The organism is Amedibacillus sp. YH-ame6 (assembly GCF_053848845.1).
Genome location: NZ_JBSPEZ010000010.1, coordinates 1 through 57,671, shown reverse-complemented (window position 1 = coordinate 57,671; position 57,671 = coordinate 1). Strand labels below are relative to the sequence as shown.

At 35.1% G+C, this 57,671-nt stretch carries 59 protein-coding genes and 1 other annotated feature (1 of these 60 running past the window's edge); of the genes, 12 read left to right on the top strand and 47 right to left on the bottom strand.

The features are described 5' to 3' along the window. From ACWG0P_RS08350 to ACWG0P_RS08305, 10 genes are all read right to left on the bottom strand, one after another. Positions 1 to 97 carry the 5' end (the start) of a spore maturation protein gene (locus tag ACWG0P_RS08350; protein ID WP_455801333.1) on the bottom strand. The gene continues 482 nt to the left of window position 1, outside the view, so only the first 97 of its 579 coding nucleotides appear in the window; its start codon is at positions 95 to 97; the stop codon falls past the left edge of the window. Next, positions 24 to 596, bottom strand: coding sequence for a nucleoside recognition domain-containing protein (locus ACWG0P_RS08345; protein WP_455791298.1), 573 nt, complete (start codon positions 594 to 596; stop codon positions 24 to 26). The genes ACWG0P_RS08350 and ACWG0P_RS08345 overlap by 74 nt, the downstream gene beginning before the upstream one ends. Further along, positions 593 to 1,594, bottom strand: coding sequence for a D-alanyl-D-alanine carboxypeptidase family protein (locus tag ACWG0P_RS08340; RefSeq protein WP_455801332.1), 1,002 nt, complete (start codon positions 1,592 to 1,594; stop codon positions 593 to 595). Before ACWG0P_RS08340 ends, ACWG0P_RS08345 begins: the two co-directional genes overlap by 4 nt. A 516-nt stretch (positions 1,595 to 2,110) precedes the next feature. Beyond that, complete coding sequence (gene scpB / locus ACWG0P_RS08335) at positions 2,111 to 2,659, bottom strand: SMC-Scp complex subunit ScpB (RefSeq protein ID WP_455801331.1); 549 nt, start codon at positions 2,657 to 2,659, stop codon at positions 2,111 to 2,113. After that, positions 2,652 to 3,389 carry a segregation and condensation protein A gene (locus tag ACWG0P_RS08330; protein ID WP_455801330.1) on the bottom strand — a complete coding sequence of 246 codons (738 nt, stop codon included), beginning with the start codon at positions 3,387 to 3,389 and terminating at the stop codon, positions 2,652 to 2,654. The genes scpB and ACWG0P_RS08330 overlap by 8 nt, the downstream gene beginning before the upstream one ends. 56 nt (positions 3,390 to 3,445) lie before the next feature. Next, positions 3,446 to 3,874, bottom strand: coding sequence for a GNAT family N-acetyltransferase (locus ACWG0P_RS08325; protein WP_455801329.1), 429 nt, complete (start codon positions 3,872 to 3,874; stop codon positions 3,446 to 3,448). 38 nt (positions 3,875 to 3,912) lie between these two features. Further along, entirely contained in the window at positions 3,913 to 5,274 is a 1,362-nt protein-coding gene (locus tag ACWG0P_RS08320; RefSeq protein ID WP_455801328.1) for a spore germination protein, read from the bottom strand. After that, positions 5,271 to 5,621, bottom strand: a complete 351-nt coding sequence (spoVAE, locus tag ACWG0P_RS08315; protein WP_455791305.1) for a stage V sporulation protein AE — start codon at positions 5,619 to 5,621, stop codon at positions 5,271 to 5,273. Before spoVAE ends, ACWG0P_RS08320 begins: the two co-directional genes overlap by 4 nt. After that, the gene (spoVAD, locus tag ACWG0P_RS08310; protein WP_455801327.1) at positions 5,618 to 6,616 is read right to left on the bottom strand and encodes a stage V sporulation protein AD; all 999 of its coding nucleotides are present in this window, start codon (positions 6,614 to 6,616) and stop codon (positions 5,618 to 5,620) included. Before spoVAD ends, spoVAE begins: the two co-directional genes overlap by 4 nt. A 2-nt stretch (positions 6,617 to 6,618) precedes the next feature. After that, a complete protein-coding gene (locus tag ACWG0P_RS08305) occupies positions 6,619 to 7,059 on the bottom strand; it encodes a SpoVA/SpoVAEb family sporulation membrane protein (protein ID WP_455801326.1) in 441 nt (146 codons plus the stop codon). A gap of 143 nt (positions 7,060 to 7,202) precedes the next feature. On the opposite strand from ACWG0P_RS08305, the gene ACWG0P_RS08300 reads away from it, so the two are divergent. Beyond that, positions 7,203 to 7,925, top strand: a complete 723-nt coding sequence (locus tag ACWG0P_RS08300; protein WP_455801325.1) for an N-acetylmuramoyl-L-alanine amidase family protein — start codon at positions 7,203 to 7,205, stop codon at positions 7,923 to 7,925. Between the two features lie 46 nt (positions 7,926 to 7,971). After that, positions 7,972 to 8,499, top strand: a complete 528-nt coding sequence (locus ACWG0P_RS08295; protein ID WP_455801324.1) for an NUDIX hydrolase — start codon at positions 7,972 to 7,974, stop codon at positions 8,497 to 8,499. A gap of 41 nt (positions 8,500 to 8,540) precedes the next feature. Here ACWG0P_RS08295 and ACWG0P_RS08290 read toward each other — a convergent pair whose 3' ends face one another. Further along, the gene (locus ACWG0P_RS08290) at positions 8,541 to 10,334 is read right to left on the bottom strand and encodes a MutS-related protein (protein ID WP_455801323.1); all 1,794 of its coding nucleotides are present in this window, start codon (positions 10,332 to 10,334) and stop codon (positions 8,541 to 8,543) included. Between the two features lie 1,000 nt (positions 10,335 to 11,334). Between ACWG0P_RS08290 and ACWG0P_RS08285 the strand changes: the two genes are divergently transcribed. Continuing rightward, positions 11,335 to 11,499, top strand: coding sequence for a hypothetical protein (locus ACWG0P_RS08285; RefSeq protein ID WP_455801322.1), 165 nt, complete (start codon positions 11,335 to 11,337; stop codon positions 11,497 to 11,499). A 452-nt stretch (positions 11,500 to 11,951) separates the two neighbouring features. Here the strand turns inward: ACWG0P_RS08285 and parC are convergent, their stop codons facing one another. Then, entirely contained in the window at positions 11,952 to 14,462 is a 2,511-nt protein-coding gene (parC, locus tag ACWG0P_RS08280) for a DNA topoisomerase IV subunit A (RefSeq protein ID WP_455801321.1), read from the bottom strand. Next, complete coding sequence (parE, locus tag ACWG0P_RS08275) at positions 14,462 to 16,390, bottom strand: DNA topoisomerase IV subunit B (protein ID WP_455801320.1); 1,929 nt, start codon at positions 16,388 to 16,390, stop codon at positions 14,462 to 14,464. Before parE ends, parC begins: the two co-directional genes overlap by 1 nt. Positions 16,391 to 16,599: 209 nt before the next feature. Between parE and plsY the strand changes: the two genes are divergently transcribed. After that, positions 16,600 to 17,211, top strand: a complete 612-nt coding sequence (gene plsY, locus ACWG0P_RS08270) for a glycerol-3-phosphate 1-O-acyltransferase PlsY (protein WP_455801319.1) — start codon at positions 16,600 to 16,602, stop codon at positions 17,209 to 17,211. Between the two features lie 44 nt (positions 17,212 to 17,255). Here the strand turns inward: plsY and ACWG0P_RS08265 are convergent, their stop codons facing one another. Both ACWG0P_RS08265 and ACWG0P_RS08260 read right to left on the bottom strand, forming a co-directional pair. Next, positions 17,256 to 17,414, bottom strand: coding sequence for a hypothetical protein (locus tag ACWG0P_RS08265; protein ID WP_455791680.1), 159 nt, complete (start codon positions 17,412 to 17,414; stop codon positions 17,256 to 17,258). Positions 17,415 to 17,466: 52 nt separating this feature from the next. Continuing rightward, positions 17,467 to 19,020 carry an ABC-F family ATP-binding cassette domain-containing protein gene (locus tag ACWG0P_RS08260; RefSeq protein WP_455801318.1) on the bottom strand — a complete coding sequence of 518 codons (1,554 nt, stop codon included), beginning with the start codon at positions 19,018 to 19,020 and terminating at the stop codon, positions 17,467 to 17,469. 155 nt (positions 19,021 to 19,175) lie between these two features. Between ACWG0P_RS08260 and ACWG0P_RS08255 the strand changes: the two genes are divergently transcribed. Then, positions 19,176 to 21,536, top strand: a complete 2,361-nt coding sequence (locus tag ACWG0P_RS08255) for an HAD-IC family P-type ATPase (RefSeq protein ID WP_455801317.1) — start codon at positions 19,176 to 19,178, stop codon at positions 21,534 to 21,536. Between the two features lie 191 nt (positions 21,537 to 21,727). Further along, positions 21,728 to 22,333: a stage II sporulation protein M gene (locus ACWG0P_RS08250; protein WP_455801316.1), complete on the top strand. Its 606-nt coding sequence runs from the start codon at positions 21,728 to 21,730 to the stop codon at positions 22,331 to 22,333. A 92-nt stretch (positions 22,334 to 22,425) separates the two neighbouring features. Here the strand turns inward: ACWG0P_RS08250 and rbfA are convergent, their stop codons facing one another. The 9 genes from rbfA to ACWG0P_RS08205 all read right to left on the bottom strand — a co-directional run bounded on the left by rbfA (position 22,426) and on the right by ACWG0P_RS08205 (position 29,381). Further along, a complete protein-coding gene (gene rbfA, locus ACWG0P_RS08245; protein ID WP_455791673.1) occupies positions 22,426 to 22,770 on the bottom strand; it encodes a 30S ribosome-binding factor RbfA in 345 nt (114 codons plus the stop codon). Positions 22,771 to 22,784: 14 nt separating this feature from the next. Next, positions 22,785 to 24,635, bottom strand: coding sequence for a translation initiation factor IF-2 (gene infB, locus ACWG0P_RS08240; protein ID WP_455801315.1), 1,851 nt, complete (start codon positions 24,633 to 24,635; stop codon positions 22,785 to 22,787). A gap of 8 nt (positions 24,636 to 24,643) precedes the next feature. Then, a complete protein-coding gene (locus ACWG0P_RS08235; RefSeq protein WP_455791670.1) occupies positions 24,644 to 24,940 on the bottom strand; it encodes a L7Ae/L30e/S12e/Gadd45 family ribosomal protein in 297 nt (98 codons plus the stop codon). Next, positions 24,933 to 25,193 (bottom strand): RNase P modulator RnpM, encoded by a 261-nt coding sequence (gene rnpM / locus ACWG0P_RS08230; protein WP_455801314.1) that lies wholly within the window; start codon positions 25,191 to 25,193, stop codon positions 24,933 to 24,935. Before rnpM ends, ACWG0P_RS08235 begins: the two co-directional genes overlap by 8 nt. Before the next feature lie 18 nt (positions 25,194 to 25,211). Beyond that, entirely contained in the window at positions 25,212 to 26,864 is a 1,653-nt protein-coding gene (nusA, locus tag ACWG0P_RS08225) for a transcription termination factor NusA (protein WP_455801313.1), read from the bottom strand. A gap of 16 nt (positions 26,865 to 26,880) precedes the next feature. Next, positions 26,881 to 27,345 (bottom strand): ribosome maturation factor RimP, encoded by a 465-nt coding sequence (locus tag ACWG0P_RS08220; protein WP_455801312.1) that lies wholly within the window; start codon positions 27,343 to 27,345, stop codon positions 26,881 to 26,883. Between the two features lie 165 nt (positions 27,346 to 27,510). Then, complete coding sequence (gene rpmF, locus ACWG0P_RS08215; RefSeq protein ID WP_455791664.1) at positions 27,511 to 27,681, bottom strand: 50S ribosomal protein L32; 171 nt, start codon at positions 27,679 to 27,681, stop codon at positions 27,511 to 27,513. 15 nt (positions 27,682 to 27,696) lie between these two features. Then, entirely contained in the window at positions 27,697 to 28,215 is a 519-nt protein-coding gene (locus ACWG0P_RS08210) for a YceD family protein (protein ID WP_455791662.1), read from the bottom strand. A gap of 242 nt (positions 28,216 to 28,457) precedes the next feature. After that, positions 28,458 to 29,381 carry an alpha/beta hydrolase gene (locus tag ACWG0P_RS08205; RefSeq protein WP_455801311.1) on the bottom strand — a complete coding sequence of 308 codons (924 nt, stop codon included), beginning with the start codon at positions 29,379 to 29,381 and terminating at the stop codon, positions 28,458 to 28,460. 108 nt (positions 29,382 to 29,489) lie between these two features. Between ACWG0P_RS08205 and ACWG0P_RS08200 the strand changes: the two genes are divergently transcribed. The 3 genes from ACWG0P_RS08200 to ACWG0P_RS08190 all read left to right on the top strand — a co-directional run bounded on the left by ACWG0P_RS08200 (position 29,490) and on the right by ACWG0P_RS08190 (position 31,879). Beyond that, positions 29,490 to 30,593, top strand: coding sequence for a tRNA(Met) cytidine acetate ligase (locus ACWG0P_RS08200; protein WP_455801310.1), 1,104 nt, complete (start codon positions 29,490 to 29,492; stop codon positions 30,591 to 30,593). After that, on the top strand, positions 30,590 to 31,162 hold the full coding sequence (locus ACWG0P_RS08195) for a YdcF family protein (RefSeq protein WP_455801309.1): 573 nt from the start codon (positions 30,590 to 30,592) through the stop codon (positions 31,160 to 31,162). Before ACWG0P_RS08200 ends, ACWG0P_RS08195 begins: the two co-directional genes overlap by 4 nt. Before the next feature lie 93 nt (positions 31,163 to 31,255). Continuing rightward, positions 31,256 to 31,879, top strand: coding sequence for a type IV pilin protein (locus ACWG0P_RS08190; RefSeq protein WP_455801308.1), 624 nt, complete (start codon positions 31,256 to 31,258; stop codon positions 31,877 to 31,879). On the opposite strand, the gene ACWG0P_RS08185 is transcribed toward ACWG0P_RS08190, so the two are convergent. The 5 genes from ACWG0P_RS08185 to ACWG0P_RS08165 all read right to left on the bottom strand — a co-directional run bounded on the left by ACWG0P_RS08185 (position 31,880) and on the right by ACWG0P_RS08165 (position 37,230). Further along, complete coding sequence (locus ACWG0P_RS08185; protein ID WP_455801307.1) at positions 31,880 to 32,389, bottom strand: GNAT family N-acetyltransferase; 510 nt, start codon at positions 32,387 to 32,389, stop codon at positions 31,880 to 31,882. It lies immediately after the preceding gene. Positions 32,390 to 32,436: 47 nt separating this feature from the next. Beyond that, positions 32,437 to 34,635 carry a RelA/SpoT family protein gene (locus ACWG0P_RS08180; RefSeq protein WP_455801306.1) on the bottom strand — a complete coding sequence of 733 codons (2,199 nt, stop codon included), beginning with the start codon at positions 34,633 to 34,635 and terminating at the stop codon, positions 32,437 to 32,439. 46 nt (positions 34,636 to 34,681) lie between these two features. Beyond that, positions 34,682 to 35,194, bottom strand: coding sequence for an adenine phosphoribosyltransferase (locus ACWG0P_RS08175; protein ID WP_455801305.1), 513 nt, complete (start codon positions 35,192 to 35,194; stop codon positions 34,682 to 34,684). Between the two features lie 60 nt (positions 35,195 to 35,254). Continuing rightward, positions 35,255 to 36,862: a single-stranded-DNA-specific exonuclease RecJ gene (locus tag ACWG0P_RS08170; RefSeq protein ID WP_455801304.1), complete on the bottom strand. Its 1,608-nt coding sequence runs from the start codon at positions 36,860 to 36,862 to the stop codon at positions 35,255 to 35,257. A gap of 83 nt (positions 36,863 to 36,945) precedes the next feature. Then, positions 36,946 to 37,230: a post-transcriptional regulator gene (locus tag ACWG0P_RS08165; protein WP_455791646.1), complete on the bottom strand. Its 285-nt coding sequence runs from the start codon at positions 37,228 to 37,230 to the stop codon at positions 36,946 to 36,948. A 115-nt stretch (positions 37,231 to 37,345) separates the two neighbouring features. On the opposite strand from ACWG0P_RS08165, the gene ACWG0P_RS08160 reads away from it, so the two are divergent. Beyond that, positions 37,346 to 38,674, top strand: coding sequence for an oligosaccharide flippase family protein (locus ACWG0P_RS08160; RefSeq protein ID WP_455801303.1), 1,329 nt, complete (start codon positions 37,346 to 37,348; stop codon positions 38,672 to 38,674). On the opposite strand, the gene ACWG0P_RS08155 is transcribed toward ACWG0P_RS08160, so the two are convergent. After that, complete coding sequence (locus ACWG0P_RS08155) at positions 38,640 to 39,299, bottom strand: DUF421 domain-containing protein (protein WP_455801302.1); 660 nt, start codon at positions 39,297 to 39,299, stop codon at positions 38,640 to 38,642. The two genes, ACWG0P_RS08160 and ACWG0P_RS08155, sit on opposite strands and share 35 nt — an antisense overlap. 62 nt (positions 39,300 to 39,361) lie before the next feature. Between ACWG0P_RS08155 and ACWG0P_RS08150 the strand changes: the two genes are divergently transcribed. Continuing rightward, positions 39,362 to 39,715 (top strand): YrzE family protein, encoded by a 354-nt coding sequence (locus tag ACWG0P_RS08150; RefSeq protein WP_455801301.1) that lies wholly within the window; start codon positions 39,362 to 39,364, stop codon positions 39,713 to 39,715. Here the strand turns inward: ACWG0P_RS08150 and ruvB are convergent, their stop codons facing one another. The 14 genes from ruvB to ACWG0P_RS08080 all read right to left on the bottom strand — a co-directional run bounded on the left by ruvB (position 39,716) and on the right by ACWG0P_RS08080 (position 55,021). After that, positions 39,716 to 40,723, bottom strand: coding sequence for a Holliday junction branch migration DNA helicase RuvB (gene ruvB / locus ACWG0P_RS08145; RefSeq protein ID WP_455801300.1), 1,008 nt, complete (start codon positions 40,721 to 40,723; stop codon positions 39,716 to 39,718). It lies immediately after the preceding gene. 3 nt (positions 40,724 to 40,726) lie between these two features. Beyond that, positions 40,727 to 41,308 carry a Holliday junction branch migration protein RuvA gene (ruvA, locus tag ACWG0P_RS08140; RefSeq protein WP_455801299.1) on the bottom strand — a complete coding sequence of 194 codons (582 nt, stop codon included), beginning with the start codon at positions 41,306 to 41,308 and terminating at the stop codon, positions 40,727 to 40,729. Positions 41,309 to 41,377: 69 nt separating this feature from the next. After that, a complete protein-coding gene (locus tag ACWG0P_RS08135; protein WP_455801298.1) occupies positions 41,378 to 41,968 on the bottom strand; it encodes a hypothetical protein in 591 nt (196 codons plus the stop codon). An 87-nt stretch (positions 41,969 to 42,055) separates the two neighbouring features. Further along, a complete protein-coding gene (locus ACWG0P_RS08130) occupies positions 42,056 to 42,814 on the bottom strand; it encodes an exodeoxyribonuclease III (RefSeq protein WP_455801297.1) in 759 nt (252 codons plus the stop codon). Between the two features lie 149 nt (positions 42,815 to 42,963). After that, positions 42,964 to 44,253 (bottom strand): GTPase ObgE, encoded by a 1,290-nt coding sequence (obgE, locus tag ACWG0P_RS08125; RefSeq protein WP_455801296.1) that lies wholly within the window; start codon positions 44,251 to 44,253, stop codon positions 42,964 to 42,966. Between the two features lie 62 nt (positions 44,254 to 44,315). Then, positions 44,316 to 44,600, bottom strand: coding sequence for a 50S ribosomal protein L27 (gene rpmA, locus ACWG0P_RS08120; protein ID WP_455791633.1), 285 nt, complete (start codon positions 44,598 to 44,600; stop codon positions 44,316 to 44,318). 2 nt (positions 44,601 to 44,602) lie between these two features. Then, positions 44,603 to 44,917: a ribosomal-processing cysteine protease Prp gene (locus tag ACWG0P_RS08115; RefSeq protein WP_455801295.1), complete on the bottom strand. Its 315-nt coding sequence runs from the start codon at positions 44,915 to 44,917 to the stop codon at positions 44,603 to 44,605. A gap of 1 nt (position 44,918) precedes the next feature. Next, on the bottom strand, positions 44,919 to 45,230 hold the full coding sequence (rplU, locus tag ACWG0P_RS08110; protein WP_455791630.1) for a 50S ribosomal protein L21: 312 nt from the start codon (positions 45,228 to 45,230) through the stop codon (positions 44,919 to 44,921). Between the two features lie 17 nt (positions 45,231 to 45,247). Beyond that, positions 45,248 to 45,321 (bottom strand) — a sequence feature (ribosomal protein L21 leader region). 111 nt (positions 45,322 to 45,432) lie between these two features. After that, positions 45,433 to 48,522, bottom strand: coding sequence for a DNA polymerase III subunit alpha (dnaE, locus tag ACWG0P_RS08105; RefSeq protein WP_455801294.1), 3,090 nt, complete (start codon positions 48,520 to 48,522; stop codon positions 45,433 to 45,435). Positions 48,523 to 48,641: 119 nt separating this feature from the next. After that, a complete protein-coding gene (locus ACWG0P_RS08100; protein ID WP_455801293.1) occupies positions 48,642 to 49,595 on the bottom strand; it encodes a DHH family phosphoesterase in 954 nt (317 codons plus the stop codon). A gap of 4 nt (positions 49,596 to 49,599) precedes the next feature. Then, complete coding sequence (locus tag ACWG0P_RS08095; RefSeq protein ID WP_455801292.1) at positions 49,600 to 50,790, bottom strand: acetate/propionate family kinase; 1,191 nt, start codon at positions 50,788 to 50,790, stop codon at positions 49,600 to 49,602. Between the two features lie 13 nt (positions 50,791 to 50,803). Further along, positions 50,804 to 51,118, bottom strand: coding sequence for a YlxM family DNA-binding protein (gene ylxM, locus ACWG0P_RS08090; RefSeq protein WP_455791622.1), 315 nt, complete (start codon positions 51,116 to 51,118; stop codon positions 50,804 to 50,806). Next, positions 51,111 to 52,082 (bottom strand): signal recognition particle-docking protein FtsY, encoded by a 972-nt coding sequence (ftsY, locus tag ACWG0P_RS08085; RefSeq protein ID WP_455801291.1) that lies wholly within the window; start codon positions 52,080 to 52,082, stop codon positions 51,111 to 51,113. Before ftsY ends, ylxM begins: the two co-directional genes overlap by 8 nt. Beyond that, positions 52,082 to 55,021, bottom strand: coding sequence for a chromosome segregation protein SMC (locus ACWG0P_RS08080; protein ID WP_455801290.1), 2,940 nt, complete (start codon positions 55,019 to 55,021; stop codon positions 52,082 to 52,084). The genes ftsY and ACWG0P_RS08080 overlap by 1 nt, the downstream gene beginning before the upstream one ends. A gap of 145 nt (positions 55,022 to 55,166) precedes the next feature. On the opposite strand from ACWG0P_RS08080, the gene trhA reads away from it, so the two are divergent. Then, the gene (trhA, locus tag ACWG0P_RS08075) at positions 55,167 to 55,820 is read left to right on the top strand and encodes a PAQR family membrane homeostasis protein TrhA (protein ID WP_455791617.1); all 654 of its coding nucleotides are present in this window, start codon (positions 55,167 to 55,169) and stop codon (positions 55,818 to 55,820) included. A 144-nt stretch (positions 55,821 to 55,964) separates the two neighbouring features. Here the strand turns inward: trhA and ACWG0P_RS08070 are convergent, their stop codons facing one another. From ACWG0P_RS08070 to ACWG0P_RS08060, 3 genes are all read right to left on the bottom strand, one after another. Further along, positions 55,965 to 56,519, bottom strand: coding sequence for a GNAT family N-acetyltransferase (locus ACWG0P_RS08070; protein WP_455801289.1), 555 nt, complete (start codon positions 56,517 to 56,519; stop codon positions 55,965 to 55,967). Positions 56,520 to 56,793: 274 nt separating this feature from the next. Continuing rightward, positions 56,794 to 57,429: a dihydroxyacetone kinase subunit DhaL gene (gene dhaL, locus ACWG0P_RS08065; RefSeq protein WP_455801288.1), complete on the bottom strand. Its 636-nt coding sequence runs from the start codon at positions 57,427 to 57,429 to the stop codon at positions 56,794 to 56,796. A gap of 1 nt (position 57,430) precedes the next feature. After that, on the bottom strand, positions 57,431 to 57,671 hold a 241-nt coding region (locus ACWG0P_RS08060), incomplete at its 5' end, for a dihydroxyacetone kinase subunit DhaK (protein ID WP_455801287.1).

Below are 57,671 nucleotides of genomic sequence, written 5' to 3'. Positions count from 1 at the left end.
CGATGGGAAGAATATAAACGCTTTTACTCACGATAATTCCACCACCTATCCACCACCAATCCAACAACACTAGCAAACATTGTAGATATAATTGCATATGGCATAAATCCAGTCACATCCAAGGAATGAAAAGAGGCACGTAATGCAATAAGTGTAGTAGACAATAAGGTAACACCTGCCGTATTTAGTACTAAAAAGGTAATCATAGATCTAGTCGCTGTATCTTTTGTTTGATTGTGTCGTTGCATTCCATCCATTGCCTTTAAACCAGCAGGAGTTGCTGCAGAACCAAGACCAACCATGTTCACAACAATATTGGTCGCAACATACCCAAGTGTTTCTTCATCATGTGCAATATCTGGAAACAATTTCTTCAACAATGGATGAAACACTTTTTCAATCATACGTATAATTCCAGCTTCTCTAGCAATATATAAGATTCCATTCCAAAAGACCATCACGCACAATAAAGGGATAATAAAATCAAATGTTTCTTTACCAACATTTAGAAATACATCATTTACAATACTCACATTCCCGGTGAACAAGCAATACAATATCGTGACAAATAATAAAATTAACCAAATTAGATTCATAAATGTACACTCCCAAACAAGGAAGATTTTTTATCTTTATTCTCTTTGTATGTGTATACATCTACATGACCCTTCTTTTGTACCTCAACGATTAATTGTCCCTTTTCTACATGGATCACTGTTTCAATTTTGGTAGTTCCATCTTTTTTAACTGTTACACATACATCTTGATCTATTTTAAACTTCCTTCCATCACAATGATAGGTTCCCTTTTTTAGCAATACAATCGTATCATATTGAGAAAATGTTTCTTGGTGCTTTTCCTTATGAAATTCAAAATCATTAGCCGTCTTTAAAGTTACTACAATACTTTCAGTATCCTGATATGCAGCACTTGTTACAAGTGTTCTTCCAGCTTTCTTTGTATACCCTGTTTTCCCACCATTTGTAAATGGATACTCAAACAATAAACGATTTTTATTCTTCCAACGCAAATCAGATTCATTAGTATAATAGGTCGTACTCGTAATGGTACGAAATGTATCATTCTTCATCGCATACGACATTAATAAAGCCATATCATAAGCAGTAGATATGTTCCCACCATCTTGTTCATCCAATCCACTTGCATTGTGAAACACTGTGTTTAACATCCCAATTTTTTGTGCCTTCTCATTCATCAACTTTACAAATGCCGCTTCACTCTTTGCGATATGTACAGCAATTTCTAAAGCAGCATCATTTCCACTTCGCAACATCAAGCCGTATAACATACTCTGTAACGAGACTTTATCTCCTTCTTTTAGATACAATAATGAACCATACGCCTGCTTTAGTTCTTCTCCACACACCCAAGTATCTTTTAGATTTCCTTGTTCAATCGCAATGATTGCAGTCATGATTTTAGAAATACTCGCAACACTTTGTGGTTCATTCATATTTTTCTCATCAATGACGGTGTTATCTTTACCAGAAATAACACAATAAGAATCTGCATAGACAGTGCTCATCTGCAACATAAACAGCAACAACACACATATTATTTTTTTCAATTGCATCACCTACAGGAGTATATGATTTATTTTAATAGAACATGCAAAAAAAGGAGCATCTATTATGTGCTCCTCATCTATTTGTCGATTTATCATTAGTTTCTTTCACAACTTTCCTTTCTTGATACGTTCTTCGCATCTTCCAGTCTCGTTGTTTTCCTGATAAACCGACTACAAAAGGTACTAACCACATCTTTGAACTTATCCATTTTCCTTATGTCCTGTATGATCTTCGTACGCATAAGTCTCAATGTTTGTTCCTAACTACATGTTCCCTTTTGTCTTTTCACAGGTGCCATTACGTTCTTGACCTTGTATATGTACGTTTTTTATGATCACGTCATATCTCTCATCAATTTCATGGACATTCCCTGTTACAAGCTACTTATTACCTTTGTTACACCCTTACTATATAAGAAAATAATACTTGTGTAAATTCTTTTGGAATAAATAGAAGAAATATGGAATGTTTTGTATATTTTTCTTCCTTCACACCCTTTTTTTTAATTCCACAAAAAAGAACTATTCCTCGAATAGTTCTTCATCCATGTTTTCATGATAATCAGGTAAATCAGGCAATTCTTTTAAACTTTCTAATTTAAAGGTATCCATAAATTCTTCAGTAACTTCATATAAGAATGGTCTACCTGGAGCATCGCTTCTACCACATTCCTTAATTAAACTACGTGCTAATAATTTACGCACCATCATATCACAGCCAACACCACGTATTTCTTCGATTTCCACACGTGTAATTGGTTGTTTATAAGCAATAATCGCAAGCGTCTCCATAGCTGCATTCGATAAGGTAGACATCTTTGTAGAACTAAACAACCGTTCTGCATATTCATGAACACATTCTTTTGAAACAAACTTATAGATCCCACCAAATCGAACCAACTCAATACCATGACAATCTTCTAGATAATCTTTCATCAATTCATCCAATGTTTCTTCGATGTGCTCTACTTGTTCATCTTCATCCATACAACCAAGAATCTGCTCTTTACTCAATCCTTCATCCCCACTTAAGAATAATAACCCCTCTAAAACACTTTTCAATTTATGCATATACAACCTCTCCTCTTATGATCCATATTGTTTCTTCTTCATCAATATGAAAGGTAATTTCTTTATGTTTAATCAAATCCAAAATTGATAAAAAGGTTACGATTACCATATGTAAATCTGTACAATCCGTACACAAATCTTCAAAATTCATTTTACCTACCCAATCGCGTAATCTACTTTTGATTTGTACAACTCGCTCATCAAGTGATAATTCTTTTACTGTCATCTTTGTTTCAAAAGGATGCGCAAGCGCCGCTCTTCTAAGAACTTTGCTCATTGCCTTAATCAAATCGTATGGATTCCCCTCTAGGTCACCTTCCATGGTTGTGTTCATCCATTTCTGTGTGATTTCACTCATTGGCTTTTCCATCATTAATTGGCGTGCTTCATAACTCTTTTCAAACTCCGCACTCACTTCTTTAAAACGTTGATACTCTAACAAACGTTTCACTAAACGATCTCGTTGATCTTCTTCGTATTCTTCTTCAATTTCAACTTTTTCTCTAGGTAATAGTTTTTTACTTTTATATTCAATAAGTCCAGCTAATTCAGACAAAAATTCACTTGCTACTTCTAAATGCATGGATTCCATTGCATTAAGGTACTGTAGATACTGTTCTGTAAGAAGATTCATATCCAAATCAAACAAATCCAATTTGTTATCTTTGATCAAATGAAGCATTAAATCTAAGGGTCCTTCAAACTGATCAATTGTAATTGTAAATGCCATGTCATCACCTCACAAAGAGTATTATAACAAAATTTCTTAATAATGAGTAGATTTTTTTATTTGAACAGATAAGTGAATTTAAGATGTCGAGATTTCATTCCTTGCGATTCATAGAATGCATGTGCTTGCACTCTTTTATTAGAACTTGATAATTCTATCATAATACAATTCTCTTTTAATGCTATTTCTTTTACATAAGAAAACATCTTACTAGCATATCCAAGACGACGATATCCCTTGCATATGATAAACTCTTCAATCTGCGCAACTTTTGCACAATGATGCAAATGATATATTCGACGCAAACTACAAAATCCTACAAAATTATTATCTACCTTTAGAAAATAATGTTGAATGGTATCATCTCCCATGGATTTTATCCATGCATGATGAAACACTTCTCTTGAAAAAGCTTGTTCTTCAAGTTCGCATACAAAATCATATGCAAGTTGTTCATCTTGTAAGGATGCTAAAGTTAGCTCCATAGTATCACCTCTTGAATCTATTATAACAGAAAAAGTGCTTACGCACTTTTGTCCTTCTTAATTTTAATTGGAGACCCTACCCACATTCGTTTAAACTCTTTATAGGAAAATGGTATCAATGGATATAGATATGGATATTTCATTGTTTTGGTTGATAATAAGACAACCAAATGTAGTAATACGCCTATACAAAAACCACTCATCCCAAAAAATAAAGTTAATATTGTAATTGCTATACGAAATATTTTATTCGCAAGAGATAGCTCATAAGAAGGAGTCAATAAATTCCCTATATTACTTAAGGCAATCATAATTAAAACTTCTTCTGTATAGGCACCTAACCCAATTGCCATATCTCCTAATACAAACACTGCCACAAAACTCATGATACTTGATATCATTGTTGGCGTATGAATTAAGGATTGGCGAATCCATTCTACTATGATATCTGCGAAAATCAATTGAAAACCAAATTCATACATGTTCACATCTGTAATTGGAATGTGTAACATGGTGGGATTCTTATCTACAATTAGTGCCACCCATAATGGAAGTAGGTACAAAGAAAATAGGATTCCTATCAATCGTATAAAACGAGTGAAGAATGCAACGAGTGTAGTTTGTGTGTACTCCTCTATTTGTTTCGTTTGTTCAAAAAAAGTTGTAGGTAGAATAAGTGCCGATGGTGAGTTGTCCACGATGACTATCAAGTAGCCTTGTAGTAAGTGAATAGAACATATATCTGGACGTTCACTATAGCGTACATGAGGATATGGATTCCATGTCTTTCCATACAACCCTTCACATAAGTTGCGTTCGCTTAAAATCTCTGTTTCTGGTAATTGATGTAAGCGATGTTCAAAATCTGCGAGTATATCAGGATCTACTAGATGTTCGATGTATACATACGCAACATCTGTACGTGTTTTTACACCTTCTCGATTCATCACGATGGTTAGTCTTGGATCACGAATTCTTCTTCGTAAAAGACCTATATTAAAGATAATGTTCTCTACGAAGCCATCCCTAGCACCTCGAACACTTTTTTCAACACTTGGTTCACTGCTTTGTCTTGAGGGATAACTTCTCGTCTCGATACAATAATAGGTTGGACTATTTTCTAATAACACCATACATTGACCACTCAACATATTGGTAATCGCTTTTGTCTCGTCTTCTACACGATCCACAGCCCCTGGATAAAACGTTAGTGTTAAGTGATTCCCTGCCGTAATCACAAACCCTTCTACCAAGGATGCGATGAGTTTGCTATCTGTTAAAGATGATAAGAATATTAAATAAGCATCTTCTTTGTGAATGGTTAAATGTCGATATACAATATCAAAGGATTTTGATAATTTACGTTGGATTTCAAAAAGGCGTTGTTCAAGTGTACTCATGATTTAGGTTTGCACACAAGTGCAATTAGGAATGCGAACAAGATAGCACTGGTAATACCCGCAGCAGTTAAATCAAACATACCAAGTAAAATACCTAAGATTCCATCGCTTTGTGCTTTCGCGAGTGCTCCATGAATTAAAGAATGTCCAAAGCTTGTAATTGGAATTGAAGCTCCCATACCAGCAAATTCTATCAAACGATCATATAATCCAAACGCATCTAATCCAGCACCTATAACAACAAACAACGATGTAATATGACCTGCCGTCCATTTGCTATGGTCATAGATGAATTGACCAATTGCACAAATGGAACCACATACAATGAATGCATTCAAAAAAATCATAAATCATCATTCCTTTCATAGACGACACCATGAGAAATACATGGTATTGTACCTTTTTGTTGAATGGCAACTGGAGATAAAAGCGCTCCTGTCGCAAGTACTAAAATACGTTTACACTCACCCTTTTCCAACATGTCAAATAATTTTGTCATTGTTACACACATACTACAACCGCATCCACTTCCTCCACAAAATACATCTTGTTTTACAATATCGTATATCATAAGTCCACAATCTTGAAGTTTGTTATTAAGTTCAAAACCATCCTGCTGTAACAAGTCCACCAAAAAAGAATACCCTATTTTCGATAGATCTCCAGTCGCGATGATGTCATAATCCTCAAATGAGCGCTTTGTATCCTTAAAATGCGTTAACAACGTATCATACGCAGCCGGAGCCATTGCCAATCCCATGTCATTCGCATCTTTATGCCCCCAATCCACAATCTTACCAGGTGTAAAGGCAGTGACTTTAATCTTGCTTTTTTGATTCGACAAAATAATTGCACCTGCTCCTGTTACTGTTAAGGTAGTGGTTTCTTTCTTTTGTACACCATATTCATTAGGATAACGAAATTGTCGTTCTGCACTTCCTGTATGAGAACTAGTGAATGCCATTGTACGCTTCACAAGTTTATGTTCTACCCACAAAGCAGCCTGTCCAATCACAAGAGAAGAATTAGAACACGCTCCATACATTCCCAAAAAAGGAATATTTAAATCCTTTGCGAAATAATTAGAACTTGTTAATTGGTTGATCAAATCTCCACCAACAACCAAATCAATATCATCTAGTTTTAACTGAGCTTTACGTATTGCACAATCACATGCTTCAGAAATAAGATGTCGTTCTGCTTTTTCAAACGTTTCACATCCACAATAATTATCCGCATGATCATAATCATAAAAATCCCCAAGTGGTCCTTGTTTTTCAAGAGGACCCACTGCAGTCGCTCTTGCGTCTACATATACATGTTTAAAGTTTATCGTTGTCATAATTACGCACCAAATAATAAGAAACGAATCATCCCAAATACAAATGCCGAACTTATCCCATAGGTCAATACAGAACCCGCAAGCTTAAACATATTTCCACCGATTCCATAAATCAATCCTTCACTTTTCCCTTCCAAAGCGCAAGAAGTTAAACTATTCGCAAATCCAGAGATTGGCACAAACAAACCCGCTCCACAAGTTTGTGCTGCCTTATCATATAATCCCAATCCTGTAAGTAAGGATGCAATTATGATAATGGTCACTATCGTCATGGAAACAGCAGAATCCTTATCAACATTCAACACTTCATTGTACACAAGAAACAACAATTGTGCCGCAATTGCCAATGTACCACCACTCACAAAAGCAATCAGTGTGTTTTTTAGCTTATGTGATTTTGGCGCATGTTTCATGGCAGTATCCTTTATATTTTTATTATTCATATCATCACTCCTTCGCATTTAGTATGAACACTACCTTATGTTCTATGAATGAGAATTGTAGAAACGTTCATAAAAACTTCACAAAGCACACAAAGACACATCATATACATTCGTTATTATGTACTTGAAAAAGAGGTAAACTTATGAAAAAGAAAAGAAACGTATTGGGTCTATGCATCTTCTTATGTATGCTAATGATCCCTATTGTACACAAGAATTCAACTTCCATTATTGAGTCCATAGCGACACATGATGAAACAAATGCAAACACTGTATCCACGCTTCTACAAGAAGACACAAGCAAACGCATTGTGATTGATGCAGGACATGGTGGGTATGACAGTGGAAGCATTAGTGCAAATGGCATACTTGAAAAAGATATTACCCTCTCCATTTCATTACAAGTTGGATCTTTGTTAGAAGAAGCAGGATATGATGTCATCTATACAAGAGAAAGTGATGAAGTATCATGGAGTGATGATAATCTTGATGATTTAAGTACTCGTGTCGCAATTGCAGAAAACAAAGATGCAGCCTACTTTATTTCTATACATACAAATTCAAGCGACAACTATAATGATGGCGCCTATGGTTTTGAAACCTATGTAGATTATAGTGATAGTACCATCTTAAACATCGCACAAGAGATATCCAATAACCTGACTTCCCTTTCTTATACACAAGATCGCGGATTAAAGAGTACCAGTGATTCTAGCCTTTTTGTAATAGATAAGAATAGTGTACCTGCCTTATTATTAGAAATTGGGTTTATGAGCGATAGCGATGATGTTGCGTATATGTCCAGTGAACTAGGTCAAGCAAATATCGCAAAAGCGATTGCGGATGGAATTCAAGCGAGCGTATAGAATTCTGTACACATCTTGTGTATAATGGTGCCATGAGGTGATCGATATGGTACAAAAGAAAAGCACTCCCGTATATGATGGAGTTATCTTCAAAGTAACAAAAGATGAAGTGGATATCAAAGGAACTACGTATCAACGAGATATTGTCCATCATAATGGTGGTGTAGGAATTCTTGCTATACAAAATGATAAATTATTATTTGTGAAACAATATCGTTACGCAGTTCAAGAAGAAACGATTGAAATCCCTGCAGGTAAACTAGAACAAGGCGAAGTTCCTTACGAAAGTGCATTACGTGAACTAGAAGAAGAAAGTGGTTATACTACAAATACCTTGCACACTTTAGCGCAAGTATATTCAACCCCTGGATTTTGTAATGAGAAATTATATTTATATTGGTGCAATGAACTAATAAAAGTAGAACATCCATTACCGATGGATGAAGATGAAGATATTGAAATCATTTGGATGGATGTAGAAGAAGCCTATCAAAAAGTTGAATCTGGTGAGATTACAGACGCAAAAACAATCATTGCGATACAATACGCAAAACTTCATTTCACAACGTTATAAGCTAACAAAAAGCGCCCTAGAGCGCTTTTCTTCTTGATTTACTAATGTTCAAACTGTATACCTGCCATTTCCATCAAAGCTTGTGCATTGGTGGTTGTACAACGATCTTTTTTAATACAATAATCAAAACAAACTTTTCCATCTTCATAATGTTCTTCAAAATGATAATTCTCTACATTTTCTTCTTCTTTAAAACGAAGTGTACATAATTCAAAATCATGCGTAGATACCAATGAAATCACCCATGGTAGATGTAAATGCTTTAACACTTCTTGAGCACAAATAATTCGATCGGCACTATTGGTACCTTTGAATATCTCATCAATTAACACAACCATAGGCTCTTTTCTTTTGCTTTCTTCTATCATCGATTTGATACGAAGAATCTCTGCATAGAACGTAGATATCCCCTCACTCACATCGTCTTTGATACGCATCGATGTAAATACGTGCATGCTATTGGCTTGAAAGGAGGTTGCACATACTTGTGCACCAGCATGGAAAAGCACCATATTTAAACCAATGGTTCTAAGGAATGTTGTTTTCCCTGACATATTGGAACCCGTAATAATATAGGTTTTACTATTCGCATCAAAATCATTCGCAACTGCACTATCTTGTACAAGAAGAGGATGATATAAGGAATGCATTTCAATGTGTGGTGTTGTTTGAGAACTATACTGAGGCCAACACATAGTGTCCTTTGCATAAGACAGTTGTGCCAAGGATACATATGCTTCTAACTTCCCTAACGCATCCATCCATTGACGTATATTAGAACCATACGCTTTCTTCCACTTTACCAATGCATTCACACATTGAAAGTCGATTAAGAAAAATGCATTCATAAACATAAACATGATTCCATCATTACGAAATTGAATTCCAGTCATAATATGTTGTAATTTACGTATTGCATGAGGAGCTTGTTGGAGTGTGCGCTTTAATTCTTGTAACTCATCCCCTACAAATTCACTTTGACAAATCATTTGAAACATACGTTCATAATCATGTAAGGTATTTGCTAGGTAGTTGACATCTTGAAAAGAAGATGTGTTAAATAGTACACTTAATAATGCCAAGGAAATAGACAATGTTCCACATATTAAGACATACACATAAGAACCATTTAATACCATTGCATACAACAAAGCACTTATGGTAAGCAGTGGAAACAACGTAATGAGATAGCGAACAAATCTAGGGTAGGTCTTTTGTTCACTTTCCATATATTGATAGAAGGCTTCTAAAGAGGCTTTCTTTTTCTTTCTTCCATGCAGTTCAAACAACTTTAATAAAGAAGTTAAACACACACTAAATTCTTCATGATCAATCAATTCCTTAATTGCGTTTTGTCTTCTTATGATTTGTTGTTCTTCTTGTTTAGCACAAGATAATAAAGACGCAAGATAAGCTCTACCTGCCACACTTTTCGCTACACTTACATATTGAAACAAAGATGCATTTCCAAAAATATCTAAGTCATATGCTTGTGTATAAGCATCCGATAAGAATTCACTTCCTTGATCTTGAAAAGACTTCCAGCCATCTGACTTACGCTTTTCAATATCTTCATAGCAATCTATTGTACATTCTAATAATTCTATTTCTTTTCGTAGTTTCATATGCAGTCTTACAAACCAAAAAAACAAAATTATCCCCATTACCATAAGGATATAGAACCAAGTATTCTTTTCATATCCATAATACAAACAAAAAGCACTTGCTACCAACAAACATGCTCGTATAAGAGAATATCTATTAGAAATTACTTTCATGGATTGTAGTTGTTTTTGTTTATTATCTACTATAGTACGAATGGTTTCACAGTTCATTGACTACACCTTCCTTTGACGTTAATCTTTTATTTCTTGTGTTTCATTATATCACGCAACATTCTTCTTTCCTAATGTTTTCATTAGAAAAAAACAGGATTTCTCCTGTCTTATTCAAACAATGGGCGCAATAAATTAGTGCGAGGGTGTGGCTATGCTATAAATTCTGTATTGCTATTTATTTCTGTCTTTAACATTTTGTGTGGCTACTATTTTCAAAAATAAAATCCTTCATGATATGCATTCAAAACTTACAGAAAAGAATATCAGAAAATTGTAGTAAAGGTAGTAAGACATAGTAGAAAAAATTCTCTGCATTTTTGCAATGCATATTCTAAGATTCAGAGTTTTAACCTTTATTTAAACAAGGTGTTAGTGACAAAAAAAACTTCCTTCAATTTTGCATATGTACCATAAGCTTAAAGCCTATATGATGAAAGGGCAGCACTCGCTGTCCCCTTTATCATGTGTTCTATTGTGGGAAACTTTTGATTTAGCATCGAACCTTTATTTTGAGGTACATTTAGCTATTCTGAAATTTTCATGAATAATTCAGATTTATATAATAATAAGTGCCTCCCTATGTGGAGGATTTTATTGTTATATCTCCCTGAAGTTGTTATCTTAAGACAACTTTCCCTGTCGTTTCTTAAAACATGTAGATTCCTAACAGAAAGAAAAAGCTGTTTATTTCAAAGCAATATAGCTTTAGAAGTCATGGTACGAATATAATGAACTTACAGTAATACGATAACACTTAGAAACAACGTTCTGCAGACCGCTCAAAAACCAATGTTTAAATTCACCTAACTTTTTTAAAGTAATTGAGTTTTCCATTTGACAGGTTATATTCTATCGATGAATAGTTACTTCAAATCACAACCTTTCATTTTAGTACTTTCAATAAATTCAAAAATATAGTAAAATATAGATAATGATTTGGTAGCCTTTAAGTTCCTGTGGAGCTGGATAGCTCGATTATAAAAATGGAGGAATATATATGCAATCAGTAAAATGGATGCTTGTAGGTATTATCATCTTGCTAGTTACAATCATTGTTCATGATATAATAAAGCCATATGAAGGCACAGTTATAGATGTGATAGGTTTAATAGCTGGCATTGTCATGGTTATAATTGGTCTTCTTCTTAAGGAAAAGAAATAGAATTTATATTTCTTAAGCTAATATACGAATCTTTTTCAAACTTTAAAATCGATAAGTTATAAAACCTTCATCTTGCTACATAGCATTGGATGCTGGTTTTTTTTAAAGTTGCATTTATAGATAATGTTTGATCAATTATTCCTTAGAAGTTCTTTTGTCACCAAAAGCTAAAACAAAAATTTTTTTTTGAAATTAGCAGTAAGTCGATTTGATTGAATAAATGCACAATGGATAGAATAAATTCTGTAAGTAATGAAAAAGATGGACACACTTTTATAAACTTCATATTTGGATTCCTCATTTCTCCATACAAAAAAAATTAGAAACACTTGATTTTTTATAAGTTTGTAAAGAGTAAATTATACAACTCATAAAAAAGACACCTATACTTTACATATAGATGTCAATAAATTATTATCATTTGACTTAATGACATCGGTATTTCTCCTGTCTTATTCAAACAATGTAAATTCTTCAAATTCCTCTTCTACTTCTTTTTCTACAACCGCTACTTCTTCTTGTATTTTTTCGATTTGTTCAATATATGAAAGTTTTTTTAATGTGTAGAAATCTTGTATTGCTGGGATTGGTGTTGAGAAGGTCGCATCCTTACTCATCAACGCAATATCCTTAGACACAATTTTATGAACGTCTCCATTTGCAACGATAATTTCATCGTTCAAATCATACATTTCAATCTTCTCTATCATATATGGTTTTGATTTTACTTTCTTACAGATCATATTTCCCTTTGTAGGACGTCCTGTAATTTCAATATCACTCATCTTTAAACGTTTAAGTGCACAATTATCACTAAACACAACCAGTTGTTTAGCATCACCACGATATACACAAGCACTAGCTACGGTATCACTTACTAGTTTGATTGCTTTAACACCCTTGCTTCTTGGTGACGTTAATGGAATAAGAGAGATAGGATATCGAGATACATATCCATTCTTAGTTGCGATTAGAATTTCATCTCCATCATATCCAACGAAGGTGCTCACAACTTCATCTCCATCCAATAGTTTCATATTGCTCATGGTTTTGTTGTTACGAGACACTTCATAATCTGAAACGAATGTCTTTTTCACCAACCCTAAACGAGTGGTAGAAATAATATATGCATTAGTTTTAAAGGAATTCACCACAAAAGCATCTGTGATTTTCTCATCCCCTGTAATCTTGATATTGGAGTTGATATGGCTACCGATATCCTTCCATTTTTGTTCTTCTACTTCATATACTGGTGTATATCCATAGGTACCTTGATTGGTAAAGAACATAATGTTATCTAAGGTATTGACTTCCCCATAACCAATCAAGTGATCGCCTTCTTTAATACCTGTCATCGTATCACTACCTGCATTATAGCTACGCATAGAAACACGTTTTACATAGCCATCACGAGAAATCGTAAACATAACTTGTTCATTGTTGATCATCGCAACCTTATCAATCACAATTTCTTCAATCTCATGTTCAATGGAAGTAAGTCTAGGAGTTGGGAATAGTTTTTGTACATTCTTCAACTCACTTACAATTACTTTGCGAAGTGTTTTAGGGTCTTCTAAAATATTTTTTAATTGCGCTATTTCTTTCTTTAACGTTTCATCTTCTTCACGAAGTTGTGTAATATCCGTAGAAGATAAACGATATAAACGCATCGTTACGATGGCTTCTGCTTGTTCATCGCTAAAACCAAACGCTTCCATAATTTTATTCTTAGAATCTGCTTTATCTTTTGAAGCACGAATCAAGCGAATGATTTCATCCAAGACAGAGACTGCCTTAATCAAACCATCTAAGATATGGCAACGCTTTTCTTTCTTATGTAATTCAAAACGACTTCTTTTTTCAATCACTTCATGACGGTGTGCAATAAATGCATCCAACATTGGAATAAGCCCCATTTGTATCGGACGTTTATTTACAATTGCCACAACATTATAATTATAAGATACTTGTAGATCCGTATTTTTATATAAGAAGTTTAAGATGAGTTGTGCATCCGCATCTTTCTTGATATCCACAACAACACGCAATCCATTACGATCACTTTCATCACGAACATCTAGAATACCATCAATCTTCTTATTCAAACGAACATCATCGATTTTCTTAACCATATTGCTTTTCACTACTTCATATGGTACTTCATGTACTACAATTTGTTGGATTGTTTTGGTTTGCTCAATGGTTACTTTACTACGTACCATGATACGCCCTTTACCACTTTGGAAAGCTTCTTTAATACCATCAATTCCTTGTACGATTCCACCTGTTGGAAAATCAGGGCCTTGAATGTATTCCATCAATTCCTCTAATGTACTATTTGGGTATTGAATACGATAAATCGCCGCATCAATGGATTCACTTAAATTGTGAGGAGGAATGTTTGTCGCATATCCTGCCGCAATACCAGTAATCCCATTCACCAATAAATTAGGATAACTTGCAGGTAATACCGTAGGTTCTAATTCTGTATCATCAAAGTTTAAGGACCAAGTCACCGTATCCGCATCAATATCACGTAATAAGTATTCACTTATCTTTCCTAAACGAGCTTCAGTATAACGCATTGCTGCAGCTGGATCATCATCGATAGACCCATTATTCCCTTGCATATCGATCTGAGGATGGCGTATTTTCCAATCCTGAGACATACGTACCATGGCATCATAAACGGAACTATCTCCATGAGGATGATAGTTACCGATAACCAAACCTACGGTCTTAGCAGATTTACGATATGCTTTATCCCATGTATTCCCATCGCGATACATCGCATATAAAATTCTTCTTTGTACTGGTTTTAATCCATCACGTGCATCAGGAAGTGCACGATCTTGAATAATGTATTTTGAATAACTTCCAAAACGTGTCCCCATAATCTCTTCAAGAGGAGTTTGAATGATACTTGCATGATTTACAATAGGTGTTTCTTCTTTTTTCTTCATCATTTCGCCTCCGCTTCAAAATTTTCTTCCAACGTGAACGAAACATTTGCTTCAATCCAATCACGGCGAAGTTCTGCTTTATCCCCCATCAATACAGATACACGTCGTTCTGCCACGACTGCATCTTCGATGGTTACTTGAATCAATGTTCTTGTTTCTGGGCACATGGTTGTATCCCAAAGTTGATCTGCATTCATTTCACCAAGACCTTTATAACGTTGTAAGTTGTATCCTTTTGGGAAAGTCTTACGAACTTCATTCAATTCATCGTCGCTCCAAGCATATTGCATTTCTTTTCCTTTTTGAAGCTTATACAAAGGAGGTAATGCGATATACACCATACCCGCTTCAATCAATTCACGCATATAACGATAGAAGAATGTTAACAACAATGTTTGAATATGTGCTCCATCGGTATCGGCATCGGTCATGATGATGACTTTATGATAGTTGGAATCTTCCGCATGAAAATTCGCACCTACTCCTGCACCCAAGGCATGTATGATTGTATTTAATTCTTCGTTCTTTTCAATACTCGCAATACTTGCTTTTTCTGTATTCAACACTTTCCCTCGTAAAGGTAGGATCGCTTGATAACGAGAGTCTCTTCCCTGTTTCGCACTACCACCGGCAGAATCACCTTCGACTAAGTACAATTCTTTTTTACGTGCATCTTTGGACTGTGCACTTGCTAATTTACCAGAAAGAATCTTTTCACTCTTTCCTTTGGTCTTTCCTTTACGTGCATCTTCACGTGCTTTACGAGCTGCCTCACGAGCCGTGGATGCTCTTTGCATCTTCTTAATCAATGTAATCGCCAAATCTTTGTTTTCTTCTAAAAAGAAGTTTAATTTCTCCGCGATGATTTGATCCACTGCATTTTTTGCTTCTGGTGTCCCTAGTTTTCCTTTTGTTTGTCCTTCAAACTGCAACAAGTTTTCAGGAATACCCAACGATAAAATAATCGTTAATCCTTCGCGGACATCACTACCTTCAAAATTCTTATCTTTTTCCTTTAATATGCCATTTCTTCTTGCATAATCATTGAACACTTTCGTAAATGCATTACGAGCACCTGTTTCATGTGTCCCACCATCATTGGTACGCACAATATTAACGAAAGAGAAAATATTCTCTTGGTATTCATCCGTATATTGAAATGCACAATCCACTTTAATATCATTCACATTCCCACTGAAGGAAACTGGTTTATGGAAAGTTTGTTTATCATCGTGAAGATATTCCATAAACGCAACTAAACCATTTTCATAATGATATGTTTCTTCTCGTTCTTTTCCATCACGTTCATCTTTTACTACTAAACGTAAGCCTTCCAATAAGAATGCATCTTCTTGTGCACGTTCCGCGATTTGTGAATAAGAATAGGATGTCGTAGAAAAAATACGTTTATCTGCTAAAAAACGCACCTTACTTCCTGTACGATTTGTTTTTCCAATCACTTCTAACTTACTTGTCTTCTTACCGCCATCTTCAAATTTAATCTGATATATTTTTCCATCACGATATACTGTGACTTCTACCCATTGTGATAACGCATTTACAACACTGGCACCTACACCATGTAAACCACCGCTTGTCTTATATCCTCCATCACTGGAAAACTTACCACCCGCATGTAGTATTGTATAAATAACCTGTACTGCAGGAACGCCACTAGCATGCATATCTACCGGCATACCTCGTCCACTATCCTCTACACAAATTACATTATCTTTTTCTATGGTAATCTTAATTGTATCACCATGTCCATTTAAGGCCTCATCGATAGAATTATCGACAATTTCCCAAACGAGATGATGAAGTCCTCTGCCATCCGTAGAACCAATATACATCCCCGGACGCTTACGTACAGCTTCAAGGCCATCAAGAATTTGTATACTACTACCATCATAAGCTTTTTCTGCCATACAATCACACCTTTCTTTCATTTCATGAATTCCTTGTTTAGTGTAACAAAAACATCACAAAACATCAATAAAAAAACAGGAATTCGAATTTCCTCAACACGCTTATTATAGCGCAACCAAGCAAAAAAAAGTAGAATAGATTTTATTTTTCTTTTATAGAACCTTATTTGATGTTAAAATAGATACGTAATTTGATTGAGGTGAACGTTATGAATATATATTGGATTTTATATATAGCACTTGGATATGTGCTAGGTTCCATTCCATTTGCACTTGTGATTGGAAAAGTATTTTACAAAACAGATGTTCGAAATTTCGGGAGTGGAAATCTTGGAGGTTCCAATGCTGGAAGAGTTTTAGGAAAGAATGCTGGTATTTCTGTCATTGCTTGTGACGTGTTAAAAGTTGTTCTTGCGGTAGGGATTGTATCCATCTTCGATCGTGAAGCGAGTATATGGGCTGGTTTAGCAGCTTGTATTGGTCATTGTTATCCTGTATTCGCGGGATTTCATGGTGGTAAAGCAGTTGCGACAATGTTTGGATTCTTATTATCTACATCCATCTTTACTTTCCAAAATGGTTGGTATGTCATAATCCCATTTATCTTCTTTGTAATTGTACTATATCTTGGAAAAATGGTTTCTTTATCTAGTATGGTTGCGGCAGTTGTTAGTACGATTTATATTAGTGTTATGCAATATACGACTAGTATTGAAATCGTAATTGCTAGTTGGTTATTAACCATCCTTGTTATTTATCGACACAGAAGCAACATTAAGAAAATAAAGAACAAAACAGAGAATAAAATAAAATGGCTATAAGAAAAGATCATCTCATGTGAATTCCTCACAAAGATGATCTTTCTTTACTTCTTTTTATAGTGATCGTACAAATCTATACAAAGTTTGATAAACAATAGCGTAAAACATACTGTTCCAAAATAAACACCTTGAAACAACGTTAAAATCATACAAATCACATATACAACAAACAAAACCCAATACAGCACTAGTCGTCTACTCACAACATCGCATCCATGGAAATTCACTTATCTTCCATCTTCAGTATACTACCTATTATAATATTTTTGTAGTCCATTCTTCTAAGTTCCATACTTCATCCACAATATTCATATAAAAGTCAGGATCATGGGATACTAATAAAACAGTTCCTTTATACTCTTTCACTGCTTTTTTTAATTCTTCTTTTGCATCTACATCTAAATGGTTGGTAGGTTCATCCAACACAAGAACATTACATGGACGATTCATGATGACACATAATCGTGCTTTGGCTTGTTCCCCACCTGATAGCACACACATACCAGATTCTATATGATCGGTAGTTAAACCACATTTTGCGAGTGCTGCACGTACTTCTCCATTATTATATGCAGGATATTCATCCCAAAAATAATCAAGCGCTGTTTTTGTAGTGGATACTTCTTCTTGTTCAAAGAAGCCTACTTCAACAAATGGGTCCACTTCCACACTTCCAGATAAAGCAGGTATCTTTCCCATTAAGGTTTTTAGTAACGTAGTTTTTCCTAATCCATTCACTCCCTTTATCGCAACCTTACGGTTACGCTCTAAGAGTAAATGCAATGGTGAAGTTAAGGGTTCTTGATACCCTATGATTAAATCCTTCGTTTCGAAAATAACGCGACCTGGCGTTCTTGCGGATTCAAACGAGAACACAGGTTTGATCTTTGTTTTTGGTTTTGAGATAATATCCATCTTATCTAGTTTCTTTTGTCTAGAATGTGCCATATTACGTGTTGCGACACGTGCTTTATTACGTGCAATAAAGTCTTCTAAATCATCGATTTCTTTTTGTTGTTTATTGTAGGCAGCTTCCTGTTGACGTTTTTTAAGCGCATATTGTTCTTCAAAATATTGATAATCCCCTACATAACGAGTCAATTCACAGTTTTCTACGTGATAGATAATATTGACAACATTATTTAAGAATGGAATATCATGAGAAACAAGAATAAAAGCATTTTCATAATTGGATAAGAAGTTTGTTAACCACTGAATATGATCTTCGTCTAAATAGTTGGTAGGCTCATCCAAGATTAAAATCATAGGATTCTCCAACAACAACTTCGTCAATAGTACTTTTGAACGCTGTCCACCAGACAATTGACTAACATCTTTATCCAAACCAATATCCAATAAACCAAGACCACTTGCGACTTCATTAATTTTTGTATCGATCATATAAAAGCCACTGTGTTCCAATATATCTTGTATTTCCCCTACATCATTCATCATAGCGTTCATTTCATCTTCACTACAATCACACATATCTTCATACATTTTCATCATATCTGCTTCTAAATCGAACAAATGATGAAACGCATCCTGTAACACATCTTTGATGCTCTTCCCTTTTTCTAATATGGTATGCTGATCGAGATATCCAGTCGTAATACGATTACACCATTCTACCTTACCTGATTCAGGAGGATTCTTTCCTGTAATAATATTTAAAAAAGTAGATTTTCCTTCTCCATTTGCCCCAATCAATCCAACATGCTCCCCCTTTAACAAACGAAAAGACACATCCTCTAATATTTGACGTCCACCAAAACTTTGTGATACATGTTCTACATTTAATATACTCATAACGACATTCCTTTCAAAATCTTGCGGGTATAGTATAACATAAACCATCGATTTCATCTATATCCCACAATTCAACATAAAAATTACAATAACGTAAGACTAAAACATACAAAGATTTGTTATAATAAAAGAAAGATAATATGAGGTGAACGACTATGGCGCATGAGCACATCATGGACATCGATTTACAATGTGGACTAACCCAATCACAGATCGATGATCGAATACAAAAAGGACAAGTCAATGTCCAAAGCGAAACGATCACAAAAAGTTATAAGGAAATCTTTCGTGATAACCTTCTTACACTATTCAATTTGATCAATGTTATTTTAGCAGGTTTGATAATTTTTATTGGTTCCTTTCGTAACATTTTATTCTTAGGTGTTGTTATTTCTAATATTTTTATTGGTATCATCCAAGAGATTCGGGCAAAGCGTGTACTTGATAAATTGTCCTTAATTACCCAGTTTAATATCAAAGTAATACGTGATTGCGCATTGGTCGAAATACATATGAATGAACTTGTACTAGATGATATTATGTTATTATCTACAGGAAATCAAATATGTGCGGATTCCATTGTCTTAGAGGGACGTTTGGAAGTAAATGAATCATTGGTTACAGGAGAATCTGATATCATTATTAAACATGTAGGAGATGAACTGTATTCTGGAAGTTTTATAACGAGTGGAAATGCGAAGTGCCAAGTGTTGCATGTGGGAAAAGATAATTATGCAGAACGTATCATGTGCGATGCAAAACGTTTAACGAAACACAAATCACAACTACGTGATTCTATCAACTTTATCATTAAGACTATCGGCATCATCATCATTCCTGTGGGAGTCTTATTATTTAGTAAACAGTTATTCATTACAGGAGCAACATTTCCTGAAGCGATTGTTTCAACAGTTGCGGCTTTGTTAGGTATGGTACCAGAAGGTTTGGTTCTTTTAACAAGTGTTGCCTTAGCGGTAGGATCTATTAACCTAGCAAAACATAACACCCTTGTACAAGAATTATATTGTATAGAGACACTTGCTCGAGTAGATACGTTATGTCTCGATAAAACAGGTACCATTACAGAAGGAAATATGCAAGTAGAAGATTTGATTCCATTACATGGCGAACTTGCTGAATTAAAACAAATACTTGCGAACCTCTGTTTTTCAATCCAAGATGAAAACTCTACCTCATTAGCAATTTCATCGTATTTAAAAGAAATGAAAACAACGCAACAAGCATCTAGTATCTTGCCCTTCTCTAGTGCAAGGAAATATAGCGCCGCAACATTCGGTGAACAAGGTACATATTCAATGGGTGCGTATGAATTTATGCAAGATTCAACAGATTCTCATATTATAGAGATGATCAATATACAAGCGAACTTAGGAAACCGAGTGCTTGTTGTAGCTCATAATGAACATCCTATTAAAGATCAGGCAATTATAAAAGAAAACGAAATATTAGGACTTATTGTATTGAGTGATCCGATTCGTAAAGAAGCTCCTCAAACATTGGATTATTTTCTTTCTCAAGGTGTAGATATTAAAGTCATTAGTGGAGATGATCCTCGCACAGTACATGAGATTGCTCGTAAGGCAAACTTAAAAAATTACGAGAAATTTATCGATATGTCTACCATACCTGATGACGATATCCCAGAAATTGTGAATCAATACACGGTATTTGGTCGTGTTAGTCCTCAACAAAAAAAACTTATGATTTGTGCATTGAAAGAACAAGGACATATCACTGCTATGATTGGTGACGGTGTTAATGATGTTATGGCTTTAAAGGAAGCCGATTGTAGTATCTCAGTTGCACAAGGAAGTGAAGCAGCGAAGAATATCGCAAACCTTGTTTTATTAGATAATAACTTTGCGAATATGCCTCGTATCGTAGATGAAGGGCGACGTGTAATTAATAATATCCAAAGAGCAAGCTCTATGTTCCTAGTGAAAACAACATTTTCTACGATTTTAAGTATCTTAACACTATTCTTCATCCAGAGATATCCTTTTGAACCTATACAACTAACTTTAATATCCTCCCTAACCATTGGCATCCCTTCTTTCTTTTTAGCCTTAGAAGCGAACCATGCCCGTGTGGAGGGAAACTTCTTAATCAATGTACTGAGTCGTGCTCTGCCAGGTGCATTGTGTGTCGTGTTAAGTATTATCTATGTAAATGTAACTTCCCTATTTTTTCCTGTATCCAATGAAGTCATGTCTACGATGTGTGTGTTCTTAACTGCCGCATCTTCCTTTGTTGTTTTGTATCGAGTATCTACACCCTTTACAAAGAAACGTTTCTTATTGTTTATATGTATGTCTTCAGCATTTATTATCGCTGTTATCTTCTTACCTAAAATATTCTCCCTTGTTACATTACCGTTGTTTCAGCTAGCATTAACAGCTGGTGGTATTGTATCCATTCCATTCTTAATGGATATGATGTTTCGTTTCGGCACAAAATTTAAGTTAAAAGAACGATTGTTAAAGGTTGGAAAATAAAGATTTATCACACCGCAAGGGTATCCTTCGTGGTGTTTTTTTGTACCTTTCATACCTTGTAAGGACTTGCTATTTAAATAAAAAAAATATATACTTATACAACAGGGCTTTTGAATTCATAACGCAAATCAATGAATATAGGTAACTGTATGAACTAGAAGTGATATACAGTATATCAAAGGAGGAACTTTATGAGCTTTATGGAGCACCAAATACAACAAATAAGGAGATTTTATAAAGAACAATTAAGAATACTATTCCCTCTTTCAATCGTTATATTTGTTCTTGTTATCGTTATCTCTTCTATCGTAATTAGTTTAAACCCAGCTTTAGCAACTCGACTACTAATACAAACAAGTGGGATTATTGATTCCGCTATAAATCCTGCTGGATTATTACCAACCATAAGCGAGAATGCTTTTACAGGACTTATGTTAATTCTTTGTGGATGTGTCCCATTTGTATTCATCCCTATTCTGTTCGTGATATTTAACGGCAGTATGATTGGTATCCTATTTGGATCTACAACAATTTCTACAGTCACTCCTGGTCTCATTTACGCATCCATCTTGCCACATGGAATATTCTTAATCCCAGCTATGCTGATTGCGTCAACTTGTGGAGCGTATATATGCAAACGTATTACCTTGCACCTCTTACATAAAGAACCTATCACATCCTTTAAAGAGATACTAGTTGATGTAGGAAGAGTCTACTTGTTTGTTGTATTACCACTAATGATACTTTCTGCAATTGTTCAAATGTTTGTTACACCATATATCATCTTACTTTTATAAATGTGCATCCTAGTGAAATAGCTAGGATGTTTTATATATATATAAAACGAGGGTATTTGTAGAAGAACTACAATCTTACACCTCGTTTTATATTACTGCTTTTGATGAATATCAAATATAATCTTTTCGATTTTGTTACCTTTTTCCAATGAATCATCCAATAAGAAAATCAAAGATGGAACTTTACGCAAGGTCATGCGTTTTGCCAACTCCGTGCGAATGAAGCCTTTCGAACGCTCTAATGCTTTCATTCCAGCTTCTTCTCTAGCCTTTTGTCCTAAGAAGGACACATAGACTTTCGCAATGGATAAATCACCCGTAACCGTAACATCCGTAATGGTAATAAAACCGATTTTAGGATCTTTCAGTTGGAATTGGATGATTTCTGATACTTCTTTTTGAATGATACCGGAAATTTTATCCGATTTTAATGTCATATTATCACCTATCGTTATTCTGGATCAACCTGCTGGTTTTCATACGCTTCTACAATGTCATTTACTTTAACATCATTGAAGTTTTCAATTGTGACACCACAATCAAATCCTGTAGATACTTCTTTTGCATCGTTTTGGAAACGTTTTAAAGAGCCTAGAACACCCGTATAAACAACAACACCATCACGAATCAAACGTACTCCACATTCTTTTTTAAGGACACCATCAGTAACCATACAACCAGCGATTGTACCAATTTTACTAGCTTTATAAATTTGACGAACTTCCGCTTGTCCGATAACAATTTCTTCAAATACAGGAGCCAACATACCTTTCATCGCATTTTCCATTTCTTCCAATGCTTTATAGATAATGTTGTGAAGACGAATTTCAATTCCTTCCTCTTCCGCTTTCTTACGTACAAGAGCGTTTGGACGAACATTGAAACCATATACAACCGCATGAGATGCGCTTGCTAATAGAATATCAGATTCTGTAATTGCTCCTGCAGTAGAACGAATGACGTTTACTTTTACACCAGAAACATCAATTTTCTCCATGCTTGCTTTTACTGCTTCCGCACTACCTTGAACATCCGCTTTGATAATTACGTTTACATCTTGAACTTCGCCTTCTTCGATTTGGCGAGCAAGATCATCAAGTGACATCGCACTACTTGAATTACGTTCTAAATCAATACGTTTTGTAAGTCTAGCCTCTGCAATTTGACGAGCTTTTTTATCAGAATTAAAAGCTTTAAAGATATCTCCTGCAACTGGTACATCGTTCAACCCAATGATTTCTACTGGAGTTGATGGTAGTGCTGTTTTAATTTCACGTCCACGATCATCTGTCATTTTACGTACTTTACCAAACGCTGTACCAACAACTACTGCATCTCCTGCATTCAAAGTACCACTTTGTACAAGAAGCGTTGTTACTGGACCACGTCCTTTATCAAGTTTTGCTTCAATTACACTACCACTTGCTGGTTTATTAGGGTTTGCACGGAAATCATTTACTTCAGAAACAACTAAGATAGTTTCTAAAAGATCAGAGACTCCCATTCCTGTCTTCGCAGAAATTTCCGCAAAGATAGTTTCTCCGCCCCATTCTTCAGGCATTAAACCATGTTCACTCATTTCAGAGATGATACGATCTTTTGTAACACCTTGCTTATCCATTTTATTAACCGCAACAATGACAGGAACTCCTGCAGCTTTCGCATGGTCAATTGCTTCCATTGTCTGTGGCATCACACCATCATCTGCCGCAACTACGATAATTACAATATCGGTAACTTTCGCACCACGAGCACGCATAGCAGTAAAAGCCTCATGTCCTGGAGTATCTAAGAACGTAACTTTTTTCCCTTTTACATTTACTTGGTAAGCACCAATATGTTGTGTAATTCCACCAAATTCGCCTTCTGTAACATGCGTTTTACGAATGGTATCCAATAACGTTGTTTTCCCATGGTCAACATGCCCCATGATTGTCACGACAGCAGGACGTTGTTGTAAAAGTGCAGGATCATCATCTTCTACAATTTGTTCTTCAAAATCTGTTTCATCTACGATGATTTCTTTTTCACATTCAACATTAAATTCCATACAGATTAACTGTACAGTCTCTTCATCCAAAGATGAGTTGATTGTCACCATAGTTCCCATCATAAACAACAATTTAATAAGTTCACTCGCGTTTCGATTCAGTTTATCAGCCAGTTCTCCAACACCAATTGGAAGACTGTATTTGATTTCCTTTACCTCTACACGCTCTTTCTTAGGAGGAAAATTTCCCTTTGCGTGATTGTTATTTCTTCGGTTGTTGTTATTTCCCTTTTTCTGTGGTTGTCTTGCCATATAATCACCTAGCCTTTCAAGCAAGCATGAAGCTTTTGTGCAAAACCTTCATCTAATATCGCAATGAATTTACGATTGCCAGTTCCAATCGCTGCATTCATTACATCGCCATTCATATAAACATATGGAATATGATAAAACTCACATTTATCCATTAGTTTCTTCTTTGTATTGTTACCAACATCTTCACTGATTATTACAAGATGTACCGTATGCAAACGAAATTGGTGAAATGCTGTATCACCAGACGTTATTTTACGCGCTCTGGCCGCAAGCCCCAATAAACCGCTTACTCCATTACTCACCTGTAAACATCTCCGTTAATTGACTATAAATTTCATCCAGTATTTCACATTCTAATGCTCGTGATAATGCCTTTTTCTTTTTCGCCAATTCCACAGCTTCTACACTGCGTTTCAAATAAGCGCCTCTTCCATTCTTCTTACCACTTTCATCGATTTCTACAACACCTTCTGGTGTACGTACAATACGAATAAGCTCTTTTTTAGGCAAGCTTTCCTGTGTTGCCAAACATCTGCGCATGGGTATCTTTTTCATGAAGCATACCTCCTTACATTATTCTTCGTAGTATTTATCGAATTCATCAAAGTCAATTTCATCATGAATCCAATCACTCTCTTCTTCTTCTTTTTGATGAAGTTCAATTTCAGCCAACTCTTCTTCTGAATAAATTGGTTTCAATTCATAATCTTTATCTTTTAAATCAAAAGTAGGTTTACGATCTTCTTTTTCTTTGTCTTTATCTTCATATTTCTTATACTTTGGTCTAGCAGGTTTTGTTTCTTGTTTACTACTAGCATCTGCCAATGTTTCAAACTTGGATTTGTATTCTTGTTTTTCTTTTACATTTAGACCTTGTGCTTTTTGTTTCTCTTTCGCAATACGAGCAGCAATTTCCAAATCCGTTTCCACGTGTTTTTCTTCTTTCACTGGTTCTTCTTTTGCGACTTCTTCTACAACTACAGCTTCTACTTCGCTTTCTTCTTCCTCAACATAAGGAGTTTCAACGAACGCAACACCCGCATCATCAATAGAAACAGCTTCTGCTTCTTCTAAAGAAGTTTCTTCGAATTTTTCAAGTTGTGCTGCTGCTTTTTCTTGTTGTTGTTTTGCTAGGAACTCAGCGCGTTGTTTCATCGCGATTTCTTTCCAATCGATATTCATTTCATTAACATCAGTTTCTGATTTGATATCAATTTTATTACCTGTTAATTTCACTGCTAATCGAGCGTTTTTACCACGTTTACCAATCGCTAATGACAATTGATTATCTGGCACAACAACTAATAAACCACCACGACGATCTTCGCTAGGAATAACTGCCAATACTTCTGCAGGAGATAATGCATTTTTAATCAATTCTGTTACATCTTCGCTCCATTCAAATATATCGATTTTTTCTCCACCAAGTTCATCAATGATAACTTGTACACGTTGTCCACGAGGCCCGATACAAGCACCAATAGGATCAATATTCTCATTATGAGAATACACTGCCATTTTTGTACGTTCTCCAGCTTCACGTGCAATTGCTTTGATTTCTATAATTCCTTGGAAAATTTCAGGAACTTCCTTTTCAAACAAACGTTTTACAAGAGTAGCATCTGCACGAGATACTAATACTTGCGCACCTTTTGTTTCTTTGTTTACTTCAGAAATAACAACACGAATAATCTGGCTTTCGCGATAAACTTCATTTGGGATTTGTTGGTTCTTTGGCATAATTGCAAGTGTCTTCCCAATGTTTACAACACAGAATTTTTCCTCGACAGATTCGATTGTACCAAAAATCATTTCTTCCACTTTATCACAATACTCTTCATAAACAGCCAATTTCTCTGCTTCACGAATTTTTTGTTTCATAACGTTCTTTGCTAAAATAACAGCCGCTCTACCGAAGCTTGTAATATCAATTTCTTCTTCAACAAAACCTTCAAGTTCTAAATCTTGGTTGATTCTCTTCGCGTCTTCCAAAGAAATTTCCAATTCATCATCTTCTACTTCTTCTACGATTAAACGTTGTTGAAATACTTTGATATCTCCGCTTTTTTCATTTACGTCAACACGTACCAAAGCATCCGGGATTTCGATATGTTTACGAAATGCTTTTGATAATGCTTCTTGAAGTGCATCTACTACGATTTCTTTCGATAATTTACGATCACTTTCGATTGCCTGCATTGCGGCCATAAAATCTTTTAACTTCATCTCTTAAATTTCCTTTCTAAATTTTTACAGATAGACGAATCAACGCAACGTTGTTCATTTCAATCTCGATTTTCTTCTTTACAGCTTTATCCATATAATGAATCAAAACTTTATCATCTTCAAAAGATGTAAGTGTTCCTTTCACTTCAGCCATCCCGGCTTTAGGATCTTTAAGTTTCACACAAACAAATTCCCCTACTGCATCTTTGATTTGCGTTTCATCACGCAACTCTCTCTCCGCACCTGGAGAGCATACTTCTAAAAAGTATTCAAAGGCAATAAAGTCTTCCTCATCCATTTTTTCTGAAATTTTTTCTGATACAGACGCACAAGTATCAATATCCATAGAACCATCTCTATGCATAATTGAAATTTGTAAGATACATGCATTCCCTTCGGTTTGCCATGTCACATCATACAGTTGAATATCTTTGTCTAGTACGTTTGTTACCAGTTCCTTGATCTTAGTTATCTGATCCATATCATTCTCCTTTACAAGCATAATGAAGGAGTGGGAATAACCCACTCCTGTTCAAGTATCTGCTAATAATATAACACGTAATTCTTTAATTATCAAGTTTTTTTAAGAAAGGACCCTGTTCCTCTTCTTAAATAAACAAAAAATCGGTTTCCCGATTCCTTTGTCTTATTTTTCTACGATTGTTTTTCCGTTGTACTCACCACATGCACACATTTTGTGAGGAACTTTATATTCTCCACAGTTTGGACATTTTGTCAATGTCGGTGCAGCTAATTTATAATGAGTTCTACGTTTTGCTTTTCTAGTTTTTGAACCACGTCTCTGTTGAACAGCCATGTTAGCACCTCCTACTTAATCTTCACATTTGAATTCTTTCAACTTTGCTAAGCGAGGATCAATTTCATCAGATTTCTCTTTCAGATATGCTTCCTCTTTGACAACTTCCCAACCGTCACCTTTAGGATACTGTGCAAGCCCCTCTTTAACAACCTTCAAAGGAACCTCCATCAATATCAATTGAAAGATCACCGGCAATAACTCTACGACATCACCTTTTACTTCGTGTATATCTCCATCCTCGCATTTGACGAAAGAGAACACTTCCAAAGATTTAGTATGGAAATCATATTCTACATCTTCTAGAGTTATAGAACACGGTACTATCATTACTCCTTCAATATCTAGATCCGCGTATACGCGTTCGCCAGAAGTATCGTAATGAACATTTCCTGATACCGTAACATCTTGCAATCCTTTGATTTGATGCATTTTAGAAAATATCGCAGGTTCGAAATCAATACTTTCATCAAATTCGATTGTTTGATTGTTCGCCTGTAACAATTCCAATTTAGACCATTTCAAAAGAATCACCTCGTTGTCTAACCTATCCTATTATAAGGAAATTGGATAATAAAGTCAATGATTTATTGATTCCAATGGTAGGCTTATATATTAAACCATATTTTTTAAATAAAGAAAAGAGTTTTCTTTTATTTCTTCACAAGTTTAAAAGGCAACCTACATAAATCACGTTCCTTTACCTTATATAGTATAAAACAATAAGAAATCCATGGATACGTGCTTCAGCTTCTTTCCTTTGTAGTTTTTACGTTTCAAGACCCAATACACCCATCTAACCATTCTACAATATAATCAAACACTTCCTTACGTTGCGTTTCATTCAATATTTCATGTCGCATCCCTTCAAAGAGATGACTGCTTACATCTTTGTATCCCCTTTGTTGTAAGAATGTATATGCTTCTTTGAATTTTTCTACTGTATCAATACATGGATCATCTTTTCCAGCAACAAACAATATTGGTAAATGTGCATTCTTCATCCCCCATCCCTTTTCATCATATGCAATCTTCATAAGATGAAAAAGATTTTTAAACCCATTCAACGTAAATATAAATCCAGAATATGCATCTTTATCATAAGTATGAACATTTTCTTTATTTGCACTCAACCAATTGTTTTCACTGAAGTCTTCGTTAAATCGTTTGCCAAATGAGGAAAACACCATATTATGTATAAACTTACTACGGTGATGATCTCCTTTAAACACAGAAATAAATCCAACAAGTTTAAACGCGATAGAAGCCATTGGATTTTTACTTGGTGAACCACATACGACTAACACATCAATTTCATCATCATATTTCTTTGTATATGCTCGAACAATCAACGACCCCATACTATGTCCAAATAAAATAACAGGTACGTTCACCTTTTGTTTAATCATAGAAATCATATGATGTACATCTTCTACACAATGACTTCCTTCATCATCATAAAAGAACCCTAAATCATCATCACTCTTCACGCTTTGCCCATGCCCTCTTGTATCCATGATGACACAAGTAAATCCATGTTGTGCTAGATATTCCATAAATTCTAAATAACGTTCTTTATGTTCCGACATACCGTGTACTAGATAAATCACCCCACGCAATGTCACGCTACTCTCAACATAACAACCAGACAAAGACAATCCATCCACTTTACTAGCTAGGCTAAATTCGTTTTTCATCATATAATTACCTCTTTATATCTTCATTTTAACATAACTATTCGTACAAAAACAGTGATATAATAACATTCATGTGGTATATTAAAAGAAAGAAAAGGAGGAATGTAATGTATGCATATATGTGGAATCATTTGTGAATATAATCCTTTTCATAATGGACATCTTTATCATATTCAAAAAGCACGTGAAATAACAAAATGCGATTTACTTATTTGTGTGATGTCAGGTAATTTTGTACAACGTGGAGAAGCTGCAATTAGTGATAAATGGACACGCGCTGAAGTAGCCATTCAACATGGATGTGATTTGGTTGTAGAATTACCATTTCCTTTTGTTACACAAAGGGCTGATCGTTTTGCGCATGGAGCCTTGGAAGTATTAAAACAAGCTGGTGTAGATAGTATTGTGTTTGGAAGTGAATGTGGAGATGTTGATAGATTGTATGAAGCAGCACGCATGAATCTTAATATGAAGTCCTATCAAGAAAATGGAATCTCCTATGCGAAGGCATTAGAAAATGCTTTGCATTTCCCTCTTTCTAGCAATGATATGCTAGGCGTGTTTTATATAAAGAAAATATTAAACACAACAATTAAAGCATATTGTATCAAGCGTACAAATCAATATCATGATACAGAAATCATACAAAGCATCAGCAGTGCAACTGCTATTCGAAAAGCACACCATGAAAATTTAGATATCACTCACACCACCAACATGAAGCCCGAAATGCTTACAGGGTTTAAAATGGATAGCTATTACCCTTATCTACAAACCTATTTATCTACAGTAGATAAAGAATACTTATCATCTTTATTTTTGGTAGATGAAGGTATTGAATCCCTGCTCATAAAACAAGCCAAACAGCTTATTGATTTTGAATCTTTTCTAAACGCTTGTACATCGAAACGTTATACAAAAGCAAGCATTCAAAGAACTTGTATACACATACTCACACAAACCACAAAAAAAGAAATTGATGCACTTAAAGAACCAGATTATCTTCGTGTGTTGGCTTATAACACAAAGGGACAAGCTCATCTTCGCAAGCTTCAAGATGAAGATGTGGTGGTTGCTTCTACCTTCAAAAACATTCCAAATGGTTATCGTGAACTAGAGTTACGATCCACTATGGCATATGCTTATCCTTACGATTTGAAAAAACGTCAAGAAATCATAAAACGCGAACTCTTGCCTGCGGTATGTGTGAAATGAACTGGTTTATAGGAATTATATGTTTTGTTATTATGGCAAACATCTACCTGTGGATGATGTTCCCCTTTCATAAGAAAGCAAAACACGTACATTATGATGCTTGTATTATTTTAGGAAGTCCAGCTAGCAAAGATGGCACATGCTCACGCATGCAAAGAAGTAGAATGGATCGTGCCATTGAATTGTACAAAGTAAAGAAAGTAAGTACCCTTATCATTTCAGGAGGATGTGTGTGTAACGCATATAGTGAAGCTGATGTAATGAAAAACTATGCGCTATCCAAGGGTATTGATGAGGCAAATATCATATTGGAAGAACAAGCACGAAACACCTATGAAAATTTATTGTATTCAAAAGAGATATGTAGACAATACAATTTACATACTGTCATTGTAGTAACAAGCAATTTTCATGTAAGAAGAGCAAGCTTCTTTGTAGATAAATTTTTTGATGATTATATTATGGCAGGTACTAGAAATCATGAAAAAATTAGCCATTATTTTTCAGAATATTTTAGAATGTGGCATACATTACGAATAGAATATTGCATAAAATGTAGAAAAAAATAGTTTTCTATTAAAAAAAACTACATTATGTAGTAAAATAAAGATATACACACATTATCATATGAATTGGTCCATATGAAAGAAGAAGGAGAAAATATGATAAATAAATTAATAAAAGGAAAAAAAGGGTTCACCCTAATGGAAATTATCGTCGTGTTAGTGATCATGGGAATATTATTAGCAATCGCTATTCCTTCCATCTTAGGTTATGTAAAAAAAGCTGAAGAAGCTAGATTTCTAGTTTCTGCAAGAGGTACAAATGTAGAAGCAACCGCATATATGGAAGAGTATATGTTGAAAAATCCAACAACAAAAGCAGGAAAAGAATTTAACGAAAAAACTATTATTCATTTCAAGAGTTTATTTGCAGGGTCACTTGCGGATCCATCAAAACTAAAACCGATAAAAGCGATTACGGACGGACTCATTGACGTAACTTTCCCTGAAGATTATACAATCGTTTCTATAGATGTAGAATTTGATGATATGGTTCCTAAAATTGTTAATAATAAAACTCTGAATGGTTGGCAATACGATGACACAAAGCTCACACATACTATTACAAAAGTTTCCATCTTCATTATGAACAATAAAACTTCTGATGTAAGATGTATCGTCACCATGCTTAATGATCAAATGTATGTGTATTCAAGTATGGAAGAGATTTTTGAATCACTTAGCAAGTTAGAACCACAGGCTCCTATCATAGCCCTTAGTTAATCAAATTTCCTTCGTTTTATTTTCATACAAAGCAGTACAAAATTTTTCATGAACTTGAATTATAGAAACTAAGAGAAAACCGTTTCTTTCATACATTTCTCTTAGTTTTTTCTTATGCTCTCTTACATCCAGTTTTACTTGTAGATATCCTTTTTGTTTTCCAACCTCTTTAAAGTAAACAATCATTTGATCCGCAAAACCCTTCCCAGCATCCATTGGATGTACACATAATTTATGCAAGTACAAAGACTCCCCTTTCAAAGCAGATGGCCAATATAATACATCTTCATCCACGAGCATCATAGCACTCGCAATGTGTCCATCATATATTCCAACATAACAATCAGATATAGTGTATAACTTGGATAACTCCTCCCAAGTAACATCTTCAATATTCCATTGATGCATTCGATGAGCATCATTGTACAACACTCTTGCACGATACAATTCTTCTATTCCCTCTACATCACTATCAAAAGCCTGCCGTATATATAATTTATGATCTTTCATATCCCTTATTTCCTTTCAAAAAAAGATATGAGTGTTTGCTCATATCTTTATAAAACAACACGTTCTACATATTGAACACTATTTATCTTTCGCAAATTAGCAATCAATGTTTGTAAGTGTGCAGCATTAGTTACAACAACTGTCATTTTTGTCGTAGCGCTAATTCCATCTGCTTCCACTGTTGAATCTACATGTTGAAGTCCTGCTTTACATTGTGAAACCACGGTCACAATATCGCTCAACAAGAAATTTCGATCAGTAGAATTCACAATTAACTTTACTTCATATGTTTTCTGTTCTAAATTTTCATCCCAGTCAACATCGATTAAACGTTTCTTTTCATGTATAATATTTGGACAATCCGCACGATGTACTTTAACACCCTGTCCTTTACTAATATAACCAACAATGTCGTCTCCAGGAACAGGGCAACAACAAGCAGCCAGTGATACTTTCATAGAATCAATTCCCTCAATGTGAATTCCAGTTTGAGAAATCTTGCGTTTTCGATCTTGTTGGCGATTAAAAAGTTTCGCTAAAACTTCGTTATCCAATGGTACGCTTACTTTATGTTTCACGAGGCGTTCAATCACCGCAGGTAATGACACTTGTTTTACACCGATTGCATACATTAAATCTTGATAAGAATTAAAGCTCAAAGAACCTGCGATATTTTCGATTTTCTTTACATCTTTATAAGTATCTATATCTAAATTACGACGTTTCAACTCATCTTCCAACATCTCCTCACCTTTTTTCACATCCAGTGTACGACGTTCAGTTTCTTGTTTTTGGAAAAAGGATCGTATTTTATTACGAGCATGGGCAGACTTCACTATTTTTATCCAGTCTTCACTTGGCCCAGGAGATTGTTTGCTTGTACGAATACTAACGACGTCTCCTGTCTTTAATTTTGAGTTCAAAGGCATAAGAACTCCATTGATAGTAGATCCAACAGTATGATGTCCAATTTCAGTATGCACACGATATGCAAAATCAATTGGAGTAGAACCATTCGGTAACGCAATGACTTTTCCTTTTGGAGTCATAACATATACATTTGCCTCAAAAATGTCCTTTTGAAGCAAATTCATATATTCCATAGCATCGTCATTCACTTCATCACTCATAACACTGAAATCTTTAAACCAGTGCAATTGTTCTTCGATTTCTTCTTGATGAATTTCTTTTCCGTTATTTTCTTTATAACGCCAATGTGCTGCGATACCTTGTTCAGCGATTTCATCCATTGTTTCTGTTCGGATTTGAACTTCAAAGATATTTCCATCTTCTGCCACAATAGTAGTATGTAAAGACTGATACATATTTACTTTAGGCATCGCGATATAATCTTTAAAGCGTCCTGGAATCGGACGGTATTTCGCATGAATGTACCCAAGAATTTCATAACAAGCAGTATCTGAATCTGTAATAATACGAATCGCAAGTAAATCCAAGATTTCTTCGAATCGTTTATTTTTTGTCATCATTTTCTTATAAATGCTATACAAATGCTTTGAGCGACCAAATATACGATACTTTAACTGATGTTCTTCCATCAATCTAGAAATATCAAAAATCATATGTTTTACTTGTTCATCGCGTTCTGTTTTTCGTTTCTCAACAAGTTTTGCGATTTCATAGTATTTCTCATTATCTAAATATTGAAAACATAAATCTTCCAATTCATTCTTGATGTCACTAATACCAAGACGATGAGCGATTGGAGCATATACTTCCAAGGTTTCAGAAGCAATCTTCTTTTGTTTCTCTTCACTCATGTATTGTAATGTACGCATATTGTGCAGACGATCTGCCAATTTAATCAAAATAACACGTACATCCTTTGCCATCGCAATAAATATCTTTCGATGATTACTAGCTAAATACTCTTTTTCATCTTTGAACTTTAAAGCACCAATTTTAGTAACAGATTCTACAAGCGAAGCGACTTCCTCACCAAAAGAGTCAGTGATTTCCTGTATGGTAACATCACAATCTTCTACTACATCATGAAGAAAACCTGCCGCAATTGTTTTAGGACCAGTTCTCAACATTGCCAATATATATCCTACTTGTATCGCATGGATGATATATGGTTCCCCACTTTTACGATATTGACCAGTATGATTTTTTTCAGCACATAAATATGCTCTAGTAATTAAATCAATGTTTTCATCTTTTTTGATATACTTCTTTATCTCTAACAACAATTCACTAAATGTTACAACATTTGTGCTAACCATACTTTTCACCTCGCTTTCACAAAAGAGGAAATCCTCTTGTTTTATTTTAATACGTCATAATGGATAATATATTGATATCCTTTAATAAATCTCTGCCATGTAAATCTGACAATTCAATTAAAAAAGCACAACCTACTACTTCTCCGCCTAATTGATGAATGATTTCAACGGTAGCCTCTACAGTTCCACCAGTTGCCAAAAGATCATCAACAATTAAAACTTTTTGCCCTTTGGTAACACCATCCTTATGAACATGCAATTCATTACTTCCATATTCTAAATCATAAGAAACACTTACCGTTTCACGAGGTAGTTTTCCTGGCTTACGAACTGGTACAAATCCAATCCCTAATTCATATGCAACAGGACATCCAAAAATAAACCCTCTTGATTCAGGGCCTACAATTACATCCGCACCAACTTCTTTTGCAAATGCAATCATTCGATCACAAGCTTCTTTAAATGCCTTTCCATCCGCCATCAATGGTGTTACATCACGAAACAGAATACCTTCCTTTGGGAAATCAGGAATATCTGCAATATACTCTTTTAAATTCATGGTACTTCCTCCTGTACTTATTTACTTATTATATCAAATTCTTCATTAAAATGCATTATCTTATCGCGCTTCTAAAACAAATATATTAACTTTCTTACGCTTCATAAAGGTGTTTACCCTAAGATTGCCTAGGAAGCTGATTTGTTTATGATCCGCAAGTCTTGTGAGCGCGTCTTGGCAACGGAAATACATCGCTTCACATGTATCATTAATCACCCATTTCGCATGTGCACCTTGACTTAATGCCTTCATCGAAACAATTGGTACATCTTTTAAATAAAACAATGGTTCTTCGAACCCATTTCCAAATGGAGCTAATCTAGATAGACTTTCTACTTCTTGAATAGATAATTCATCAATGGATACAGGAATCACTTCATATATCTTTTCTTCATGTAATTCAACATCCTTCATTTTATTATTTACATAATCTTGGATAACCTGCTTTTTCTCATATGAAAATCCAATACCTGCAGCTGCTGGATGACCACCATAAGCACTCAATTCTTTCATACAATCATTAAAAAATGTGGTCAAATCTAATAAATTACCACTTCGAATACTACCCTTAAAAGTAGATTCACTCTGTGCAACAACCATAACAGGTTGATGTAGCTCTTCTTGTAGTTTACCCGCTACAATTCCTGCCATACCCTCGTGAAAAGAATCATGAAAGAGTAATTGGAAACGATATTCATCATGCACCAGTGACCTTGCCACATCGACCATTTCATCACTCATAACCTTTCTTTGATCATTTAAGTTATGAATCTGTTTCGACATATTCATAATATCATCACGATTTGATGACATCAAATAACGAACAGTATTATTCGCATTTGCCATATCTGCCAAACGTCCAGTTGCATTTAACTTTGGGACGATTTGAAAGGCAATCATCATCTCATCCCATTGAGGATAGCGATCATAAGCCAACATTTGTACTGGTAGACATACTCCTTGTTTTAAATAAGAAATACCCAACTTTACAATCGTTCTTGTTTCTTTTCGTAGTTGCATAACATCACCAATAGATGCCACACAAGCGAGTACCACATGTTCTTTAATCTCACCTAAAAGAGCGCGCGATATCTCCAAAGCAACACCCGCTCCACTTAGGAATGAAAAATCATCTCCCATGTGTTCTGGATGCAACAAATATAAACATGGAAATTCCTCATCCATGGAATGATGATCACTTACGATGACATCAAGTCCAAGCTTTTCTGCTTCTTTTAACGCATCAAATGCCTTCACACCATTATCTACTGTTATGAGTAATGTGTACCCTTTTTCATGTGCCATGGTTACTGTATGTAACTGAAGTCCATACCCCTCTTTGAATCGATTCGGAATATAAAAACCACAATCTACGCCATACTTATTTAACGCATCAACAAGTATGGTAGTAGCACATATTCCATCCGCGTCGTAATCCCCACAAACCAAAACTTTTTCTTTATTTACCTTTGCCAAATAGATACGATCTACTACTTCTTTCATACCACTTGCCAGCATAGGATTTATAAGAACCTTTTCTTGAAGATGTTCTTCAATTTCTTCATCACTCATTTGCTTCGATGCAAGCACCTTTGCGCAAAGAGAAGAAAGTGAAAAGCGTTCTTTTATTTCTTTATATCGTTCGAAATCTAATTCTTTTATATTCATAATTATCACCGTTTGTAATCATATCACAATTTACACCATATTACGAAACAAAAGACCGAAAAAAAACAGGTAGTACCTGTAGTTTATGCTTTCACTTCAAACATATCTTCAAAATCATGAAGTTTCATCTTAGAACCTAATATCACTGCCTGTGTTGATAAATAAGCGACCACTTCACCAACCGTAAGTGAATTGATATCATCTAATGCTTTATGTATACTTTCAGGTTTACGCACTTTCCAATTTCCTTCAAGTGTACTTTCTATATGTTCATATGTTAAAGAAGACAATTCCCGTCGAAGCTCATTTGCTTTCAGGGTAATCGCTAAACGGATATATTTTTCATCAAATTCATTCGCATTACTCATACGTTACCCCTCACTTTCATATGAAGTATTATAGCATGTATTTTTGTGTTTGCGTTATGAAACTATATTTACATTTTTGATATATTTTACATTTTAGAAAGAGTAGGTATCTTACATGAAGAAAACCATTATACGATCCACCATACTTTTAATTATTGTCTCTGTTATCGCAAAAATTTTGTCATTTATTGTGCGTATTATGTTAGCTAGAACCTTAAGTGAACAAGCAATGAATTACTACACCCTAGCTTCACCCACCATGGTGTTTGTCATTACGCTTGCGCAAATGGGTATACCCACTGCATTATCAAAGGTAATTGCACAAAGCAAAACTCCTAATAAATCCATGAAAGTAAGTATCTTATTATCTGTGTTAAACAATGTAGTTATTATTTTGTCGTTCTTAATCATTCTCCCCATGTTAGCACAATACGTATTGAAACAAAATGAAATCAAACCTGTACTCTACGCCATCCTCCCTCTCATTCCCTTTGTCACTATATCAGGTCTTCTCAAAGGATACTTATATGGAATACAGCAACACATACAGGCAACCAGTTCACAAATCTTCGAAGAATTAGCTCGCATTATTTTTTTATTTGTGGTCTTTAGTTTACACCCTGACATGAGCGCCATTCAAATGGCACAATACGCCATGATCTCTGTAACGGTAGGTGAAGTCATCAGTATGTTGTTTATGTTGTGTTCTATACGTATAAAAAAACATACGTTATCACGTATCCCACATTTGTTCCTAGATTTAAATCGTTCTTCATTTTACGAGATATTAAGTGTATCCCTTCCCATGACCGGAAGCAGACTTATTGGCTCTTTGACTTACTTCTTCGAACCCATCATTATGGTCATGGGATTAAGTAGTATTGCGGCTGGTTCCATGATATCTGCATATGGACAATTAAACGGTTATGTGTTGCCCATTATCACAATGCCTTCCTTTATCACAGTTACCTTAAGCAACTTTTTATTGCCCTCCTTTACGTATCATTACTCTCGTGGAGATATAAAAAATGCTAAGAAACTGTTCAACGTGATTATAAGTTGTTGTTTCTTCATTGGAATATGTTGTAGCTTTGCTTGTTATTTTTATAACGAAGAACTATTAACGTTGTTTTATCATAACACCAGAGGAGCTCATATTCTAAAACAACTTGCTTGGCCATTTGCCTTATTCTCCTTACAAGCTCCCTTATCCAGTATGTTGCATGCATTATCTCGCAGTAAAAAAACTGTACTTGATACCTTATTAGGATCCGTTGCTCGTTTATCCTGTGTCTTCTTTTTAACACCACTTTTAGGCAATACATCTTTATTTATAGGATTGGTTCTTGGAATGCTATTAACAACAATCACACACGCTTTGCGACTTGGTGTAGCACTTCATCAGGATGTTAAGAAGACTGCTTCTTCCCCAATTCCTTTTTAATCACATAAAACCCATCTTTTTGATACATGCATAAAAAAACATCATGAATATCATCAATCCCTTCTTTCTTCAAAGATTCAACTAACCAAGTTTCATCGTATTTCAAATCAGCTAAAGCATCTTTATTTACAATACCATCGTTGATTAAAGGATCTGGATGTTTCACTTTACATTGTTTTTTTGGAATGATGCTTAACTCTCCACTATTCTCCAATACTGCAAAGGCTACTTCATCTGGTGTGCATAAGTCTTTGCTTCTAATTTGTGACATTAAATCATCGATATTATAACGCTCTTTTTTCATCTTATCCTGATTGATATGTCCATTATGAATTAAGATGACGGATTTCCCATCAAATATATCTCGAATCTTTTTACTTTTTAGTAATATCCAAGAAATTGCTATCTGCATAATTGCCAAGGTAAAAATTGGAACTAAGGATTTCATAATACTTTCCTTTGTTTCCGCAATTGATAAAGCCAACAACTCACTCATAACAAGGTAGATAACAATATCAAATACCGATAACTCTCCAACTTCTCTTTTTCCCATGACACGTAAGGATAAGATGATTACGAAATACACCACAAAGCATTTACTCATCAAAATAAAATAGGTATTCATTTTCTGTTTCCTCCTGCATAGTTTTCCTATATCGTTCATACAATTGACTGAGGTGAACATTCATGAAAAACAAAGTTCAAATATATGTACAATCAATTGCCATCGTATTGATACTCACAATGTTATTTTCGCTTGTTTTTGCTTCTTTATACTATTTTAATGTAATTCAAACAAACACGTTTCATATCTTAAATTGGATCAGTGGAATTCTAGCATTTGGTGCAGGTGGTTTTTGGATTGGGAAATGCATAGAAAAAAAAGCGCTTTTCAACGCTTTTCTAGTATTGCTTGCGGTATGTATTCCTGCTTTACTCTTATGTGAACATACCTTATTAGGATATATAGAAGTCCTTAGCAAACTTCTTTCTTATATGGCAGTATGTTTATTTATTTATACTACAAAGCATAAATCATAATTATTTTGAAAATAGACCTTCATTAATATTATACCCTAAATGTTGATAAGCTTTCTCTGTGACAATTCTCCCTCTAGGAGTACGGTTGATAAAACCAATCTGCAATAAGTAAGGTTCATACACATCTTCTAGTGTCATCGTTTCTTCACCAATGCTGCTAGCTAATGCATCCAAACCAACTGGCCCACCTTTAAATCGATCAATGATTCCTTTTAAGTATTTATGGTCAACATTATCTAGTCCCAAATGATCAACTTTTAGTTTATCAAGAGCCATAGCCGCAATTTCTTTTGAAATAATGCCATCGTTCATAACTTGCGCAAAATCGCGAACTCTTCGAAACAAACGATTCGCAATACGTGGAGTTCCACGAGAACGAAGTGCAATTTCCAATACCGCTTCTTCCTCTATTTCGGTATCCATCACTCGAGATGTTCTTGAAATGATTTGTTGCAATTCTTCCATTTCATAAAATTCTAATTGCGAAACAATCCCAAAACGATCACGTAAAGGCGCGGTTAAATCACCCGCACGTGTAGTGGCTCCTACCAGTGTGAAGGGAGGTAGCTCTAAACGAATAGCACGAGTGGTATTGCTTTCTTTCCCTACTAATATATCAATACAGTAATCTTCCATTGCAGGATATAATACTTCTTCCACTTGCTTAGGAAGACGATGAATTTCATCAATAAACAACACATCCCCAGCTTGAAGAGTTGAAAGAATTGCTGCTAAATCTCCACTTTTTTCAATAGAAGGTCCACTTGTTGTTTTGATACTTCCTCCCATTTCATTGGCAAGAATATAGGATAACGTTGTTTTTCCTAACCCTGGAGGACCATACAGTAATACATGATCCAATGCTTCATTTCTTTGTTTTGCGGCTTCAATGAACACGTTCAAATTCTCTTTCAGCTGACGTTGTCCAATATATTCACGTAGCGTTTGAGGACGAAGAGTAGCTTCATCATCAAAGTTTTGTGTTTCTGCCGAGACCATTCTGTCCATCTACTAAACTCCTTTTCTTTTCGCAAGCATACTTAAAGCACTACGAATATACTGATCACTATTTAGATCAGATTGTTTACTCAATTCTTTTTTAATGCTATTGATTTCAGCATTCTTATACCCAAGTGCTTTCAATGCTTCTAATGCATCCACTAACTCTGCATTTTCTTTTACTTCTATTTCAACTACTTCTTCTACTAGTTTCCCCTTTAAGTCTAAAACAATCTGAGAGGCACTCTTAGCGCCAATACCAGGAAGTGTCTTCAATAATTTTACATCATTATTTTCGATTGCCTCCACCATTTTTTTCACAGGACAAACTGCTAACATACTCAAAGCCGTTTTAGGACCCACACCTTTTACAGAAATAAGCTGTAAAAAAAGATCATGTTCTTCCATGGAAGTAAACCCAAATAACGTTATGGCATCTTCCCGGACATGTTGATAAGTATATAAAATCACTTCACTTTGCAAAGAAACAACCGTTGGATTACTAATATAAACACGATATCCAATCCCGTTATTTTCTATGATCAATGAATCGTTGCTATAACTATGTATAATTCCTTTAATAAATGCTATCATTTTTCATCACCTTTTATATTTTACCATGGAACATAAAAGAAAAACAGTGCAAAAGCACTGTTCGCTCATTTAAACCAAATCTAGCAATTCTCCTAAGAAGCTCCAACTGATTGCACCACAATACAGTCCATAGAACAATGTAATAATAAACACCTGTGCAGGTATGAGTGCAAACAAGAACGCTATCCAGCCTTCTACCATAAAGGGAGGCATAGAATCTAAATTAAGGAAATAAATAACAAAATATAAAATACATAACGCCAGTATGGAAAGTACAATTCTTCTTTTATGTTTTATTTCTTTGCTTTTCTCTTCTAGGAAGCGATTTAAATCCACGTTTCCTTCATAATTTATACCAACCATATCAAATGGTTTATGATATACACCTTCTCCACCATGCAATAGTAATACCTGCTTTACATTTTGTCCTTTGCTAATCACGTTGCTTTGCACAGCACTTTCCATAGTTACTCCATACACAACATCACAAACATAACCGTATTGTTCTAGATTTTTTACTTCTTCTAATTCCCAAATATCATGAAGGTATACATACATAGCACGATGTTTTGCCGCAAGTTCTTCAAACATAGAAAGACACGCATCATCCATCAGGACTTTTTTATCTACATAGATATGATATTTCCTTTGCATTAACATATTATCGACCCTTTCTTACATTTCTTATTTTTCTTATTTAATTGTAACATAAGATTACGATATGGTCAACGCAAGATAAAATCATTCTTATTTAACATCTAAATCAATGGATACAGGACAGTGGTCAGAACCAAAAACATCCGTATGAATGTGTGCTTCTTTTATGTTATCTTTTACATCATCAGATACAACAAAGTAATCGATTCTCCACCCAGCATTTTTTTCACGAGCTTTGAAACGATAACTCCACCATGAATAACATTCTCTTACATCTGGATATAAATAACGATAGGAATCAATAAACCCACTCTCTAACAAGCTCGTCATCTTCCCTCGTTCTTCCTCTGTAAATCCTGCATTTCTACGATTTGTCTTCGGATTCTTTAAATCAATTTCTTGATGCGCTACATTCAAATCACCACAAAGTACGACAGCTTTCTTCTCTTTTAACTTTAATAAATATGCTTTAAAATCATCTTCCCACTCCATACGATAATCCAACCGTAACAATTCATCCTTTGAATTAGGAGTATATACACATACCAAATAAAACTCATCATATTCACATGTAATCACACGTCCTTCATGATCATGTTCATCTATTCCAATGCCATAAACAACACTTAATGGCTCGCGTTTTGAAAACACCATTGTTCCACTATAGCCTTTCTTATCTGCACTGTTCATATATTGTACATAACCAGGTGTTTCTATCTCTAATTGTCCTGGTTGCATTTTTGTTTCTTGTATACAAAATATATCCGCATCTATTTCACGAAAGAAATCCATAAACCCTTTCGTCATACATGCTCGAATTCCATTTACATTCCATGATACCATTTTCATATTCATTACCTCCATCTATAGTATATATGATAGCGGATTTCCTATAAAATGACCAGTGATATCCACTTTAAATGCACTCCATTTACTTTCAAACAAAAAAAAGGATTATCTCAATCCTTTTTATGTAGGTAGTTATCAAATGATTTGTATTAGTCTACAAATTCAAATTCAATGCCACAAATGTTAATCATATCTCCATCTTGACATCCAGCTTTACGAAGCGCATCATCGATTCCCATTTTACGCATTTTACGTGCGAATCGCATGAAGTCTTCCTCATTATCAAGTTTGCTCATTTTGAAAGAACGTTCCATTTCTTCTCCAACGAGTTCCCAATTACCATTTCCAAGATTTTTAATCTCAAAGGCTGGTGCTTCAGGTTCAAATTTGTACAATACACCTTCTGCATCTTCATCCACTTCTTCATCATTGTAAAGTGGGAATTGTGGTGTTGTTTCCAACAAGTCCGCAGCACGGTATAATACAGGATCTAATCCTTCCGCAATAATGGTCGTAGTCTCAAATACTTCGATATCCGGATAAGCTTCTTTGAATCGTTTTAAATTTTCTTGAGCTCCATCCAAATCCATCTTATTTGCAAGTACCACTTGAGGACGCTCCATCAAACGGTATTCATAATTTGCTAATTCATCATTGATGATACGGTAATCTTCAACAGGATCACGTCCATCGTTCGCCCCCATATCTACAACGTGTAAAATTACTCGACAACGTTCGATATGACGTAAAAATTGATGTCCTAATCCTTTTCCTTCACTTGCACCTTCAATCAACCCTGGTAAATCTGCCATAACAAAGCTTCTTCCATCACTAACTTGGACCATTCCAAGATTTGGCGCAATCGTAGTAAAGTGATAATCCGCGATTTCTGGTTTTGCTTTTGTCACCACTGACAATAACGTAGATTTTCCAACAGATGGAAATCCTACCAATCCAACATCGGCTAATACTTTTAACTCTACCTGGATATCAAATTCGTCTCCAGGCGCACCTAGCTCACTATATTGTGGTGCCGTATTTTTACTAGATTTGAAATGATAATTCCCTTTTCCACCTTTCCCACCTTTGGCAATGATTTCTCTTTGCCCATGACGAGTAAGATCCGCAACAATCGCTCCAGATTTTGCATTCTTCACAATCGTTCCCTGAGGAACTTTCACAACGAAGTCATCTCCACTAGCACCATGCATCTTTTTGGTCTTTCCATTTCCACCACTTTCCGCAAGTACCTTCTTTTGGTAACGAAGATCTAATAAGGTTGTACGTCCTTCATCAACTATGAAGACAACATTCCCACCATTTCCTCCATCACCACCACTTGGTCCTCCGAAAGCTACATATTTCTCACGGCGAAAAGATACGATACCATCGCCACCTTTTCCAGCCTTAACATGAACTTTAACTCTATCTATAAACATTGGGTATACCTCCTATCTTAGGATATCCAAAAATAAAATCCCCTAGTCGGGGATTTGTTTCATTACGCTTGTGGGTAGACAGAAACTTTTTTCTTGTCTTTACCTAAACGTTCGAATTTAACGATACCGCTTACTGTCGCAAACAATGTATCATCTCCACCTCTACCAACATTTGTTCCTGGGTGAATTTTTGTACCACGCTGACGATAAATGATTGATCCTGCATTGCAGAACTGTCCATCAGCTAACTTAGCACCTAAACGTTTTGAAGCAGAGTCACGTCCGTTCTTAGTAGAACCAACACCCTTTTTAGACGCGAAGAACTGAATATCTAAAGTAAATTTCATAATCACACCTCCTGATCGTTTAATTTTATATTGTTTTGATAATTTTCTTCAAGAGTTCGCAGTTGAATTACATATGCCTCTAACAACATCTGTGCTTCTTTGCTCTCTTGTTGTAATCTTATATTGATTTGTGATTCGCTAATATTGAAATCACAAGCACCATTCACCAGCTCATCCAATGCATTCATCATTCCAAATGTAACGGAACTAACCCCTGCACAGACAAGGTCCTGACCGTGTGGTCCTGAATCCGCATGTCCAACAACCGTGATATCACGAATGATAGAATCTTTGCGTCTGATGGATACCTTAACCATATTAAGCCTCGATAGATTCGATTGTTAATTTAGTATAAGGTTGACGGTGTCCCTGTTTACGATGAGAGCTACCTTTTTTCGCTTTATATTTATAAACGATAATTTTCTTAGCTTTCCCTTGTTTTTCAACTTTTGCGTTTACTTTCGCACCTTTAACGTAAGGAGTTCCAATTTTAGTTGTTTTGTCTGAACAAGCTACTACCTTGTCAAATACAACTTTGTCACCTTCTTGAACGTCTAATTTTTCTACAAAGATTGTAGAACCTTCTTCTACGCGGATTTGTTTTCCGCCTGTTTCGATAATTGCGTACATGTATCGCACCTCCTTCTATATTGTTTAAGACTCGCCATATAAGGTGATGATTTCTCATTCTTGTACCTTTTCTGAGCGGTTGTAAATCCAAAAGGACATACAACGTAGTTAGTTTACCACAAAACGTTTTAATTCGCAACGTTTTTTTCATTTTATTCATCTATGAAAAATGAATAGAAAGTTTTATAGATTCTCCCTTATATCATACTTCCTGTGTTTCAATACGGGTAATTTTCTTGATCAAACAAGAGTTATCTCGTTTTTCATCAATCACACCTTCCACATAAAAGTAATTCCCTTTCACAAGTTCTCCTGCGTGGATTTCATATAGATTTGGCATACATACCAAATCAAATTTACTTGTTTCATCCGCAACAATTAAAAAAGCCATTAAATCTCCTTTTTTTGTTCGATGTTGTTTGATACGTTCAAGAATACAAATGAATTTAACATATCCTTTTTTGTTATGTAAAGATATGATGGATGGAAGCGTTGCATTGACCTTACTACGCAGTTCTTCAATTGGATGTTTTGATAAATAAAATCCAATCATTTCTTTTTCTTTCTCTGCACGAAGTGCACTATTTTCCTTAATGGATATAAGCGCAGGTTTTGAAACTAAATCAAAATCAAAAAGCACTTGATCTGCATCTTCTATTTTAACCAAATCTCCATAACGCAATGCATCATCTAAAGAGGCTATCATACTTGCACGGTTAATTTTAAAACAATCTAATGCTCCAGCAAAAATCAAAGTTTCCATTATCTTTTTATTAATTTTATAACCACACATACGAGCCACAAAATCAAAGTAATCTTTGAATTTTCCTTTTTCATTTCGTTCTTCTATGATTTGAACACACAATGCACTTCCAATTCCTTTAATTCCTAAAAGTGGATAGCGTAGTGCATTACCTTCAATTTCATAAGTACCACTCGAAGAGTTGATGTCTGGAGATAGAATTTGAAGTTTACGTTTCTTTGCCTCAAATACATATTCACTTGTTTTTGTTTCAGATCCTATCACTGAATTTAGTAAACTCATAAAGAAATATAAAGGAGCATTTGCTTTTAAGTATGCCATTTGATACGCAATCATACCATAGGCAACAGAATGCGCACGGCCAAATCCATAGTTAGCAAATTTCATAATCAACTCATACACATGTTCTGCAACTTGTTTCTCAAATCCTTTTTGTATAGCTCCATCAATAAAATCTTGTTGAAGTTTAACAAGTTCACTTCCCTTTTTCTTACTGATTGCTTTACGAAGATTATCTGCTTTCCCAAGCGAAAATCCAGCCATGGTTTGCGCCGCTTGCATAATCTGTTCTTGATAGATCATGATACCATAGGTATGTTTTAATATCGGTTCTAATACAGGATGAATATAATCGATTGTTTCAGGGTGTTCTCTGCGTTTTAAGTATTCTGGTATGTTCTCCATTGGTCCTGGACGAAACAATGCGACTGTCGCCACAATATCTTCGAAACAATGTGGTTTCATCTGACGAATCAGATTTTTCATACCTTCACTTTCTAATTGAAAAACACCCATAGTGTCTACTGCTTGTATTAATTGAAAGGTTTTCTTATCATCCAAAGGAATTCTCATGATATCAAAATCTTTTTTCGCACCCTTTTGAATATGACGAACAACATCATCAATAATCGTTAAATTACGTAGCCCTAAAAAATCCATCTTAATCAAACCTAGTTCTTCCATATATTCCATGGTAAACTGACTTGCACACATTCCTTCATCCACATCAATCAATGGGCACACTTCTTCAATCGAAACATTCGACATAATAATTCCAGCAGCATGCAAAGAAGAATGTCGTGGCAATCCTTCGAGTTGTTTACTAACCATAAATAGTTGTTTATATTTATCGGAAGAATTGATCATTTGTTTAAAACGAGGAACATTATGATAGGTATAATCAAGTGTTACCTTTGGCATATAAGGCACCATTTTACAAAGGGTATCAATCTCTCGAATATTGATATTCATAGAACGTCCAACATCCCTTAGCACTTGTTTTGCGGCAAGTGTATTAAAGGTAATAATATGTGAAACACGATGTGTTCCATATCTTTCTTTTACATATTGAATAACTTCATCTCTTCGATTATCAGGAAAATCCGTATCGATATCCGGCATAGACACACGTTCTGGATTCAAAAAACGTTCAAATAATAAATCATATTTGATAGGATCCACATGGGTAATCCCCAAACAATATGAAACTAGAGAACCCGCAGCACTTCCTCGGCCAGGACCTATATAAATATCTCTCGTCTTTGCGAAACGAATAAAATCCCATACAATAAGAAAGTAATCCGCATATTGCATACGTATAATGATATCCAATTCATAATCCAAACGTTTTTGATAAACGGTAGGTATTTGTTTGAAATCCATACGTTTCATAAGTCCTTTTTGACACAAACTACGTAAAAACTCCTCGCTTGTCACATCATATTTGTTTTGGAATTTAGGTAGGACAGCTTTAGCAAATTGCATCTTAACCTGACACATAGATGCTATTTCATCGCTTCGTTTTAAATCATCTTCCTCATATAATGCTTCCATTTGTTGCATAGAGCGAAAATATCTCTTTGGACTATAATTCAACATTTTATCATCCACAGATACTCCTTGTGCAATCGCACAAAGTGTTTTATAGCTTTCTTCTTCTTGTTCATTTTTAAAATACACTCTTGAAAGTGCAACTGTTAAGATGTCCATTTCTTTACAAATGGATTTTAAAAATGGATTCTTACTTGCCAATAATCCAGAGTCATTACGGGCAATGGATACATAAAAATTAGAAAACGATAGAGAACACTCTTTTAGATATTCTATAAGTGGTTCTTTTTCTTCGCGTATAATATAAGTTTCTAAATTATTTTGATCTCCATTGGTAATTACTACACAATCATTTGTATATGGCAACAATTCCTCTAATGTAAGAATTGCAATATGTTCATCCGTATTGATACGAGTAGATAGCTTCATTAAACTTTGATAACCATCATCATTTTTCGCCAACAACAATAGTCCAAAGATACCATCGTTCCATTTGACATCCACTTCCATTCCAAAGACAGGATGGATCCCCTCTTTCTTACAAGCATGATAAAAAGCCATCGCTCCATGCATTACGTTTTTATCTGTTAACGCAACACTTGTATAGCCATGTTCTTTTGCACAATCAATGATTTTTTGTATCGTCATCGTACTTTGTAATAATGTAAAACAACTTCTAACATGCAAGTGGACACTCATCTCAACACCTCGTACTTATTTTATCATAAAGAAGCAGTACTGTCTTCTCTTATCCATCGAATTCCTATCACAACCACATCTTTACAACAAATGAAAAAGCCCTGTTTTTTACACAGAGCTTATTGTTCTTTTACACATTCACTTAAATCTATTAATAATTGTTTGATATCTGCTTCTAACAATCCCTTTACACCACATGCAAAGCGATGTCCACCACCATGATAGCGGTTTGCGATATCATTGATTGTTTTATTTTTCGAACGAAGACTTCCGTTATAAACACACTCACCTTGTTCATTGCGTTCTTTCTCAACAAAGAGTGCCCACGCTTGAAATTCATCAACACCACCAAGAACAAATACTTTTTCTTTAGCTTCGTTGAAGGATAATCCAAATTTCTCATAATCTTCTTTATGCACAATAATATAAGCTATACAATCATCAAACCATTTAAAATTTGAACGAATATAATTCTCATATCGAAATTGTACCATTGGAGTTGAGAAATTCTCCTCATTGGCTTTCGCGACATTTGCACCAGCCTCCAATAAGAAAGCCGCCACCTTTAATGTCTCAGATGTTATTGTAGCGATTGAAAATCGCAAAGTATCCGCGATTAAACCACCGTATAAGTATTGCGCACATTGGGCAGAAACCTGTTTATGTTCCTCTTTTAGCATAAAACCTAGTATTTCACATGTGGCACCGAAGATATCTTCAATAATTTCATGATCTGCGAACTTTTCAACAATGATATGATGATCCACTCGTATGCTAGATTTTGCCTTACTCCAACGTCCATCATCGATTCTTCCCGTATTTGCAGTATCTAATATGATCGCTAAAGAATTTTCAATTTCTTTATCATTCACTTCATCACTTGCAGGGAAATTCGATGATTTTGAACACTCTTCATACCCTAAAGCATATACTTTCTTTTCAGGATATGTATCCATAATCCATTGTTTTAAACCAAACTGCGAACCTAAAGCGTCACTATCTGGTGCAACATGACGATAAATGGTGATGACATCATGTGCTTCAATGCACTCGAATAATAGTTTCGTATTCATACGCTTAAATTAAGCGATACGTATCACGTGCAATCATTAATTCTTCATTTGTTGGAATTAGCCAAACTTGAACTTTACTATCTTCTGTAGATAAAAGAACTTCTTTACCACGACTAGAAGCATTTAATTCAGTGTTCAATTTAATTCCGAAGGCTTTTTCTAATCCCTCACAAATCATCTTACGCATGTTCGTATCGTTTTCACCAATACCACCAGTGAAAACCATTGCATCAGCACCACCTAATTGTGCATAGTATCCACCAACAGTTGTAATTACACGGTTTACATAAACTTCTGCAGTTAATACAGCAGCTGGATTTCCATCATGATATCCATCTTCTATGTCACGAGCATCAGAACTAATTCCACTTACCCCTAACATTCCTGATTGTTTATTCATAATATCATCCATTTCATCTGGAGTTATTCCTGTTTTCTTCATAATATAAGTTACGATAGCTGGATCAATATCTCCACATCTTGTACCCATCATAACACCAGCAAGTGGTGTGAATCCCATGGATGTATTGATTGATTTACCACCATCTACCGCAGTAATACTAGCGCCATTACCTAAGTGGCAAGTGATGATTTTTGTATCTTTTACATCTTTGTTCATCAATTCCGCACATCTTTGTGATACATACATATGAGAAGTACCGTGGAATCCATAACGACGAATTTTGTATTCATCATAATATTTCATAGGAAGAGCATATATGTAAGACTCTTTCGGCATTGTAGAATGGAAAGCAGTATCAAACACAAATACATGTTTACATTGTGGAAGATGTTTCTTAAACGCGTTATAACCAATTAAACCAGCTGGGTTATGTAATGGAGCTAAATCGTTCAAAGATGAGAACTTTTCAACTACATCATCTGTTACTGGAACAGATTCTTTAAAGATTTCACCACCATGTACAGCACGATGTCCTGCACCAGTGATTTCATCTAAAGTATTTACAATCTTATGTTCAACCAAAGCTTCTAATAACAAAGAAACAGCTTTTGTATGATTCAGGATTGGTAATACTTTTTTTACTTTTTCTCCGTTTACCTTAATTGTGAAAATGGCATCTTCAAACCCTATTTTTTCAATAATACCACTTGTTAATACAGTTTCCTCTGGCATTTCGAATAATTGAAATTTCAATGATGAACTACCAGCGTTTACAGAAATAATTTTACTCATAATATCCTCCTATTTATTCCATGTTTTCTAAAGCATCCATCAGTAACTTTACTTCTTCGTTACCAACTTCTTTTATTTTACCATAAATCTCTTTTCTTTTCTCGTAATGTGAGACAAGATTCAACTTTTTTTCATAATCTTCTAAAATATGTGAACTTCTTTTGATATGATCGTTCACTGCGGAACGTGTAATATGTAGTTCTTCTGCAATTTCAGATAATGAAAAATCTTCTTTAAAATACAAATCCATGATGCTTTGTTGTTTTTCAGTTAGCAACACTTCGTATGCATCTAAAAGAGCATTCATGCGTTGCATTTCATCAATCATGCGTCAATAATCCTTCACACATTCCATACAAATAAGAATCTATATCAAACGGACGTAAGTCATCAACTTTCTCTCCAAGTCCAATATATTTCACTGGAAGACCTAGTAAATCACGTATTGCGATTACAATCCCACCTTTGGCAGTTCCATCCAACTTCGTCAGGATGATTCCTGTAACATTTGTAGTTTCTAAGAAAATCTGTGCTTGTGAAATCCCATTTTGTCCAGTCGTTGCGTCCAACACCAACCATACTTCATGAGGTGCACCAGGAATTTCACGTTCAATGACACGTTTCATTTTCCCTAATTCATTCATTAAATTCGCTTTGTTTTGTAAACGGCCTGCGGTATCTCCAATCAAATAATCCATATGTTGTTCATTTGCATATCGACAAGCATCTACTAAAGTTGCGCTTGGATCTCCACCTTCTTTTCCTTTGATACAAGGAACGTCTAGACGTTGCGCCCATGTCGCAAGTTGATCAATGGCACCTGCACGAAAGGTATCAGCTGCGGCCAACACAACTTTGCCACCTTCTTCTTGAAACAGTTTCGTTAACTTAGCAGTAGTTGTAGTTTTCCCACTTCCATTGACTCCAACCATCAAAATAACAGTAGGACCATCTTCGTTTTTCTGAAACTCTTTATCTTCATGCGATACATACATATCACGCATTACTTCGACTAAACATTCACTGATTTCATCAAAGTACTTCAATTTTTGATCCATCGCTCTATTTTCAACTTCATCCACAATTTTTTGCGCAGTCTTTATACCTATATCCGCTTCCAAAAGTGCAATCATTAAATCTTCAAGAAATTCTTCATCTACTCCAGTAAATCCCAAAGCAAGTTTTCGTATTCTCTCTGAAAATGATTTCTTTGATTTATCTAACCCACTAAGATAACGATCTCCATCCGATTTACTTTGAAAGGATTTTTTTAATTTTGAAAATATTCCCATTAAGCACTCACCTCTTCTTTTTTATCCACCAAATTAATGGCATCTTGTAGTTTTACCTTTAACAATTGTGATACACCATTTTGTTGCATCGTAACGCCATATAAAGCATCACACTGTGCCATCGTTCCTGGACGATGTGTAACCACTATAAATTGGCTTTCTCCACGGAATTGCGCAATGTATTTCGCAAAACGTTCCACATTTGCTTGATCCAGTGCAGCCTCCACCTCATCAAAAATACAAAGTGGCATCGTACGTGCTTTTAAGATTGAGAATAAAACGCATATTGCGATAAGACTTTTTTCTCCACCTGAGAACAAACGAATATTTTGTACAGTTTTCCCAGGAGGTTGTACATCGATATCGATACCAGTATTCAAAATATCTTCAGGATCTACTAAGAACAAACGAGCCTTTCCTCCACCAAATAGTGAACGGAATACATCATTTAATTCTGCATTTATTTTATCGAACATTTCCTTGAACTGTTTCACCATGATTTCATCCATTTCATCGATGGCTTCTAGTATTTTATCTTTCGCAAGAATCAAGTCTTCACGCTGTTTCGTTAAGAACTCATAACGCTCACTTACTTCTTTATATTCTTCAGGAGCATCTAAATTCACGTTTCCTAAAGCCGCAATTTCTTGACGCAAAAGTGAAACACTGTGACGAGCTTCTTGAATATCCGTATCCATTTTCTGACTTTGTGCATATTCAAATGTCATCTCATAGGTCGTGGATAAACGCTCTAAAGAACCTTCAAGTTTCGTTTCTGCTTTGGCTTGACTTACTTCTACATCACGTTGTTCATTTTGTAGAATATTTAAGTCACGACGTAGTTGGCGAATTGCGCCTTCTTTACGTTCTACATCACTTCCCGCCTTCATACGACGTTCTCGTTTCCCTTTTGTAAGAGTTGAGATTTCATCCAAACGAGAATGCAAGGAACTAAGTTTTACAACCAAGTCATCTTCTAATAACGCAGTATCTTCTAAATCTTCATCTGGTGCAATCTGTTCATAATCCGCACGCAAACGATCATATTTCGCCCATTTTGCTTTTACAATCTGATCCAATTGTGCATTGGATATTTGCATTTGGACAAGCTCAGAGGCAATCTTTTCTTTCTTACTTTGAAGCGCATATAATTGATTTCGTAACCCATCTACTTTCAACGCTTGTCCCTCTAAACTAGATAGTACTTGTTGAAGTTCTTTTTGAATGGTTAACGGTGTTGAATTATTCTTGTTTTTACCACCCGTCATACTACCGCCTTTATTGACGATATCACCTTCAAGTGTCACGATTTTATAATTGTGTCTTAATACTTTTGCGATTTCATTCGCATTTACTAAATTATCAACGATCAATACGTTTCCTAACAAAGATTCTTTCAATGTATCAAAGGCTTCTTCATTTTCTACGAAATCACTCGCTACACCTAAGTATCCTACACAGTTTTGTGCCAATACCACATGCTCTCTATTCATGCCTCTTGATTTCATAACGGTCAATGGTAAAAAGGTTGCTCTACCAGATTGGTTACGTTTTAAGAATGTTATCGCATGACGTGCACTAGCTTCATCTTCCGTAACGATATGATACATCGCCCCACCAAGTGCATTAGAAACAGCCGTCTCATAATTAGTCTGTGGTTGGAAAATCTGAGATACCACACCCAATATACCATCTAAGGTTGATTTCGCTTCTAAAACAGCCTTTACAGCCTGTTGATGGTTGAATGGTTCTCTTGCTAAGTTTTCTAATACAGACTTACGATTTTCCAATCGATTTAAAATAGAAGATGCTTGTTCATTCTCTTGCGTACAAGCAGCCAATTCCCCATCTACTTTGATTTGATTTTCTTTACTTAACGCAATATCTGTTTCCAACTCTTTCAAACGTTTTGCACGATCTTCATATTCGTAATGTGCTTCCTCGACCATTGTTTTTAATTCTCTAGCCTTTTCCGCATTACTCGCGAATTCTAATGCATACTTACGCTTTTCATCTAATTCGATCTTTCTAGTTTCTAGAATACGACTCTCTTCATTTAATTTCGCAAATTCATCTTGTAAACGATTGATATCACGATCCAATTGATACATTTCATTACGTAATTCGTTATTCTTATTATCCTCTACTTGAATTGTAGTTTCATGCATTACCTTTTGTGAATCTAAATCAAATGCCTTTTTCTTTAGGGTATCGATTTGTTCACTCAATTTTTCAATTTCATCGACCAACACACTTACTTCAATGACTTCCAACTCTTTTTTCTTTTCTTTATAAATCTCTGCTTTTTTCGCCTGACGTTTCAAAGGGTTTACTTGACGTTCTAATTCTAAAACAATATCTTCTAAACGCGCCAAGTTTTCTTGTGTACGATTCAATTTAGACAAAGATTCATTTTTACGTTTCTTATATTTTGCGACTCCCGCAGCTTCTTCAAACAACGCACGTCGATCTTCTGGTTTCGCATCCGCAAATGCAGAAATGTTTCCCTGCGATATAATAGATAAAGAATCACGTCCTAATCCTGTATCCATCACTAGATTTACAATGTCCTTTAAACGACAAGGTGTTTTATTAATAAAATATTCAGCCTCACTATTTTGACGGTGTAATCTTCTAGTAACTTCCACTTCTTCATATTCTACGCCCAACATATGACGAGAATTATCAAACACAAGAGTTACTTCTGCCATATTGACTGGTTTACGTGCTGTAGATCCACTAAAAATGACATCACTCATGCTGTTACCACGTAGAGACTTCACACTTTGTTCTCCAAGCACCCAGCGAATGGCGTCATTGATATTACTCTTTCCACATCCATTTGGACCAACAATCCCAATAACATCGGAATCGAATGTAATGATGGATTTATCTGCAAACGACTTAAATCCTTGCAGTTCTATACGTTTTAAAAACATAATGCCTCCGTTCCACCAAATTCACTATAAGGAATCCTTTATATAACATGAATTTTTTGCATATACCGTATAATAGTATAGCATATATTTGTGGTTTGATAAAGATTGTGTTAAAATAATAAACAAAATTGGAGGTGCATTATAAATGGAAGAAAAATCTATGCGCAATATGTTCCGTCTAGGATTTGGAGAAGAAGTTGCGAATTGCATTACCCATGGAATTATGGCATTCATATGTTTGATTTCTTTGCCTATAACAGCAATATATGCCTATAGCGAAGGTGGAGCTACAAAAGCAAGTGGAGTATCTATCTTTATTATATCTTTGTTTCTTATGTTTTTGGTCTCAACGATTTATCACTGTATGCCTTTTGGGACAAACCACAAATACGTGTTTCGTAAATTGGATCACATTTGTATCTTGTTCGCAATTGCTGGAAGTTATACCCCTGTCGCTTTATCCCTAATTGGTGGATGGCAAGGATTCGTTATTTTACTTATCGAATGGGGCGCAGTACTAGGTGGTATTTTATTGAAATCGATTGCTAAGAAGAGTTATCCAAAAGTATCAATGGCACTTTATATGATTATGGGATGGACAGCAATCTTGTTTCTACCTACCCTAATTCAAAAAGCATCTGTTTCATTTCTAGTATTAATTGTTGCAGGTGGAGTCATGTATACCATTGGCGCATTCTTTTATGCCAAACCACAAAAAAAATATTTCCATTCCATATGGCATATTTGTATCAACCTAGCTAGTATTCTACATTTCTTAGCTATCGTATTTGCATTATAGTACAACCTATAAATAAGATCACCCTAGTAAATAGAGTGATCTTTTATTTTGTACAATCGTTTCATGAGTCAAAACTTTGAATATCCCCAATATCTACAAGTACTAATAGTACTTTGCTATATTGATTGCTTACATTTCTTTCTTCTATTTCTTTATTGATCTCCATTCATCTTCTAGAATCGACATCAATATAACATCCGCATATTTATCACCATCTTTAACAGCATCTCTCAAAACGCCTTCCCTCTTAAAACCAACTTTTAAATATGCCTTCTCTGCCCTCGGGTTAAAGGAATACACATCGAGTTCTAAACGATGTATTTTTAATTTCTCAAATGCAAAATCACGGGTAACTTCTATGGCCCAAGTCCCTATCCCCTTTCCTCTTACATTCCTATGGAAGAGACCAATACGAAAATTAGCACAGCGCAAATCCCAATCAATTTCATTGATTACACTTTCACCTATAATGCTTCCATCAGGTGCAATAATCAAAAAAAGGTATCGAGCAGAATCTTCAAGAGATTTGAGGAAAAAGGAAGTAACTTCTTCTTTCGTAAACACTTCTTTACTGCCTGTTAATCGTGCAACTTCTTTGTCTAAAGGATTAAAATTTTGTTCGTAATAATTTGTGATATCTTCAGCTTTAGCCAATCGGATGAAATAGCCATCCTTTTCACTTATAATATTTATGTTCATATGCTCTTTCCTTTCAAAAATATTTATTTATAGCGTTATTATACGACTATCAAACATCACTAGCAACTCCAATATCATAGAGCATACAAGAATCCTTACAGTAGAAAATATGTAGTAAAATGAAGAAATACAATATTTGGATATTACAATCAATATAGTGTTTTTGAAACAATCAAGTTTTTTCGTGAATAAAAAAAACGATAATATCGATTAATCCCCAATTAAAAATGGAGCAATATGCTCCATTTGCGTGTTTGAAAGGGTTTATTTCTAATTATAATTGTTTACTAATTTCATTCGCCATTGTTTTTATGATAATACAACAGCTTGTTGCTCCCGCATCTAAGAACCCTCTGCTTCTCTCACCTAAGCGAGCGGCTCTTCCTATTTTTGCGACTAAGTTCTTTGTGTTTTCTTTACCAGATTCCGCTCCTTGTTGAAGAGCTAATAATGCATCTTTGAAAGTTGCATTTTCCATAAGGGATGTTTGGTAGGCTTCAATAGCTGGATTCAATGTATCAATCAATGTCTTATCTCCAACCTTAGCACCTGCTAAATCGCATAGTCCTTGTAATGCTAATTGGAATGCTTCTAATAACACTCCTTTACTTATTTCATCCTTGCCTTTCGTTGCCTTACTAAGCTTTGAAAACATTGTCCCATAGATTGGTCCCATGCTTCCACCAATATCTTCCACTAGGGTTCTTGATATGACTTTCATTGACTCTGTGAAGCTCATCTCTTCACTTAGTCTTTCTTTTGCCATTAAAAATCCCTTGTTCATATTGACTCCATGATCTCCATCACCAGTTGCTCCATCAATTTCACTTAGATAACTTGCATTTACATGTATGGCTTCACATATGGCTAACGCAATCTTTCCTTGGTTCTCATTCTTTATGTATTCCATATCATTTCCTCATCTGCGTTAAACCAACGCATTCACATTCCATATCAAGGCATTCTTTTAATTCTTCATCAAGTTTCATCACGGTTAATGTTACTCCATTCATCTCTAATGATGTAAAGTAATTCCCTACATAACTTCGATATACCACAATGCCTTTTTCCCTCATTAAATTCTCTACTTCATCGTAATAAATATATTGTTCCATGACTGGTGTTGCCCCTAATCCAGATACAAGTACAGCA

Excerpts from the sequence above, each read along its gene's own strand:
- ACWG0P_RS08070 (WP_455801289.1), bottom strand. The coding sequence starts at position 56,519 with ATGAACATAAATATTATAAGTGAAAAGGATGGCTATTTCATCCGATTG.
- ACWG0P_RS08155 (WP_455801302.1), bottom strand. The coding sequence starts at position 39,299 with ATGAATACCTATTTTATTTTGATGAGTAAATGCTTTGTGGTGTATTTC.
- ruvA (WP_455801299.1), bottom strand. The coding sequence starts at position 41,308 with ATGATAGCATTTATTAAAGGAATTATACATAGTTATAGCAACGATTCA.
- rnpM (WP_455801314.1), bottom strand. The coding sequence starts at position 25,193 with ATGAAAAAGATACCCATGCGCAGATGTTTGGCAACACAGGAAAGCTTG.
- ACWG0P_RS08250 (WP_455801316.1), top strand. The coding sequence starts at position 21,728 with ATGAGCTTTATGGAGCACCAAATACAACAAATAAGGAGATTTTATAAA.
- ACWG0P_RS08135 (WP_455801298.1), bottom strand. The coding sequence starts at position 41,968 with ATGTTAATGCAAAGGAAATATCATATCTATGTAGATAAAAAAGTCCTG.
- dnaE (WP_455801294.1), bottom strand. The coding sequence starts at position 48,522 with ATGAGTGTCCACTTGCATGTTAGAAGTTGTTTTACATTATTACAAAGT.
- ACWG0P_RS08100 (WP_455801293.1), bottom strand. The coding sequence starts at position 49,595 with ATGAATACGAAACTATTATTCGAGTGCATTGAAGCACATGATGTCATC.
- ACWG0P_RS08305 (WP_455801326.1), bottom strand. The coding sequence starts at position 7,059 with ATGAATAATAAAAATATAAAGGATACTGCCATGAAACATGCGCCAAAA.
- ACWG0P_RS08320 (WP_455801328.1), bottom strand. The coding sequence starts at position 5,274 with ATGAGTACACTTGAACAACGCCTTTTTGAAATCCAACGTAAATTATCA.
- ACWG0P_RS08165 (WP_455791646.1), bottom strand. The coding sequence starts at position 37,230 with ATGAGTAATGCGAATGAATTTGATGAAAAATATATCCGTTTAGCGATT.
- spoVAD (WP_455801327.1), bottom strand. The coding sequence starts at position 6,616 with ATGACAACGATAAACTTTAAACATGTATATGTAGACGCAAGAGCGACT.
- ACWG0P_RS08345 (WP_455791298.1), bottom strand. The coding sequence starts at position 596 with ATGAATCTAATTTGGTTAATTTTATTATTTGTCACGATATTGTATTGC.
- trhA (WP_455791617.1), top strand. The coding sequence starts at position 55,167 with ATGGAAGAAAAATCTATGCGCAATATGTTCCGTCTAGGATTTGGAGAA.
- ACWG0P_RS08150 (WP_455801301.1), top strand. The coding sequence starts at position 39,362 with ATGAAAAACAAAGTTCAAATATATGTACAATCAATTGCCATCGTATTG.
- ACWG0P_RS08290 (WP_455801323.1), bottom strand. The coding sequence starts at position 10,334 with ATGAACTGTGAAACCATTCGTACTATAGTAGATAATAAACAAAAACAA.
- spoVAE (WP_455791305.1), bottom strand. The coding sequence starts at position 5,621 with ATGATTTTTTTGAATGCATTCATTGTATGTGGTTCCATTTGTGCAATT.
- parC (WP_455801321.1), bottom strand. The coding sequence starts at position 14,462 with ATGAAGAAAAAAGAAGAAACACCTATTGTAAATCATGCAAGTATCATT.
- ACWG0P_RS08295 (WP_455801324.1), top strand. The coding sequence starts at position 7,972 with ATGGTACAAAAGAAAAGCACTCCCGTATATGATGGAGTTATCTTCAAA.
- ACWG0P_RS08340 (WP_455801332.1), bottom strand. The coding sequence starts at position 1,594 with ATGCAATTGAAAAAAATAATATGTGTGTTGTTGCTGTTTATGTTGCAG.
- ruvB (WP_455801300.1), bottom strand. The coding sequence starts at position 40,723 with ATGGACAGAATGGTCTCGGCAGAAACACAAAACTTTGATGATGAAGCT.
- rpmA (WP_455791633.1), bottom strand. The coding sequence starts at position 44,600 with ATGAAATTTACTTTAGATATTCAGTTCTTCGCGTCTAAAAAGGGTGTT.
- ACWG0P_RS08080 (WP_455801290.1), bottom strand. The coding sequence starts at position 55,021 with ATGTTTTTAAAACGTATAGAACTGCAAGGATTTAAGTCGTTTGCAGAT.
- ACWG0P_RS08185 (WP_455801307.1), bottom strand. The coding sequence starts at position 32,389 with ATGAAAGATCATAAATTATATATACGGCAGGCTTTTGATAGTGATGTA.
- ftsY (WP_455801291.1), bottom strand. The coding sequence starts at position 52,082 with ATGGGAATATTTTCAAAATTAAAAAAATCCTTTCAAAGTAAATCGGAT.
- ACWG0P_RS08260 (WP_455801318.1), bottom strand. The coding sequence starts at position 19,020 with ATGAGTATATTAAATGTAGAACATGTATCACAAAGTTTTGGTGGACGT.
- plsY (WP_455801319.1), top strand. The coding sequence starts at position 16,600 with ATGAATATATATTGGATTTTATATATAGCACTTGGATATGTGCTAGGT.
- ACWG0P_RS08330 (WP_455801330.1), bottom strand. The coding sequence starts at position 3,389 with ATGGCATTTACAATTACAATTGATCAGTTTGAAGGACCCTTAGATTTA.
- ACWG0P_RS08170 (WP_455801304.1), bottom strand. The coding sequence starts at position 36,862 with ATGAATATAAAAGAATTAGATTTCGAACGATATAAAGAAATAAAAGAA.
- nusA (WP_455801313.1), bottom strand. The coding sequence starts at position 26,864 with ATGAAGTTAAAAGATTTTATGGCCGCAATGCAGGCAATCGAAAGTGAT.
- ACWG0P_RS08095 (WP_455801292.1), bottom strand. The coding sequence starts at position 50,790 with ATGAGTAAAATTATTTCTGTAAACGCTGGTAGTTCATCATTGAAATTT.
- ACWG0P_RS08200 (WP_455801310.1), top strand. The coding sequence starts at position 29,490 with ATGCATATATGTGGAATCATTTGTGAATATAATCCTTTTCATAATGGA.
- ACWG0P_RS08285 (WP_455801322.1), top strand. The coding sequence starts at position 11,335 with ATGCAATCAGTAAAATGGATGCTTGTAGGTATTATCATCTTGCTAGTT.
- rbfA (WP_455791673.1), bottom strand. The coding sequence starts at position 22,770 with ATGACATTAAAATCGGATAAAATTTCCGGTATCATTCAAAAAGAAGTA.
- ACWG0P_RS08190 (WP_455801308.1), top strand. The coding sequence starts at position 31,256 with ATGATAAATAAATTAATAAAAGGAAAAAAAGGGTTCACCCTAATGGAA.
- ACWG0P_RS08175 (WP_455801305.1), bottom strand. The coding sequence starts at position 35,194 with ATGAATTTAAAAGAGTATATTGCAGATATTCCTGATTTCCCAAAGGAA.
- ACWG0P_RS08195 (WP_455801309.1), top strand. The coding sequence starts at position 30,590 with ATGAACTGGTTTATAGGAATTATATGTTTTGTTATTATGGCAAACATC.
- ACWG0P_RS08205 (WP_455801311.1), bottom strand. The coding sequence starts at position 29,381 with ATGATGAAAAACGAATTTAGCCTAGCTAGTAAAGTGGATGGATTGTCT.
- ACWG0P_RS08160 (WP_455801303.1), top strand. The coding sequence starts at position 37,346 with ATGAAGAAAACCATTATACGATCCACCATACTTTTAATTATTGTCTCT.
- dhaL (WP_455801288.1), bottom strand. The coding sequence starts at position 57,429 with ATGGAATACATAAAGAATGAGAACCAAGGAAAGATTGCGTTAGCCATA.
- scpB (WP_455801331.1), bottom strand. The coding sequence starts at position 2,659 with ATGCATAAATTGAAAAGTGTTTTAGAGGGGTTATTATTCTTAAGTGGG.
- rpmF (WP_455791664.1), bottom strand. The coding sequence starts at position 27,681 with ATGGCTGTTCAACAGAGACGTGGTTCAAAAACTAGAAAAGCAAAACGT.
- ACWG0P_RS08220 (WP_455801312.1), bottom strand. The coding sequence starts at position 27,345 with ATGGATCAGATAACTAAGATCAAGGAACTGGTAACAAACGTACTAGAC.
- ACWG0P_RS08325 (WP_455801329.1), bottom strand. The coding sequence starts at position 3,874 with ATGGAGCTAACTTTAGCATCCTTACAAGATGAACAACTTGCATATGAT.
- ACWG0P_RS08115 (WP_455801295.1), bottom strand. The coding sequence starts at position 44,917 with ATGGTTAAGGTATCCATCAGACGCAAAGATTCTATCATTCGTGATATC.
- obgE (WP_455801296.1), bottom strand. The coding sequence starts at position 44,253 with ATGTTTATAGATAGAGTTAAAGTTCATGTTAAGGCTGGAAAAGGTGGC.
- ACWG0P_RS08255 (WP_455801317.1), top strand. The coding sequence starts at position 19,176 with ATGGCGCATGAGCACATCATGGACATCGATTTACAATGTGGACTAACC.
- ACWG0P_RS08300 (WP_455801325.1), top strand. The coding sequence starts at position 7,203 with ATGAAAAAGAAAAGAAACGTATTGGGTCTATGCATCTTCTTATGTATG.
- parE (WP_455801320.1), bottom strand. The coding sequence starts at position 16,390 with ATGGCAGAAAAAGCTTATGATGGTAGTAGTATACAAATTCTTGATGGC.
- ACWG0P_RS08180 (WP_455801306.1), bottom strand. The coding sequence starts at position 34,635 with ATGGTTAGCACAAATGTTGTAACATTTAGTGAATTGTTGTTAGAGATA.
- ylxM (WP_455791622.1), bottom strand. The coding sequence starts at position 51,118 with ATGATTGATGAAATGCAACGCATGAATGCTCTTTTAGATGCATACGAA.
- rplU (WP_455791630.1), bottom strand. The coding sequence starts at position 45,230 with ATGTACGCAATTATCGAAACAGGCGGAAAACAAATCCGCGTAGAAGAA.
- ACWG0P_RS08130 (WP_455801297.1), bottom strand. The coding sequence starts at position 42,814 with ATGAAAATGGTATCATGGAATGTAAATGGAATTCGAGCATGTATGACG.
- infB (WP_455801315.1), bottom strand. The coding sequence starts at position 24,635 with ATGGCAAGACAACCACAGAAAAAGGGAAATAACAACAACCGAAGAAAT.